Raw genomic sequence first — 57,671 nt, 5'->3', positions numbered from 1 at the left:
TTACAGGACAAGGGCTAGAACCGGTCCAATACATATTTAAGCAAATGGACACTCGGACCCAAACGGCCCGAAAAAGTAAGAAATTTAACGCTAACCCGTAAATGACGCCCCCGTCACTTACAGGTAGCAACAAACCGGCCCAGTTAGCGCGCCACAAACAACCGGAGATAAGCCAATGAGCATAAACAGCCAGCTAGCAGAAATGCAGCGAGCAATAGCAGCTTTAGGCGCGGACGATGTAGTCACCTACCCACGGGATGCACTCGAAGTAATGGCCGAAGTTCTAAAGCAAAACGGGGAGCATTACGGCATAGACCACGCCCTCAACCTTTCGAATTTTCTACAGGCCGCCGCCGACAAGCTGGAGCCTGGAAAAGAACACGTATTTAACGCCGTCGAGCTATCAGGGCTTTGTAAAGACCTAATGATGATCGACAACTTAGTCAAAATTGAACAAGGACAGAAATAATGAAGCTACCAGAAATCAAGAAAGTACGCGAAAGCGTAACCGCAGCCCTAAGCAAACTAACAGCCAAAGGCGCCGACGACCTAGACGCAGTAGCCCGCGAACGTGCGGTATTACGTGAAAAGCTAGCAATGCTAGACGAAGCCGAAACGGCAGAGCGTGACCGCCTAGAAGCGGCCGAGAGTGAAGCAAAAGCCAAAGAGCGCAAAGTCTACCTACAGGCAGTAGCGAAAAGCAGCCGCCAGGCTATCGAGCAGCATAGCAAGCTAACCGCAGAAGCGAACGCCCTAGCCGACAAGCTAGCTAATGTTCTGTGGCAGCGTGGACAGGTATTTAATGCTGAAAATATCGGGCTAACTGATAACCGCGTTTTCGATTTGTTGAAAGACGAACGCAAATCGCTACAGGCAGAGATCCACCGCATTAACTCACTACACGACGAACTAACCGTAACGCCTGGCGCAGTTACCCGCGAACTATCGAACACTGACGGCTTAATCTCTCGATTAGCCGAAGGTTACGCGGACCGCCCTATCTCGTCGCGTACGTGTGCTTTCTGTGGCAAAGAGCATAAGACCTACACCGACGACACCGCCGAAACGTGTAGCCAACTATGCGCCGAGAACCTAGCCAATAAACGCCGACGCGAAACGATGAAACCGGGCGATCACTATCAAGCGGATTTACGCAACGCTAGCCGCGTTATCGACCTTAACGCCGACGACGAATATTAACCACTAATTACGCCCGTCTTAATGGCGGGCCTTTTGGAGATCTAACAATGAGCGACCTTAAAACCACCAACCCAGGACTTTACGAAATCGCCCGCCGTAATGGCGCCCTACCACGTGCGGCCACATCAAGCCGAGCGCTACCTAATGGCCCGCAAACCGTAGCCGACTTAAAGCAGAGTTACCCAGGGCTTTACGCTGAATGTATCTCGCTAGGAGTCACCCAGGAGCGCGAGCGCATCCTAGCAACACTACCGACGACGTTTAGCAATGATCGTATGAAGTTCGCCGCCCAGTGTGTACGCGAAGGGGCGCCGTTCAACGAGACAGCGAAAGCGAACTATCTAGCTATGACCCTCTCAGATGCAAAAAACGACAATCAAAGCGACCAGGTAGTCGCCGCTATCGAGAAGCGCCTGGGGGTTCGTTATGACACTTGAGGAACTACTAGCGGAATCGCCGGAGCTATATCTAGCGATCTTAGAGGAAGGTAGAGCGCAGGAAAGAAACCGCGCCCTATCTCACCTAGACACCGCCCGCTATTACGACGCAGTAGCCGAAGCCGTGGAAGCAGTCCGAAGCGGCACACCGGCAGAAGATGAAGCAGAGCTTAACGACGTTTACGCAGAGATACAGGACACCCGCGACGCCCTGGACGAAGCCGTCGAAACAAAGCGCCCGCCTCAAGTTGTAGAAGCGAAAGCCCACCGCTACGAACAGGCAGCGAAGCGGCTAGCGGGCTGAAAACTTTTAGGTTCTGTGGACGACCGGGGGCGGGTCCGCACCGTTTGATTTGCCCCGCAGGCCTCGCACAAACAGTAACTTTTGTTCAAGGAGTAAACAGATTATGAGTGTCGTATCTAAAGCGGAGTTTGCGCGGCTAGCGGGCGTATCGCCGGCGGCTATAACCAAAGTTTCTAAGTCGGTACTACGTGAAGCAATGACCGAGGGCGGAATAGACGCCGATCACCCCGCCGCTATTAAGTATCTAAACCGGGGCGCGTCGGTAGGACGTCCACAAGGTAACGGAAAACAGGAACTAGCCGAGTACATTCGGAGCCGGTCCGCAGAGCTACGCCGACTAGAGCAATCTTTAACCGTGGAAGTACCCCACCTGGTTAAAAGTGTGGCGGATAACCTTTTCTATTTGGGCTTTGCGTCGGATCGAATCCCGGCCGGTGAACGTGCGGACCGTACCGACTACGTAGAGCGGACGCTAGACCAGCTACGAACGCTAGCGGGGGGCGTATGACTGTCACACTAAACCTTATCGAGCTTTATAGCCTGGCCGCCATTTACGCGACGATAGGCATACTTTACGGCTATTCCCTGGGGGCTTTATGGAAGCGGTAGAGCTAGAGGCGATTCGCGAAGTAGCCGACGTTAGCCCAGAGCGACAACTATTTGTGGAAGTGATCCTACTGGCAGTTGTTGAGAGTCTAGGCGGAGAAGGACGAAAGAAAGTTAAGCAGGACGACCAGGAGCGCGCCCAGTTTTGGCTAGAGCGTTCGCCAATCTGCAAGGAGTATTGCGAGTTGGTGGACCTGGACTATACAGCCATGATCGAACGATTGCGGCCACATTGGAGGCAATATGCGAAACCGTAGGCGGCTATGGTGGTATTACACTAAACGACGATAACGAAGCGAGGCGGTAGTCTCGCTTTTTTACGTAATGTAGAATAATTCTATATTTATTAAAAAGTGCGTTACGGTTAGAAAAAACGGTGACAGAGTTGGTGACAGATAATATAGCGTAACGACAACAAGAACCCGCAACCCCTTACTATAAAAGGGATCAGCAACAAGCAACCAATGAGCAAATTCAGAACATTGAGTAAAAAATCAAACTAAAGTTTATTGCAAAATAGCCTCGGATTCACGAGGCTATTTTTTTGCTTTTTTCGAGGTGCTCAGGACTTATTTTGACCTCAGCATGACATTAACAATCGACTCATACCGAAAATAAACAAAACAACAAACATGCATCAGAACAATAATAAATGAACCACACGACACTAATTAATATTCTCAAGAGCAGCTACATAAAGAATGACCTGGGTGAGTGCCGAGCTCTCTATTTCGAACTTTGTGCAAAAGTAGGATTACACGGAAATCTAAAGCCAGAAGAGTACAAATGGCCCTGGATTTATGAAAGTGGTTTAGGCTTACTACAGCACGCCCCAGAAAAGAAATATACAAGAGAAAAGTCGCGCCTAACACTTTCTGACTTACTCAATTTAGAAAGGGTTCTTGATGTTGCTGCATGATGCCTCAGCAGGAACTGAGGCATTACACATCAATACTAAAGGGATACCAGAATAGCTGTTCTTCCACCACTCGTTTAGTTATCGCTAGTGCGACAACGATAAAAATAAACACCAGGCAGGCTACGTCTACTCTTCTGATCGGCTTTAAGCTATACCAGGTTCGTTTATCATGTCGACCAAACCCACGCAGAGTCATGGCATTGGAAATATCATCCGCCTTGTCCAAACTTGAAAAAATCAATGGACCAAGGATCCTTACTATACTCTTCACCCTTTCAAAGAACGGTGCTTTTTTAGAAAGCTCAATTCCTCTGGCTTGTTGAGCATGCATGATATTTACGAAGTCTTTCTTTATTTCTGGTAAATAACGCAAGGTCAGGCTTACTGCATAAGATATTTTGTATGGCACGCCTAGTTTATTCAAACTGGCGGCAAACTCGGTTGGATGAGTGGTAAAAACAAACACGAGTGCAATCGGGAACGTGCTGAAATACTTCAGTGTCACCGTTATCAAATAGAAAATCGTTTCCTGAGTAATTGAGTACCCATAAGGCAGCGTCAGCAATACTGTTTCACTCCCCAGGTATTCCGTCCCTTGCCCCGGTGCTAGCAGATAAATAAAGAAAGCGTTAAGTAATAGAACGCCACCTGTCGCGATCAATAACGGCTTATATATTCTAAATGGAATAGCGGAAAGTTTAAGGAGCAACAGCCCTGTTGTCAGCAATCCTACTATAAGCCTTAAATCAAACGTTGTAAGGACAACGGTTGTCCAGGCTATAAACAAAGCAAACTTAGTTATGCCATTTAACTTATGTAGCGGAGAGCCAGTATCAATATAGTTGATGCCAAATGTTATCTTTGATGCCTTCACGCCACTTTCTCCTGCCCTATAAAGTGCTGCATAAAGCCATTGGTGTCCTGAATTCCCATATGCATCGCTAGTTGATAAAGGCTTGTCGTCGCAAGATTGGCACTTTCCAGTAAATCAGGCTGAGAAAATACTTCAGTCATAGGGGCATCAGCTATCAATTTGCTATCAGAGAAGACAATTGAACGAGTGGTGTACTCCAATACCAGGTGCATATCGTGTGAAATGATGATGACCGTGATGCCAAGTTCTTCATTTAACTTTTGAACAAAGCGCATCATCGAAGTGTAGTTAAAATAGTCCTGACCAGCCGTTGGTTCATCTAATATTAATATTTCCGGCTCAAGAACCAGAATAGAAGCAATAGTTACACGCTTTTTCTGACCGTAGCTCAGAGCTTCAATTGGCCAGTTGCGGTATTTTCTTAAACCACAAAGTTCGAGTACAGCTTCAACTTTATCTTTGACTTTAGTTTCATCGACACCTCTGTTACGCAAACCAAAGGCAATCTCATCAAAAATCATATGGTGTGAAATCATGTGATTGGGGTTTTGCATAACAACACCCACTTTTTGGCTGCGCTCAAAAATAGAGAGTTCAGATAAATCTTCACCATCAATTTTTACTGAGCCCGAGTCAGCCTCTACAACACCCATAATGAGTTTGGTTAGTGTTGATTTTCCAGAACCATTTTTGCCTAGGATGGAAATCACTTCGCCACGATTAACTGTAAAGCTAATATCATCTAAAGCCTTAGTTTCGCCATCATAAGAGTAAGACAACGAGTTGATATCCAGTAAGACATTGTTATTGTGTTGATCTTTGGCACCTTCCGATTCTCTATACCACTGGTTAACCGGCTCTCTAAAAGAGGCAATCGGCATATCTGACAGCTTAGATGGATTGTCGTCTGTGCACACCTCGCAGCCCGCTGCTTTTAGTGCAGATAGGTAAAGAGGCTCTCTGATACCGTGCTTTTTCAGGATTGGAGACACCAGTATTTCATCCGGTGACATATCAGCCACAATACTGCCTTTATCAATCAATATCACTCTGTCGACATTTCTATATAGAACGTCTTCTAGCCTGTGTTCGATAATAATGACTGTCTTGCCGCTTTCAGAATGAAGCTTATCTATGATATCGATGGTTTTCTGACTGGTTTTAGGATCCAGTGCTGCAAGTGGCTCGTCAAACAACAGCACATCAACATCATCAACCAATATACCGGCTAATGATACTCTCTGCTTCTGACCTCCAGATAACTCATGGGGAGAATGTTCAAGCATACCCTGTAGATCAACCATAGAAGCGGTAGCTTTAACGGTTGGATACATATCAATATTGTTGACCAGCTGATTCTCCAAAGCGAAGGCGATATCTTCGCCGATACTCAGCCCAACAAACTGATTGTCTGTATCCTGAAGTACTGTTCCGACTTTTTCAGTGTAATCGTTCATCTCAAACTTCAGGGCATCATGATCCCCTATCGTAAGAGAGCCGGTAATCGTTCCCTTTTTAGAGTGAGGAATTAACCCATTAAGACACTGTCCTAACGTAGATTTACCACTTCCGCTTGGACCTACGATAACCACCTTTTCTCCCTTCTCGATACGAAGGTTAATGTTGGTTAACGTAGGCTTTTCAAGAGAGTCGTACTGAAAGGAAAAGTCAGAAAACTCGATAGTCATTAATGATTATTCTTCTTTAAGGTTAAGGCTTTGTTGGTTTCTCTTCGCAACAGACTTAAGGATGAAGAATCCTACAATTGCGATTAGAACGGTGTTACCTGCGGCAATGATTATTAGCTGAGTGAAAACCTTAGCGAACGGTTCAGCGTAAAGAATGGTGTCCAGGAAGGCAGAGCAGCCATAGCCCACAACGTTACCAACTACGGTTAAAACTATAAACGTCACAAAATCTTTTGTTTCAAACAGTCCCTGAGAAATTCTTCCTTTAGTAAGTGCTGGGAATAAACCGATCACTAAACCAACGATTCCGGAACCAAGAACCCAGGTAAACCATACACCCCAGCCAGCAAACAGATCAGTTACCCAATGGCCAATAAAACCAACCAAAAATCCGACAACAGGCCCATAAAGAACAGAGAAAAGTGCAAGGATAGCCATCGCCGGTTTTAGCGTTGTGTTTGCAAATACAGGAATTCCAAACATAGGAAGACCACCAATACCGTATAGAGCGGCGCCAATTGCTATCACCACAACGGTTTTTGCTGTGAAATTCATAAAAAGTCCTTTTTAGCTAAAAGATTAAGTTATTTCATAAAGCGATAAGTTAAGCCGAAGTATAACGTACCGGAAATAATTTAGGAATACATACGTCTAGATGGCTGTTTTATTTTTACTTCTAAGTGATACAAACAATCCCCATCAATATTGAGTATCACCTATGTATTGTGCTACCCTTCGCCTCCATTTTTCTACGCTGGTTTCTTGTTCCGGATACCAGTAAACTCTTTAAAACTCCAAACTAAAGTGGAATAAACGAGATGGTTAAAGGTACTCTTTACATCGTGTCTGCACCTAGTGGCGCAGGAAAATCTAGCTTGATCAACGCATTGCTGGAAAAAAATCCAACATACGCAATGAAAGTATCGGTTTCACACACCACTCGTGGTATGCGCCCTGGTGAAGAAGATGGCGTTCACTACCACTTTGTTCAGAAAGAGCATTTTGAAGAGCTGATCGAAAAAGGCGAATTCCTTGAATATGCAGAAGTATTTGGTAACTACTATGGTACTTCCCGTGTATGGATTGAAGAAACGTTGAACAAAGGTATCGACGTTTTTCTGGATATTGACTGGCAAGGCGCTCGTCAAATCCGCGAACAAATGCCACTGGCAAAAAGCGTGTTTATTCTTCCACCATCAAATGGTGAGCTGGAACGCAGGCTTACAACCCGTGGTCAGGACAGCGAAGCCGTGATTGCAAAACGCATGAGTGAAGCAAAATCAGAAATGTCGCATTACGATGAATACGACTATGTTATCGTAAACGACGATTTCGATGTTTCACTGATGGACTTTAAAGCAATCCTTCGTGCTGAGCGTCTGAAACAAGATAAACAAGCAGCTAAATACAGCGGCATGTTAACTGCACTATTAGGCTAATAAGCCTTCTATGATTAGTAACACCTTGTGATTGCTAAGCTATAGAGTGTATAATTTCTCGTCATATTAATTTTTAGTAACTATTGGGAGTCCTCATGGCACGCGTAACTGTACAAGACGCAGTTGAAAAAGTTGGCAACCGCTTCGACCTAGTTCTTATTGCGGCTCGCCGCGCACGTCAGATGCAAACTGGCGGTAAAGATTCACTAGTGCCTGAAGAGAACGATAAGCCAACGGTTATCGCTCTTCGTGAGATCGAAGAAGGTTTGATCACTAAGGAAGTTCTTGATGCACGTGAGCGTCAGGAGCAACAAGAGCAGGAAGCAGCAGAACTAGCAGCAGTGAGCAGTATCGCTCACAACCGTTAATTCTGTATTTGAATTTACGAAACCTTTCGGGCCTATAATTTGTATCTATTCGATAGTCTCAAAGACGTTGCCCAGGAATACCTAACAGAGCCTCAATTAGAGGCTCTGCGTCAATCTTATGTGGTAGCAAAAGACGCTCACGAGGGTCAAACTCGTTCGAGTGGCGAACCTTATATCATTCACCCTGTAGCCGTAGCTCGAATCCTTGCAGAAATGCGTCTGGATCATGAAACGCTGATGGCTGCAATTCTGCACGACGTTATTGAAGATACGGAAGTATCTAAAGAAGAACTTGCAGAACAGTTTGGCGATACCGTCGCCGAGCTAGTGGATGGTGTTTCTAAGCTGGATAAGCTGAAATTCCGCGACAGAAAAGAAGCTCAGGCAGAGAACTTCCGCAAGATGGTTCTTGCGATGGTTCAGGATATTCGCGTTATTCTGATCAAACTCTCTGACCGAACGCATAACATGCGTACACTTGGTGCTCTCCGCCCGGATAAACGCCGAAGAATCGCTCGAGAAACGCTGGAAATCTACTCTCCACTGGCGCACCGCTTAGGTATTCACAATATTAAAACCGAACTGGAAGAGCTGGGTTTTGAAGCTTTGTACCCAAATCGATACAAGGTATTGAAAGAGGTAGTAAGAGCAGCACGCGGCAACCGTAAAGAGATGATTCAGCGTATCCACACTGAATTAGAAGGTCGCCTTGAAGAAGTTGGTCTTAAGGCCCGAGTTATTGGCAGAGAAAAAAACCTGTTCTCCATCTACAACAAGATGAAAACCAAAGAGCAGAGATTCCATACCATCATGGATATCTACGCTTTCCGTGTCATTGTTGATGATGCAGATACTTGCTATCGCGTACTTGGTCAGGTTCACAACCTGTATAAACCTCGTCCGGGTCGCATGAAGGACTATATCGCAGTACCTAAAGCTAACGGCTACCAGTCACTGCACACTTCTATGGTTGGCCCTCATGGTGTACCGGTAGAAGTTCAGATCCGCACAGAAGATATGGATCAGATGGCGGACAAAGGTGTCGCGGCACACTGGTCATATAAAGCAGGTGGCGACAGAAAAGGCACCACGGCACAGGTTAAAGCACAGCGTTGGATGCAAAGCCTTGTTGAACTTCAGCAGAGTGCAGGTAACTCATTCGAATTTATCGAAAACGTTAAGTCTGACCTGTTCCCGGATGAAATCTTCGTATTTACCCCGAAAGGCCGAATTGTTGAACTTCCGGCAGGTGCTACCGCTGTAGACTTTGCTTACGCGGTTCATACCGATGTTGGTAATACCTGCGTTGGTGCGCGAGTTGATCGCCAGCCTTATCCGTTAAGTAAGTCTCTGAAAAATGGCCAGACCATCGAGATCATCAGTGCACCAGGTGCGCGCCCGAATGCGGCCTGGCTGAACTATGTGGTTACCTCCCGAGCTCGTACTAAGATTCGTCAGGTTCTTAAAACCATGCGCCGTGAAGAGTCGGTGGCACTTGGCCGCCGACTGCTGAACCACGCCCTTGGCCGTCACTCTATCGATACAATTTACCCAGAAAACGTTGAACATGTGCTTAACGAGCTGAAAATAGAATCAGTTGATGACCTGCTTGCAGCTATTGGTCTTGGTGAGCTGATGAGTATTGTTATTGCACGTAGGCTGCTTGGTGATGCGGATGAGCTAACTGAAACCAGCTCAGTTCCATCGAAGTCTAGCAAAAAGCTATCTATCAAGGGCGCTGACGGTATTCTTCTTAACTACGCCAAATGTTGTCATCCTATCCCTGGGGATCATATCATTGCGCACGTTTCACCAGGTCGTGGACTTGTGGTTCACCGTGAGGTGTGTTCAAACATCCGTGGTTATCAGAAAGAACCTGATAAGTATATGGGCGTTGAGTGGGAAGATGAACATGAGCAAGAGTTTATCTCCGAACTTCAGGTCGATATGCATAACCGACAAGGTGCCCTTGCGGAGTTAACCAACGTTATCTCCCGGACAGGCTCTAATATTCACGGTATTTCCACTGAGGAAAAAGATGGTCGCCTGTATACCATCACACTTGCACTGACGACAAAAGATCGTGTGCACCTCGCGGGTATTATGAAGAAAATCCGTGTTATGCCTAACGCACTGAAAGTACGTCGACGCAGACCATAGTAACCATTCACGCCTTCTGAGACTCTTCAGAAGGCGTTTCTTTATCTACAAAGCAACTTATCTCCAGAGCAACATCCAATGAATCTTGAACGCTACAACCGTATCCAAACTGTACTAAAAGCCCGTCAGCCAGATCTCACTCTGTGTCTGGAAGAGGTACATAAGCCTAACAACGTGTCTGCCGTGATAAGAACTGCTGATGCTGTAGGTCTACATAAGATTCATGCCGTCTGGCCAGATGAAAAAATGCGCACTCTGAGCCACACTTCTGCCGGAGCACGAAACTGGGTTGAAGTGGATACCCATGATTCTGTTAGCGATGCTATCAGCACATTAAAAGGTAAGGGAATGCAGGTTCTGGCGACCAATCTGTCTGATTCCGCGGTGGACTTTCGTCAGATCGATTACACCAAACCAACTGCCATTATTCTTGGTGGTGAGAAGCACGGTATCACAAAACAGGCGCTTGAGTTGGCGGATCAAGACATCATCATTCCTATGGTTGGCATGGTTCAGTCTCTGAATGTTTCAGTGGCGAGCGCTCTAATACTGTTCGAAGCCCAGCGTCAGCGAGAGCTTGCTGGTATGTACGATCGCGAAACCTCAGCCCTTCCAGAAGAAGTGATTCACAGAACCCTGTTTGAACGTGGTCACCCGGTTCTGGCCAAAGTAGCCAAGCGTAAAAACCTCCCTTACCCACCTCTGGATGATGAAGGCCAGATTGTCGCAGACGACGCATGGTGGGCTGAGATGCAGAGGAAATAGGTTACGGGTTACGGGTTACAAAATCCCACTGTACAAAAAGACAGTAAAATGATTGAATGTAGCTGATTACATTCAATTCCTGAGATTTGCTTATGTCCCAGTTACTTTCTGCTGTTCCTATTACTTCACTTTCTGGTGTTGGCGCGAAAGTCGCAGAAAAACTGGCTAAGATCGGCTTGTCTACCATTCAGGATCTTCTGTTTCACCTTCCCCTTCGTTACGAAGACAGAACCCGTGTTTACCCAATAGCAAGCCTTCATCCTGGCTTGTGGGGAGCGGTGCAAGGCAAGGTAATGAGCTGCGATACCATCTTTGGCAGACGCAAAATGCTGACGGTCAAAATTAGCGACGGCAATGGCACAATTACGCTTCGCTTTTTTAACTTTACGGCCGGGATGAAAAACAATTTTGCCGAAGGTAAGCTGGTACACGCTTATGGTGAGATAAAACGTGGAAGCTATGGATTAGAAATCGTTCACCCTGATTTCAAATTCTTCTCTCCCGCGCAAAAACCAGATACTGAAAACAACCTCACTCCTGTCTACCCAACAACAGAGGGGCTTCGACAGGTAACACTGAGAAACCTTACCGAACAAGCTCTGGAGTTATTGGATAAGTCGGCGATTGAAGAGTTGCTACCGGATGGTTTATACGACCATCAAATCACCATGGAGCTGGCTCTTCATACCATTCACAGGCCGCCACCAGATATTAACATTGAAGAGTTTGATGAAGGTAAACACCCGGCTCAAAAACGTTTGATTCTGGAAGAGTTACTTGCTCAGAACCTCTCTATGTTGGCAGTTCGCAGTAAGGGGCAGCAGGATGCAGCGCTGCCATTAAAACCAGCCAATAAGCTCAAATCTCAACTATTAGCACAGCTCCCTTTTTCTCCTACTGGTGCGCAATCGAGGGTGGTTAAAGAGATAGAAGACGATTTATCAAAACCACACCCTATGATGCGTCTGGTACAAGGGGATGTTAGCTCAGGTAAAACACTGGTTGCTGTACTCGCCGCAGTACGAGCAATTGAGAATGGCCATCAGGTTGCCCTTATGGCACCGACTGAGCTCCTTGCGGAGCAGCACGCTATCAACTTTGCTAACTGGCTTGAGCCTATGGGTATCAAAGTCGGATGGCTTGCTGGCAAGTTGAAAGGCAAAGCCAAAGAGACAGAGCTAGCACGTATTGCCAGTGGTGAAGCTCAGATGGTAGTGGGTACTCACGCGCTTTTTCAGGAGCATGTGCAATTTAGCCACCTTTCACTGGTTATTATCGATGAGCAGCATAGGTTCGGTGTCCACCAGCGCCTCAAACTGAGAGAAAAAGGCGAAGCGCAAGGAGCTTTTCCACACCAGCTAATAATGACAGCAACGCCAATTCCGAGAACACTGGCAATGACCGCATATGCGGATCTGGAGACTTCCATTATTGACGAACTGCCACCAGGAAGAACACCAATAACCACGGTGGCAATTCCGGATACCAAACGAAACGATATTGTCGACAGGGTGAGGAATGCTTGTCTGAATGAAGGCAAGCAAGCTTATTGGGTTTGTACACTTATTGATGAATCTGAGGTACTGGAAGCACAGGCTGCCGCAGATACTGCAGAAGAACTGCAAAGACAGCTACCTGACCTTAAAATCGGACTGGTTCACGGACGAATGAAGCCAGCCGAAAAACAAGATATCATGCAGCAATTCAAGAACAATGAACTGCACCTTCTTGTTGCTACCACCGTTATTGAGGTGGGTGTTGATGTGCCTAACGCCAGCCTGATGATCATAGAAAACCCAGAACGCCTTGGTCTGGCTCAGTTACATCAGTTAAGAGGACGGGTTGGCCGTGGCTCAGTCGCTAGCCATTGTGTACTTCTCTACCATGCACCTTTATCAAAAACGGCTCAAAAGCGCTTAGGTGTACTCAGAGAAAGCAATGATGGCTTTGTCATCGCACAAAGGGACCTAGAGATAAGAGGGCCAGGTGAGTTACTCGGAACAAAACAGACTGGCGTGGCAGAATTTAAGATTGCAGACTTAATACGCGATCAACGGATGATCCCTGAAGTGCAACGAATCGCCCGTTATATTCACGATAACTACCCTAAAAACGCTCAAGCCATCATTAACCGATGGCTTGAGAATCGTGATATCTACTCTAATGCTTAGTTTTTATTTTTGCTACAACTGGAAAACTAAGTTGCACCTTGAGTCCGCCTTCTAAACGGTTGTTCACAGCAATAGTACCACCGTGTTGGCCAACAATTCTCTGAACGATAGCTAGCCCAAGTCCTGTTCCTTCACTCCCTCGCGCGGTATCTCCACGAGTAAAGGGTTCGAACAGCTTTCCAAGCTGACTTTCTTCTATACCAGGACCATTGTCTTCAATACAAACCCACGACATCTGCTGATCAGCAGTCATACCAGTAGACATTTTTATCCAGCCATTACCATATCGCCTTGCGTTCACAATAAGGTTGCTTATAGAACGCTTAATGGCTATTGGGTTGCCGTGAACATCCTTTAAATTACTATCTATTTGTAAGTCGATATCCAGATCCGTCGTCGACTCCGCGTTAGCAAGACTGGTCGCTAAAGCATTCAAGCTTACCTCTTCAAAGCTTTCACGCTTTACAGGCTTCAGATAGTCCATAAACTGGCTAATAATCTCGTTACACTCTTCTGTATCCTCAATCATGCTCTCGGCCAGATAGCTATCTTCCGACGACATCATCTCGGTCGCCAATCGGATTCGTGTCAGTGGTGTTCTTAAGTCATGGCTGATGCCCGCCATTAACAACGAGCGGTCTTCTTCTAACCTCTGAATCCCCTTAGACATCTGATTGAATGCCTGAGTCACCGCTTTAATTTCAGTTGAACCCTGTACCTTTAATGGCGGAGGTATTTCACCATGACCAACTTTTAGCGCAGCCTTTTCCAGTGCCATCAACGGGCGGTTGTGGATACGGATAAATACCCAACCTCCCACAATTATCAACAGGGCCATAATCAGGCTATTGCGAAATAGCGGAATAAAATCTTCTTCCTGCAACTCAGACAAAGGGATTCTGAGCAGGTAAGTAGGAAGCTCCTCAATACGAATCCAGAGTATGTAGCTCTCAGCACCAAGCAACAACCGGACTTCTGCCTGAGTCCCAAGCTCATCACTGATATCTTCGCTTAAAAACTCCATAACAGAAGCGTTTTTAAATTCTTCAACTTGCGGGTCATCCAGTAAATGGAGAGTAACACCCAGCTTTTCTAGCAATCTGTTCCGAACGTCATCTTCAAGATGAATAGTTCCATCTTCCAACTCAACATCCTGATCCAGCATCAGGTTAACTTCGTAAGCGAGAATTTTATTAAACTGTTGCAAACTAGGGAGAAGAGCGTAATTAAATACCGCGTAATATGAAAATACCTGACTACCAATCAACACAGTAGCAAAGAGCAAAAGAGCCTGAGTACGAGAGCTGCGAATTCGCATAGACGCCTCTGAATTTATGAAGGGATATCTATTCTATTCCCCCACGTTAAGTAGGGGAATAGGTTGAAAAATTAAACCTCTTTGCCATCCGGAACAAAGACGTAACCCAGTCCCCAGACAGTCTGAATATATCTTGGCTTACTAGGATCTTCTTCAAGCATTCTACGTAGTCGCGAGATTTGAACGTCTATTGAGCGCTCCATTGCAGAGTATTCACGTCCACGAGCCATGTTCATCAGCTTATCGCGAGACATTGGCTCTCTGGCATTGGTAACCAGAGCTTTAAGCACGGCAAACTCTCCAGAAGTAAGTGCCAGCGCTTCTTCTCCCTGGAACATCTCACGAGTACCAAGGTTTAAGCGAAACTCGCCAAACTCAACTACAGACTCTTCAGCACTTGGGGCTCCAGGAGCCTCAATAACCTGTCGTCTTAATACTGCTTTAATTCGAGCAAGAAGCTCTCTGGGGTTAAAAGGTTTAGGAAGATAATCATCTGCGCCGACTTCAAGGCCAACGATTCTGTCTACCTCATCACCTTTTGCTGTTAACATCAGGATTGGAATCATATTTTCGGCACTACGAAGACGACGACAAATGGACAATCCATCCTCTCCGGGTAACATAAGATCCAAAACCATTAAGTGGAAGTTTTCCCTGGTAAGTAATCGATCCATCTGTTCACTATTGGCAACACTTCGAACTTGAAAACCTTGTTCAGAAAGATAGCGCTCTAATAAGGAACGCAATCGTGCATCGTCATCGACAACCAAAATTTTATAATTCTCTTGCATTATTTTACATCCGTCAGTAACTATTTACTTTTTATAAGCATAGGAAACTGTATCATTGCTAGCGCAATTTTTGTGCAAAGAATTGTTAATGTTTATTACACTTTCATATGCTCAAGACAATAATATAAATATAACTTTCTGTAACTTATTATGAAAACAAATTTAATTACCCGTGAGGGATACGAAAAATTAAAAACAGAACTTAATTTTCTCTGGAAAGAAGAGAGACCAGAAGTTACAAAAAAGTGACCTGGGCAGCAAGTTTGGGTGACAGAAGTGAAAACGCAGACTACCAGTATAATAAAAAAAGATTACGTGAAATTGATCGCCGGGTGCGCTATCTAAGAAAAAGACTGGAGCAGGTAAACGTTGTTGATTACTCACCTCAACAAGAAGGGAAGGTTTTCTTTGGTGCCTGGGTTGAGATAGAAAATGAAGCCGGTGACTTACTCTCTTTCCGGATCGTGGGGCCGGATGAAATCTATGGAGATGCCAAGGGATACATCTCCATTGATTCTCCTATGGCCAGAGCTCTTCTAAAAAAAGAGGTGGACGAGGAGTTTATTGTACGTACACCGGAAGGAGAGAAAGAATGGTTTGTAAATCAGATTAACTATAAACCTCTTTCTCAATAATGGCGCAAACTCTGATTAATTAAACCAACTTGCAACCTCGGCTTCTTTCGGCACACTTCCTTTATGAACCACCTGCTCGTCAATAACTACAGCGGGTGTTTTCATCACATTGTAAGCCATAATATCTTGTGGCTGAGTTACCTTTATCAGCTCAATCTCAACACCTGAAGTACTCGCTGCTTTTTCAATTAAAGCAGCCGTGACCTGACAGTTTTTACAACCTGAACCTAATACTTTTACTGTTTTCATTTAGTTTTCCTATTTTTGTTTAAATTAAAGGGATGTATTTACATCAGAGGAACATAGTTAAAGAACCAGCCGACCAGTGTGAATGCGGTCAGAAGGACTACAAATAACGTTGCCAACAGTTTCCACTGCATCACTTGTTTAAGAAGAATAAACTCTGGGAAACTCGCTGCTACCGTACTCATGCAAAACGCCAATGTGGTACCAATTGGTAATCCATTCACAATTAAGCTTTCCATTACAGGGATAACGCCTGTTGCATTCGAATAGAGCGGAATTCCAAGAAAAACAGCAGCTGGAACCGACCACCACTGGCGATCACCAAGGTGAGCCTCTATCCAACCATCTGGAACAAAACCGTGCAGTGCCGCCCCAAGCCCCACACCAATAAATACCCATTTCCAGACACGTCCAAAGATCTCTGTGGTCTCATCCTTGGCAAATTCATGCCTCTCTTTGAGAGTCAGCTTCTGCTCTTCTTCCGGCTCTGTAACTAAGCCTTCCTGGTTCTCTCTACCTTTTTTCAAAGCATCTGCGGCAAACGACTGCAACCAACGCTCGGCTCCAATCGCATCAAGAAACATCCCACCTAAAATACCGACAGCGATACCGATAAGGATATACATAGCTGTAAATTTCCAGCCCAGTAGCCCAACTAGCAGCAGCACTGCGACTTCGTTTATTAAAGGTGAGGTGATAAGAAAAGCCATGGTGATACCAAGCGGTATACCTGCTGATGTGAAGCCAAGAAAAACGGGAATACTAGAGCAAGAACAGAAAGGGGTAATTGCCCCGAAAACAGCTCCCATCCCATACCCGAAGAAGCGGTGTTTCCCTGCCAAATAATCTCTGACTTTTTCGACATTTAATGAAGCGCGAAGTAGCGCAATGACATAAATCATCACAACCAGTAGCGCAAAAATTTTGGTGGTATCTTCAACAAAGAAATGGAGCGATTCACCGAGCCTGGTATCTGGAGAAAGCCCTATCAGGCTGTAAATCAACCAGGAGGCAAAATCGCTAAAAACCTGAAACATAAGAATCCTTTAAGCGTAATAAATTGTCTAACTGCTACATAGACGTATTACCCTTAAAAAGGATCCTCAAAAAATTTTAAAAAGTTATGTTCTGGTTGTGAAGCAGCAAATATTTTGATTGTCATCCAGCTTCACATTGCATGAAGCTTCAATTTGCTGCTTTAGTTTTTCTCTTGCTCTGCGCAGGCGGGATTTTACCGCAGGTAAGGTGAGTCCATGTTGAATAGCGTAGTCTTGTTGATTCATCCCCTGAAGGTCACAGGCTGTAATAACTTCCCGGCTGGCCTGGTCGAGTTCGGACAAAGACCTTGGTAAGCAGCTTAAGGCCAGAAGGTCGATTGCATCGTAATGTTCCTCTTCTTCAGGCCTTTCCGCATTATCATCCATTGGCTGATAACGGTCTTTTCTTATCTGATCAATAAGTAGATTTTGTGCAACTCGGAATAGCCAGGCTTTGGTATTGTCTACACTGCAAAACTGCTCTCTTTGCTGCATCACCTTAATAAAGACTTCCTGCAACAGATCCTGAGACAGTTCTTTATCGTGCGTCTCTTTTAATAGCCATTGAAGCAGTATCTGCTCATGCTGACTCCATGCGCGCATCGCACATGGAAAAGCACCTTCCTGGACTAGAAATTCCGAATTACTCATTATCTTACTTCCCAAGCATAAAAGTAGTATCGCTACTTACCACAACCCCATGCCGAAGAAAGTTCTCACCCAAAATCATGCTGTATTCAAAGCGAGAACGATCTTGTAAGTTAACTTTTACCGTTTCCCTGATATCCCCGATCTGCACATCCATCTTAACAACAGGCCTATGGTTTGGTTTTTCACCTTGCTTCGCTTTAATGGTCATCATGCGAACAACTTCGCGGGTAAACTCTTTCTTTTGCCCCTGACTATTTTCATACACAAAACGTACCATATCCTTCCCATCTTCCTTAAACAGTTCGATGTTTTGTGCATTTATCGAGCTGACATCAGCACCAGTATCCAGCTTAACCGGGAAGATCAAACCCTCAACAATAGCTTTCTCAATATAGCCAGCTTTTACAAGATCGTGAGATTGCAATAGCAATTCAGCTCTGGTGTTAACCAGCACTCCATTTTTAGATGCTTTTCTTCCGATAAGTAGTTCTGGTATCGGTTCTTCACCTTTATTAAACGCTTCAAGGGCAACGTCATAGTCAGCAAAGCTACCACCTGCTTCAAGCTTAACCTCAACTACCGGCCGTACAGATTTCCCAACACGAATCTTTTTGATGATTGGTTTTATGTACTTCTTCGACCGGCCATTTTCACCTGTCAGATAATAGGTCACCTGCTCGCCTTTATCGGCACTGGTTATTTCAAAACCAGACACTTTTAACACCGGAGTTTGCACACCAAAATCAGGCTTAGCTTCGATTTTTATACCATCAACAGAGATTAGTTCTTCCGGAGAAACCACAAGCGGGCGCTTTTTAGCTACTCGGTCTTTAAATAACTCGGCTGGTTTATCCAACAGATTTTTCTCATTTGCGCTAATCACAAAGTGCTTACTCAGAACCTCTTTACCCAATCTTAATTGAGTGGAATTTTTCGAGCGGTCCTTTAGATAAACCAGTAATTTTTTATCAAAGCTTTCTTTGCCTTTAGCCTGTATATAAACTTCCGGCCTTTTTGTTTTTCCGAAAGAAACATAGCCAGCCAGCGGTAAGGTCATATCCTTAGCATTTCCCTCTTTGTCAGTAGTGGTAAAACTGACCTCATGCTTAGACTCGTTTACTTTTATATCAGTCGCATGCATAACCGAGTACTTACTGGTTAGTGAGAAGCTAACATCCATTGGAAGCTCATCAACTAACATGGTTTCTGAGCGTCCTATTACCTGTGCTTTCGGCTGCTCTTGCAAATAATCGTATCCCGCAAACACCCAGGCATTATCTTTCAGAAAGGTTTTGCCAATTAACACTGGTGTACTGAAGTTTTCTCGGTTTGTTAAGCTGGTTTCCGATTCAACTTCAATATCCCCAATCTTCATTTTGGTTTTTACTACCGGCCGATACAGAGGTTCTTCACTGGTGCGGCTTTTTACAACACTGATACGAGAAAGGGGCATCTCTAGAGAAAGAAGGTCACCTGTATCATGGTTACGAATATCAAACGAAACCATGATTTGATTCTCTTCATTGTTGTATTCATCTCTCCAGCGATTACTCTTTGTTCCACCGTACTCCTCTACCACCTCTTTAAGCAGTTCTGTATCAACCTTACCGGAATATTTTGGATTAAGGCTATGCAGGTGAATGTTCTTCGCATGCATGGATGTAGTATCAGCACCAGTGTCTATTTTTGCATCAAAAGGAATATGGGCATATTCCGGGTTACTGGTGAAGTAGATCTGCTCCAGACGCCCAAGCACCGTTTTGTCTTCCAGGTGATAAGCCGGATTCTGCGTAGTGTATTTTATTGTATCTTCCGCCTGAATAGCGAAAGGCAGAATACTGGATGCGATTAAACTAAGTGCAAGAGGTATCTTTTTCATTCTTATCCCTGTATCAAAGTGATCGCGATATCTAATATATTGATATCACTTTATCTTCTAGCCAAATATAGTATGCCTTTTTGATTCTAGTTTATACCCGAGCATAAAAAAGCAAACACTGTGTCATTCTTTATAAGTGACCTAGAAAATTCGATATTTATCCCCATTTATAGCTCTGAATAGAACATTTTTTAAAGAGATTTAAGATGAGCAAACTAAACTCAGCTCAACTCAGTATCTGTAACCAAATCGCACAGGAACTGAATGTAAGGGTCGATCAGGTTACTGCAACCGTAAAACTGATCGATGAAGGAAGCACCATCCCATTTATTGCCCGTTACCGTAAAGAGGTAACCGGCGCACTGGACGATGGTCAGTTACGAACCCTTGATACCCGCCTGTCATACCTTCGAGAACTAAATGACCGACGCCAGTCCATCCTGAAATCGATTTCTGATCAAGGAAAACTGACGAGTGATTTAGAGAAAGCCATCAACGATGCTGACAGCAAAACTCGTCTTGAAGATCTATATCTGCCATACAAGCCAAAAGAAGAACAAAAGGCCAGATCGCTATAGAGGCAGGACTAGAGCCATTAGCTGACACGCTTTGGGGCACTCCTGAAACTGATCCTGAAAGTGAAGCGTCAAATTACATCAATGCAGACAAAGGTATTGCAGATAACAAAGCGGCACTAGATGGTGCACGCGCAATCGTAATGGAGCGCATTGCAGAAGACGCGGATCTGCTGGAAAAAATTCGTCAACATCTTACGCGACAGGCTCAGATCAGCTCACGGGTAATTTCTGGTAAAGAGCGGGACGGAGAGAAGTTTAAAGATTACTTTGAACACGACGAACCAATAAGCAAAGCACCATCTCATCGTGCTCTGGCAATGCTTCGTGGTCGAAATGAAGGCTTCCTGCAACTAACAATGAATGCAGATCCGGATCAGGAAGAGGCGGCTCGAAGCTCATACTGCGAAACCATTATCGCCAATCACTACAACATCCATCTGAGTGAAGCTCCGGCAGATGGGTGGCGTAAACAGGTCATCAGCTGGGCATGGCGAATCAAGGTTTCTATGCATATGGAAACCGAGCTTATGGCGGCAATGAAAGAGCGTGCTGAAGTTGATGCTATCGAAGTATTTGCAACCAACCTAAAGGACCTGCTGATGGCAGCTCCAGCAGGCCCTCGTGCGACACTGGGCCTGGATCCGGGCTTGAGAACTGGGTCTAAAATCGCCGTTGTCGACTCCACAGGTAAGGTGCTGGCGACGGATACCATCTATCCTAACCCGCCACAAAAGCAGATAGAGAAATCTGCACAGGTAGTAGAGCAACTGATCCGCAGACACAATGTTGATCTGATAGCTATCGGTAACGGCACCGCTTCACGCGAAACCGATGCCTTCGTGGCACAAACGCTGAAGAAAGCAAACCTGAGCGTACAAACTATTATCGTCAGTGAAGCGGGTGCATCTGTCTATTCAGCTTCAGAACTGGCGGCTAAAGAGTTCCCTGGGATGGATGTATCGCTTCGTGGTGCGGTGTCTATTGCCCGACGACTTCAGGACCCACTGGCAGAGCTGGTTAAAATTGATCCTAAGTCCATTGGTGTTGGCCAGTACCAACATGATGTAAGCCAGAGCCTGCTTGCTAAACGCCTTGATGCTGTTGTAGAAGACTGTGTAAACGCCGTAGGTGTTGACGTTAATACCGCCTCTCCTGCACTACTGACACGTGTCGCAGGTTTATCTGCGACCATCGCGCAGAATATTGTTGATTACCGCGATGAAAATGGCCGATTTGAAGCAAGAACCACACTTAAGAAAGTAGCCCGCCTTGGGCCGAAAGCGTTCGAGCAGTGTGCAGGCTTCCTTAGAATTATGGACGGCAAAAATCCGCTGGATGCATCAGCCGTTCACCCTGAAGCCTACCCTGTCGTTAAGGCTATTTCAGAAAAGAACAGCAAAGACACCAAAGCAATTATTGGTGACAGCGAATTTCTGAAAAAGCTAAAAGCATCAGACTATACAAATGACACCTTTGGTGTTCCGACGGTAACTGACATCATCAAAGAGCTGGATAAACCTGGCCGAGACCCGCGACCTGAGTTTAAGACCGCGACATTTGCTGAAGGCATCAATGAAGTTTCTGATCTGGAGCCAGGAATGGTACTGGAAGGCGTAGTTTCAAACGTTGCTAACTTCGGTGCATTTGTAGATATTGGTGTTCATCAGGATGGCCTTGTTCATATTTCCGCCCTGACAGATAAATTTGTTTCAGATCCACGAGAAGTCGTTAAAGCCGGCGATATCGTAAAAGTAAAAGTGATGGAAGTAGATGTGCAACGCAAGCGCATTTCACTTTCTATGCGACTTAACGATGAACCCGGGCAGGATAACCGTTCTAAAGGAGCATCTTCTAACCGGGGAACGCAGTCGCAGAGAACAAACCACCAACGAAATAATTCTCGTGGTAATCAGTCAGGAAACAATCAACCTGAAAATAGTGCGATGGGTGGTGCTTTTGCTGCAGCATTTGCAAAAGCGAAGAAGTAGGTTACAGGTTACAGGTTACAGGTTACAGGTTACAGGTTACAGGAAGTTTGAATGCTCTTAATGCAGAGTCAATTTACTACCTGTTACCTGTAAGGGCGAAGTCCGCCCTTTTACCTGTTACCTTTTCTTACAGCACCGCTATTACCTCTGAAGGTGAGTTAGGTGCAACAGCATGACCATAGTGATACTTGATCACTGTACGGCGTTGCTCCATTTTTCCCTGAACAATCGCGGCCTGGAGAAGCTTCTTTGGCAGACGAAAGCGAATCGTGTATCCCATACCCTGCTTTTCTGAATAGGTTTGCAATGCAATTAACCTAAACAGTCTGGCTAACGTATCTTGTGGTTCTTCACTTTGTGCTGTCGACGCACTTGCCTCATTGTCCAAATCATATTCAGGGTGGTCAGACGGTTCCCACGCTGGACGTTTTCGGCGTTTATCTTCTGCCTTCACTCGTCTTTCAGCATTGGTTTTCGCCAGTTCAACCGGAGGAGTTACAGGTTCCCGGACTTTATTCTCCCGGGCAGCTTGTTCCGTCTGAACATTGACCGAAGGGGCAATCAGTGGCACGCTCACGTTGGTCGGCGACACAATCATGACAAACCTCCTTCTACTCCCGCATTGCGATATCAGCTTGTGACTGTGATAAAGCAATACTCACCAGAAAAGCATTCCCAACTAATAATATCGTTCCTGCCTGGTTAGACTACTTATCGGCCAATTCGCTCAATTATTTACCAATAATTTGATTAATTTTAGAACAAAACTCGTCATGCTCTGTCATAAATGGCGCGTGAGATGAGGAAGAAAAAGTGAAATACTCTGAATCAACCGTGTATTCCTGCACATCTTCAGCAACTTTCACTGGAACAAGGCCATCAAGACGACCGTAAAGTCGATAAAATGGCATCGTCAAATTTTTGAGCTCCGTCCGAAAATCAACATCTGCCAGAAGCCCCAAACCAACCAATAACGAGTCCGGATTAGGAGATGGCCTCGATAACACTGCTTTTTTCAGCGCTTTGACATCTTGCCTTGCAGTTGGACTGCCCATCGCCTGAAGCGCCATAAAACGCTCAATTGTCACCTGAAAGTCCTCAACAAGTTGTTGTGTAAACGCAGACAACACTTTTGGCTGAATGCCCTTCCAGGGTTTCTCTGCGGCGAACTTTGGTGAACTGGCTACAGTAATAAGTTTTTTGACCCGCCCAGGATGATTCAAGGCAATGTGGGTAGCAACTAGGCCACCTAAAGACCAGCCGATCCAGATTGCTTTTTCCGGTGCATTTTCGAGAACCAGGTTCGAAATCTCATTCAAATCTTCTGCGTGTAACTGAGCGCTGTTGCCATAACCCGGGAGATCGACAATATGAACTCTGAAGCTCTGCGATAACGCTTCTGCTGTTTGTTGCCAAACGGCTCCATTCATTCCCCAACCGTGTACCAGGACTACATCTTCTCCTTCTCCCTGAACTTGCCAGTATAAAGTTGCGCTCATTCTCTCTGTTTCTCCCACTAAAACCATTCTGTGGTTATGACACTATCTAAGAAACCAACTTATCACTAAGGCATCATGCTCTCAAATTGGATCAGAGATAAAATTCACCGACATTGTACCTCCGAATGCGATTTATGTGGTCTCACCATTAACGATCCAAAGAATCAATCTATCTGGTGCAACTATTGCTTACGATATTTTGTCGCTACACCTCGTTGCCAGTGCTGTGGATTAACTACCATAGAAAATACCGAGAAATGTGGTCGATGCCTCAAAGAGCCACCAGCCTGGGATCGTTTGTATTGTATTAGTGACTATCAGCCACCTATCTCTAATTACATATCCGGCCTCAAGTATCAGCACAATTACCAAACAGCTTTCGACCTTACATCATTGCTGGCAACAAGAATTAAGGAACCTGCACCTATCCTCATTCCAGTGCCACTCTATTGGAAAAGGCAAGTTTCCAGGGGGTACAACCAAAGTGAGGTTCTGGCTTATTTCCTCAGCAAGCACCTCCTGAACTCGCCGATCATTACAAAAAATGTTTTTCAGAGAATTAAATCAACACCACCGCAGCAGGGTTTGTCCTTAAATGAGAGAAAAAGTAACTTGCGTGGCGCATTTAAAATGAAAGCCCCTCCGATGGAAAAACACGTCGCTATCATCGACGACGTAGTGACAACAGGCAGTACGGTACGACATTTATGCAACTTACTCCTTGAGTTTGAAGTAGAAAAAATTGATATTTATTGCATATGCCGTACTCCTGAACCTGATAATTAGGGCGTGTTAAAAAAAGGTGGCATCCTTTTACAACAGGAGTACAATGATTTGGAAATAACCTACAATTTTACTCAGGTATTAGTCGTGTCAAATATAATTACTATCACAGAAAATGCTCAGGCTCACTTTTCGAAACTTCTGGAGCAGCAGCCTGAAGGTACCAATATTCGTGTATTTGTTGTAAACCCAGGAACTCCTAATGCGGAGTGTGGTGTTTCTTACTGCCCACCAGAAGCCGTTGAAGCTGCTGATACTGAGATGCCATTCGAAGGTTTCTCAGCTTTTGTTGACGAGCTTAGCATGCCGTTTCTTGAAGACGCTGAAATCGACTTTGTAACCGACAAAATGGGGTCTCAGCTAACACTTAAAGCACCTAATGCAAAAATGCGTAAAGTATCCGACGATGCTTCTCTGATGGAGCGTGTTGATTACGCTATTCAAACTCAGGTAAACCCTCAGCTGGCTGGTCATGGCGGCCATGTAAGCTTGAATGAAATCACTGAAGATGGTGTAGCACTAGTTACCTTCGGTGGTGGCTGTAACGGTTGTTCAATGGTAGATGTAACTCTGAAAGAAGGTATTGAAAAAGAGCTTCTTCAGCAATTTGAAGGCGAATTGACTGCGGTTCGTGACTCTACAGAGCACGCTCGAGGTGAGCACTCTTATTACTAAGGTTACAGGTTACAGGTTACAGGTTACTTAAAAGTTTGAGTATTGAAACGCGAAGTTTATATCTTCGCGTTTTTATTTACCTAACACCTGTAGGGCGCAGCCCGTCCTGTTACCTAATACCTAGTCCTTAACTTTAAGGATCTGATCCCAGGGTAATCTTTCATCGCCCAATACAATAAAGTTTGGATTTTCCAACGTATCTCTCTCATTGTACGAAAGAGCCTCTAACTGAGTACTTAAAATTCTTCCGCCCGCTTCCTGAACGATACACTGTGTTGCTGCCGTATCCCATTCACCGGTTGGACCCAAACGCAGATAACAATCCACGGCACCCTCTGCAACCAGGCAGGCCTTCAGAGCAGCAGAACCCAGGGGAACTAAGTCATAGTTCCATGAAGGACACATACGGCTGGTAATATTATTGATATCCTGCCTGCGGCTAATCGCAATCGCCAGTGACTGACTATCTTCATCATGAAGGTGAGTCTGAATCTGCACAGATTCGCCAAGTTGAGGAATTTTCCAGGCACCCTTTCCGTCATACGCAAAATAGGTAACCCCTGAAACGGGTGCATAAACCACGCCCATTATCGGTTTGTTGTCTTCCACCAGCGCAATAATAGTGGCAAAATCACCACTTCGGGCAATAAACTCCTGAGTACCGTCCAACGGGTCAACCAGCCAGTAACGGTTCCACTGGGAACGCTTTTCAAGGCTAATATCTGCATCTTCTTCAGATAGAACCGGAATATCAGGCGTAAGCTCACTAAGCTTTTCTGTAACCAGCTTATGAGCAGCTAAATCCGCACTGGTAACGGGAGTAGAATCTGACTTGGTAAAAGCCTCGTACTCTTTGTTTTCATAGATATCCAGAATCAGCTGGCCAGCCGCTCTTGCAACTTCAATCACTGAAGGCAACAGATTTGAAAGATCTTTCGCCATTATATGTTCCTTATTCGGATTCCAGTGAGAGTTGTCTCAATGTCAGCATTAAAGCGGCAATACTCCTCGCTTCACTAAAATCCATGTGCGTTAACAGCTCTTCTGCCTGCTGAAGCGGCCACCTTACAACTTCCAGTGGCTCAGGCTCATCCCCTTCCAGTTTTTCTGGGTAGAGATCTCTTGCTACAAACAGAGTCATCTTGCTGGAAAAATATGACGGTGCCAGAACCACTTCTTTTAGCGGTGTCAGCTTTCTGGCTCCTAAGCCAATTTCTTCCTTTAACTCTCTATCGGCAGCTTGCTCAGGAGTTTCACCTAAATCGACCAAACCTTTTGGAAAGCCAAGCTCATATTCTTCTGTTCCGGCGCCATACTCCCTTACTAACAGCAGGTCGCCATCCTCAGTGATCGGTACCATTAATACAGCCTGACGGCCACTGCGCTTCATTCGTTCGTAGGTTCTCTGAACACCGTTTGAAAACTCGAGCTCAAGAGATTCAATTGAAAAAAGCTTAGACTTCGCAACCAGTTCAACCGATTTAATTATTGGTTTCTTATTGCCAGGCATAGCTTTCTCCCTTATTTATTGATTTTTTGTTAACAACGAATCTATCACAGCTAAAGCTTACCTGACAGCTCAAATACATACCGGCCATCATTATCTGGATTACCCAGCCATTTTAACTGTGAACTCATAGAATCCGGCAGCTCTGCACCAGGTTTAAACCATGCTGACAACTTATACAGCATGTTCGGTGTTAGCTCTGCTGAAACCGCCCCAGATGCCTGAGGCGCATCATGATCGCCTTTTAATTCGATCTTGTTTTCACTACAGGTAAAATCGGTAAAAACAGTTCCAAGTTCAAGGGTTCCAAGAGGAGAGTCAACCTTGCCGCCATTCCAGACCAGCGCTCCTTCCGCTTGTTTACACCATGGCTGCGCATATACATAGTTATTCAGAGTTAACTCTAGCGTACCTTTAGCTTCTACTGGCACTGGTATTGCTACTCTCTCTGTTATCTTACTGACCGGCATCGAAGCGAGCACATTGCTGATATAAGGCCCCTGAAGACTATAACCAGCGGCACCTGTACCTGTTAACTCAAGGTCACTACCCTTACCAAACCTCAATGAATACTCAACCTTACCCTGAAACAACTTTAATGCAGAGAAGTCCCAGCGAACCTGACCTGCATTGGTGCCCTGCCAGCGAACGTCATTTGCCTGACCATGCCATATTGTCCCGGAAATACCGGACACATCCAGCCCTCTGATTGCAGGGCTCTGCTGATAGACAAATGAGGCTGGTAAGTGGGCAATCACACTAGCAGCCAGAACAATAAAAAAGAGAAGAAACAGATGAAATAACCGCTTCACTTTAGATACCTCTCTTCAGTTGAAGCCTTTTCACTTCGACCATACCCGCCGCATCGGTGGCAGAGAGTTCCATAAATTCGACACCGATATCTTGCGTTTCTTTAAGAAAAGCCAGCCAGTCAATCAACTGGTTAAAGGACACCGGTTTAACCCATACCTGAAGAGATTCGTCCCTTGGCTGAATCCTTACCAGCTCCATTCGGTATCGAGTAACCGAAGAAGAAACCACCTGATTCATCGGAGTATTTGAGTAGGTGCGCCCGCCACTGCTTCGCAGCGACGTGATTTTATCCGCTTTATTCTCTACCCAGTTAAGAAGCTGCTTTTCACTGTTTATGCGGGTTTGTGCCTGCTCAGACCGGACACTCATCGGCTGAATCACGCCCAAGTATATGGTTGCCAGAGCAATCAGACTGGCACAGATAACCACCAATCGCTGCTCTCTTCGGGTAATGCTGCTCCACCAGGAATAAATAGACTGCTTCAATGCGTTCATTCCTGCCTCCTTAGAACAAAGCTACCAGACACTTTTTCACCCTCTCGGCCTAATGGTCCCTGAGTAACAGAGAAGTGCTCCTCCAACTCTGTTTTAACCACCTCAAAGGCCTGAAAATCCGCCATCTGAGCTTCGATTCTCATTTCACCACGCTTAGCATCAAACCTTATTGCTTTGATATCGATATCTTTTTTGTTTTCCAGTGCAGCAGGAAGACTCGCCAGCCAACTCAGAACCGTATCTTCTGAGCCAGAGCCAGAAAGTCGGCTCTCTTCTGCATCCATCTCTCTTTTCAGGTAGCTGACCGTCGGTATTCTTTGCTTGTCCGGAAATATGCTTCTGAAAATACGTTCACTTTCCGCCCGGTACGCCGATGCATGCACTTCAGCCCGGCTAACATCAACGTAGTTTTTTACCCCCATGACCATTAGGAGCAAACATGCCGCTATCGCAGCCCCTTTCCAAACTTTCAGGTTTTTAAGAATGGCCGACTGGGGCTTAAACGACCCCGAAAGAATGTTAATACCTGAAAATATCGCGCCTTTTGCCAGAAGCTGCATCACCAGCTCTGGCTCTTTCTCTTGCCAGCCCAGTGATTCACCACTCAACGTTGGAGCCGGAGTATAGCTATTCACTGGAATGACTCTTTCACCATCACTGTTCCAGCCCGAAACCTCAAAATGCGGTAGCCATGCACTCTCCAGAGCCAAACCCTGATATTCGCCTTTTCTGAATAACCATTGATCGCCCAGCTGAGCGGCAGAAATGGCATCCTCTGAATATGGCAGAGCAAGCACATCGGGAAGGACCTTTTTAACTTCGATTCCGAGCTTATTTAATCTATCCAGCGTGCCTTGGAGATAGTCTCGCTCAACCGCAGCTACGTAAGCTATTGAGGCCGTTTTCTTAAGGATATGAAAGTGAAGACTCTCTACATTCTGGGCAATATCTTCCTCCATGATATACGGCAACATCTTATCTAGTTGCTTTGCGGCTCCTGCCGGGACATCAACATCAGACAAAATCAAATCACTGCTATCAAGCAGTAAAATCGTGGTCCTTTGCTGCGCGTAATCAGTCAGCTCTTCCAACTGCTCCCTGTCTGACAACTCACCACTAGCAATGATTTCATTTTGAGAGGTTGACCAGACTAACCAGCCAATCGGCTTCTCTTCCTGCCGGCTCAACCGAACCGTTAAGAACTCACTCACTAATTCCTCCAAATCGACGACGTACTACTTCTACATCATCACCATTTTCACTATAGAGTAAGCTTCTAATTCTTACCCTGGAATCTTCTACCATGACCTGAGCATCAAGCTCAAAGTAGTTACTGTTTACCGTCAGATAACCTCTTGCCCGCTCTTTAATACTACCATCTATACTGGCAATCCGGCTCTCGTCCATAAAGTCATCCAGACTCTGCCAACCATCAAACGGGCGATTATCCACCAATGCCTGAGCATCGCTAAGGCTTAAGTTCGGTGAAAACAGAGCTGTAAGCAGATAAGCGCCGTTTTCATCGATGGTGTTGACATTAAGCCGCCAGTCATCCGTCGGAATCGCACATAAAATCGGCGCTATCAGGCGCATCACGATAGGGTCGGTCTGATAGATAGCCCGGAACTCGGAAGCGTCAGCAACCACATTGCCCGGCGTCAAATACGAAGGCTGCAAGCTCTCATAAGTACTGTCTTCTACTCCGAAATTGGTCGCTGCGCTATCATTGCTATCGAGAAACTCGTACGCGGAATCGGCAATCACTTCTGCTTTGTAGCTGTCAACGCCAAGCTCTTCAAGAGTCAGCTGCAATACGGTGACTAAATAGGGTTTCGTTGAATCACCCGTCGTCTGCAACTCTCCCGCCAGCGCATTGAGATTAAAGCATGATTGCATATCTCTGATATGGCCGGCTGCCTGACCGTCATCAAGCGGATAAACCTGCTCTTCCAGCGCCCAGGGTTGACTCATGTTTATCGTATCACCATCTTGCTTACTCTCATCAACGGCATATTTTGCTAATGCCTCGACACCAATCGCATACCAGTAAGCCTGCTGATGGTACTTCTGGTTTTCCGCTCGTTTGAAGCTGGTAAACAGACGGTCCGACATGGTGGCCGCCAATGAAACCATGACCGCCAGAATCAAAAGAACGACGATGAGTGCTACACCACTTTGCGATGAGCGATGAGGGCAATACTTGTTCATCACTCATCTTCCTCCTGGTTGTCAGCAACGTCCAGCTTACCGCCCGTGGTCAGATACACCCGGGAGATATCTCCGTAGTCTTCCAGAGTTAGCGTAAACTCTACCGCCTTAGGCAGGGAATAAGCCTCTTCCCAGCTGGTTTTCCAGCCATCTGAGCCCAAAAAACGCATACCAATTTTTTTTACTCCGGAAAGCAGTGGCGTCACTATCCCCTCTTGCCCGGAAGGGGTATCGGGGAATCGCCACCACACCCTTTCCAGCCGGTTCTCCTTAACTCGATAACCAACCTTGGTCACTTCTCCTCTCGGGAACATCTGCTGTGGATTTTGCCAGCCAAGCCTTGTAAACAAAACACCATTACTTTCGGATTCCAACAGGCCATTACCCCACCAGATAAGCCTGGACGAGGCCTCTTCACCATTGTGTCTGAACTGCCTGAGCGCCATCTGCCGAAAATCATTATCGATGGTCACCATGGCTCGTTGCAGCTCTTTTATCCGCTGGGTTTTGTCAATGGATTGCTGATTAGACTGTTGAGTCTGATCCAGTACCTGATAAGCAGAAAAGCTCAACATGGTAAAAATGGCTATCGCAACCAGCACTTCGATAAGCGTAAAGCCCGCAGATTTATTTGAACATGGTGCACTTCGATGCTTGTTACTTAGTTGCATAGCTGCGCACCGTAACAATAGGATCCTTCATCTCTTTGTCTGTGAAAACACTGACATCGACGCCCTTGATGTAGTCAGCAACCGTTTTTACCGGAGTGGCTTGCCAATACCACTCGACACCTGCCAACTCTGTCTTCCCTTTTTTGGTTGATGTTGGTGCGCCCTCAAGCAAAATCAGCGTCATCTGATTATCCACCACCATGGAAGCAAACATTCGCTCCTCCAGATGGCTAAGCGTGTTCGTATGCTGGCTCACCGCCCGCATAACGCTGAGCGATGCCGTAGCAAAAATCGCTAATGCAATAAGCACTTCAATCAGTGTCATCCCTTTAACACACTGCTTCACTGGCTATCCTCCGCACCAGAGTCACCCGGCTCAAGCAGCTCAATAAGCCCTGACTCAAGTGCTTTCACTCGCCAGCGTGACTCTGACTCTTTTTGGTTATCCGCAAAGAGGCTCACTTCAAATGGGGTAATTTCGCCACTGGAAAGAACAAACACCTGAGGTGGTTTTTGCTGCTTTTTATCCTTAAACTCAGCAAACATCTCTTCATCAAACAGAGTCGTGTTATCAAACAGACTTTGGTTGCTATTCCATGCATCACTGCCAAGCACGAAACCAAGTTTTAAGCCAGAGTCTATCTTCCGCTCAGAAAAGTAATCTGAATCGGTCAGTTGCCAGCCATCCTGTGTTAACTCAAGAAACTTATATCGGTTGGAAACAGCCTCAAACCGGATGCCAAAATCTTTCCCGTTGAGGATAGCGTCTTCATTTAAAAGCTGAAGTCGGTGAAAAAAGCGCATCGCTTCTTCTTTGGCTAAATCCTCCTGGCTTGAAGGCAGATTAATCACAACCGCAACCGCACCAAGTGAAAGCAAAACCAGCACAAGCATGATTTCCAGTAGTGTAAAACCCGCCTGGTTGTTGCTTTTTTTCATCCGTTGATCCGTTGGTGTGGCGCGTTGAGTTTCAGTAATTACTGGAAATCCTGAAGGTTCCAGTTACCGATATCAGCATTAATGCCTTCACCACCTTCCTGACCATCAGCGCCATAACTGAAGATATCAATGGTGCCGTTGTCGCCAGGGCTAAGGTATTGGTAATCATAGCCCCAAGGGTCTTTAGGAAGACGCTTGATATATCCCTCTTCAGGGTAACGGCGTGGCTCAGGGTTACCACTTGGTTTAGTTACCAGTGCTTCCAAGCCCTGGTCGGTTGTTGGGTATACGTTGTTATCGAGTCGGTAACGACCAAGCGCACTCTCCAGAGAAGTAATATCGGCAACCGCCTTTTGCACTTTTGCGGTATCGACATTACCAAACATACTCTGAGCGACGAAACCCGCCAGAATACCCAAAATAACGACAACAACCATCACTTCAAGAAGGGTAAAGCCTGACTGTTTCTTATTAAACTTTTTCATTATTCCTCCCAGTTAACCAACTGGTATTTTTTTATATTTACTAAACTAGATTCCTGCCTTCGCTGGCGCGCGGCTAGCGGAATGACGATAGCCTGTAGATTCCTGCGAAGGCATAACTCTTAATTTGTCATCCCGGAAATTGCCTAAGCAATTGTCCGGGATCTGCTAACTGTTAATTAGATTCCAACCTTCGCTGGCGGAATGACGGTTAGCTATTACGAGACCAAATTATTCATTTCCAATATTGGCATCAGCGTTGCCATGACAATAAACAGAACCATACCGGCCATCAGCAAAACAACCGCCGGAGTGAACAGGCCAAGCGCGATATTCACTGTAGACTCAAAGTCTCTGTCCTGATTGTCCGCAGCTCTTGTCAGCATTTGCTCAAGCTCGCCACTTTGCTCACCGCTGGCAATCATGTGCAACATCATTGGCGGGAAAAGCTTTGTCTGTTCGAGAGACTTTCTCAGGCTGCCACCCTCTCTTACCTTGTCTGCTGCAATCAGCACCTGCTCTTTCACATACTGATTGGTCATCACGTCCACCGCGACTTTCATTCCATCGAGCAAAGGAATGGCACTAGAGGTACAAATCGAAAGAGTTCGGGCAAATCTGGATGTATTTATGCCTCGTGCAATCTTACCGATTAATGGCATGTTCAATACCTTTCGATCCCATGACAGGCGAATGGACGGCTTTTTAAGCAGCGCCTTGATTATCAAGCTAAAGACAATCATCGCCAGCAGAACATAGACACCCCAGTGCTGAACAAATTCACTTAAATTGAGTAGTATCTGCGTTGGTCCTGGTAGCTCCTGACCCATTTCAACAAATTGATCGACTATCTTAGGAACAACGGTCGCCAGAAGAAATGCCACTACAGAAATCGCAACCACCGTTAATACCGATGGATAAACCAAAGCTTGCTGCAGTTTTGAGCGCATCTGTTGGCGATTTTCTACATAGTCGGCAATACGATTCAGTACCACATCCAGGTGGCCGGACTTTTCTCCCGCCGCTACCATAGAGCGAAACAGTTCATCAAAGATGTGCGGGTAATCACCAAGGCTATCGGCAAGGGTATAACCTTCAACCACTCTTGAGCGCACCCCCATCAGCATGTTCTGAATTCTGGCTTTTTCTGATTGTTCCGCAACCGCTTTTAGGCACTCTTCGAGTGGCATTGCAGCTTGCACCAGGGTTGCCAGTTGTCGAGTTAACAGAGACAAATCACTGACACTGATCCCTCTTTGGAAAGCTCCTGCATTGCCAGTAGTCGACCCGTTGCTTTTAGATTTGGTTTCGATGACTTCAACCGGAACAAGCCCTTGCTCCTTCAGTCGCTGCCTGACCTGACGAGCGTTATCACCTTCTAGAACGCCTTTCTTTTGTTTGCCTCTGGCGTCCAGAGCTTTGTATTCAAACGCCGCCATCAGCTTTCCTTAGTGACGCGCATTACTTCTTCTATGGTAGTAATACCCTGAAGAACCTTTGACAATCCATCATCACGAATACCTGGGGTATATCGGCGAATCTCTTTTTCTATCGCCTGCTCACCTTGCTCGCTGTGTATCAACGCCTGAACATCATCGTTAATCAGAAGCAACTCATGGATACCGGTTCTTCCCCTATATCCTTTGCCGTTACAGGCATCACACCCCTGAGCGCGATAAAGAATAAGAGGCTCCGAAGTATCAACGCCCAACTGTTCTTTCTGAACACTGCCTGCCTCATAAGGCTGCTTACAGCTCGGGCAGAGTGTTCGCACCAGCCTCTGAGCCAAAACGCCCAGCAATGATGAAGAGATAAGAAAAGGTTCAATCCCCATGTCTCTTAAGCGGGTAATCGCACCAACCGCAGTATTTGTATGCAGCGTGGACATCACCAGGTGCCCGGTTAACGATGCCTGAACCGCTATCTGAGCGGTTTCAAGGTCGCGGATTTCCCCTACCATCACAACATCAGGGTCCTGACGCAAAATAGCTCTTAGCCCGCGAGCAAATGTCATATCAACCTTCGGGTTAACCTGAGTCTGACCAATGCCATCAATATCAAACTCAATCGGGTCTTCAACAGTAAGAATGTTGCGCTCAGTACTGTTTAGCTCCTGCAAGCCTGCGTATAGAGTCGTAGATTTACCAGAGCCTGTCGGGCCGGTAACCAGAATGATGCCGTGTGGGCGAGCGATCAGTTTTTCAAACTGATCGTGATTCAAATCCGTCATACCAAGGCTATGCAGATCGAGTCGGGTTGCGTTTTTATCCAGCAATCGCATCACGACACGCTCACCATGAGAAGAAGGCATGGTAGAGACACGCACATCAACAGCGCGGCCACCAATTCGAAGCGAGATACGGCCATCCTGAGGAACGCGTTTTTCCGCAATATCCAGCTTCGCCATAACTTTGACGCGAGAGACCAGAAGTGGCGCGAGCTTGCGGCCTGGCGCCAGCACTTCACGCATCACACCATCCACCCTAAACCGAATCGATAGCGCAGTTTCAAACGTCTCAATATGGATATCCGATGCGCCCTCCTTGATGGCTTCCGCAAGCATTGCGTTGATCAGCTTGATAATGGGAGCATCGTCTTCGGATTCAAGAAGATCCTCATTTTCCGGCAGCTCTTCCGCCAGAGAAAAAAAGTCATCATCCGCACCGATATCTTCCATCAACTGACGCGCTTCTGACGAATCACGCTGATAGGCTTGTGTCAGTTTTTCCTCAAATGCGTCTTTATCCAGCTCAATGGGTGCAAACGGCGCTCTGAGGACTCGTCTGGTTTCCGTCAGCGTACTCATACTCAGTGGTGCAACAAAATACAAAACTGGCTTATCGCTATCGGCAAGGTACTCAAGTACCACCTGGTGACGCTTTGCAAAACTGAATGGCAGACGCAGATGAAACCCCACTACATCCACCATTACTTAATAACCTCTAACTGATCGATAAATGCTTGTATTTCAGCAGGGTAATTCATATCTGACCCAAATACCGGAAGTACGGGCAGATCGTTGGGAAGTAACGCCATACCTTCCTGCGCTTTGTACAGCTGCTCGGCTCTCATATAATTGTATTTACGTTGAGTGATACCATCAGCCGTCATACCGTCTCGTATAATCGTTGGCTTGATAAATACCATCAGATTACGTTTTTCAACGGAATTGGAGGTAGAGCTAAATAGTGCACCTAAAACTGGAATATCACCCAGGAAAGGCACTTTAGATTCACTCTCCTGAGTATACTCATCAATAAGACCACCAATCACCAGCATTTCACCATCTTGAATCATGACCGATGTATTAAGCTGGCGTTTAGCAAAGCGAACATCCACCGCTCCGTCGGCAGCAAGCACGCTGGATACTTCCTGCTCTATGTTCAGCTGTACTGAATCACCTTCGTTTATTTGCGGGGTCACTTTAAGCTTTACGCCCACTTCCTGGCGTTCAACCGTCTGGAAAGGATTGTCATTGTTTGAGCTGGTTGTCGAACCGGAAATTACAGGAACTTCCTCACCAACAATAAACGATGCTTCTCCGTTATCCATGACTGTGATGCTTGGCGATGACAGAATATTAGAGTTAGAATCTGAGTTCACCGCACTAATCAGGGCGGTCCAGTCTCCAAAGATTAAGCTGGTCGCCATGCCATTAACACCAGAAAGCGCAGAGGCCAATGTTGAATAGTCACCTTGATCGGTTGTGGTCTCGTTACGAAGGAAATTACCATCACTATCGTATACTGCAGTCGTGGTGGTTGTATCCTTCGCTTCTTCTAAACCAACCATCACCTGACCTATTGATGCACCCGTATTTCCATACTGAATGACTGAGCCAGAGTCCAGCGATCCCCATTGAACACCAAATTCAGCGCCATCACCCTCTGTCATCTCAACAATCAAGGCCTCAATAAGCACCTGTGCACGCCTGATATCAAGCTGAGCAATTACATCTTCCAACGCATTCATCACATCTGGCTGTGCTGAGATAACCAATGCATTGGTATCGGGGTGAGCAGAAATCATCACCTCACTGTTTCGGGATGAGCTTTGCTTAGCGCCACCCTGTTTCTCTTTCTGAATGTTGTCGGATACGCCTTTCAGCACATCAACCAGTTCTTCTGCTTTTGCATACTTAAGGTAAACAACCCGGTTGTTACCCTTGGTTGCCATTTCAACATCTAGCTGCTCAATAAGCTTACGCAGACGCTTGCGCACTGTTGGGTCACCAGAAATCAAAACCGCATTGGTCCTCTCATCAGCAACCAATTTAGGCTGAAGAAAAGCAGGGGTGTTTTTGGTATCAGTTGTCTTATTCAGTGCCTCAACAATACGTACCATCTCGGACGCAGAACCGTTTTTTAGGTCAACGACTTCAATCTCTTTATCACCGGCGCGGTCCACTTTTTCGATGATTTCAGCAAGTCGGTTGACTACCGCAGCACGTCCGGTAATCAAAATGATGTTGGCAGGATCGTAGTGAACAACGTTACCAGCACCGGCATTGTCGTTTAACTGCCTTAAAAGAGGGGACAATTCACGAACAGATACATTTCGAACAGCAATAACTCGAGTGACGACAGAGTCGCCAGCCACATTTTTACCGCTATCAATAACGGGAATTGCGGACGTTTTAGCATCCTTTGCCTTAATGACCTTAAGCACGTTGTTTTCCATTTCAACAACGGCAAAGCCATACACTTCCAGTACATTCAGGAAAAAGTGATAGTACTGCTCTTCATTCAGAACATCGTAGCTGCGTACATCAATTTTCCCTCTGACGGAGGGATCCACAATGATGGTTTTTTCCAGGTTTCGTCCAACAATGTTGATGAACTCCTGAATATCCGTACCTTTAAAGCTAGCGCTAAACTCATTTGCCATTGAAGGCGAGCACATTAAACTGCCCATCAAAAGCCAGGCGCTTTTGCTTAACCACCTTTTCACACAATACTCCCTAAAATTGAATGTAAATCTCTTCTGCCTGACCTTTTCTATCTACTGTCAGGTTTAACTCAGTCAAATCAGAAAGAGACTTCCAGATCCTGCCCATAGTGGCTGAATCTGTTAAATCTTCGCCATTGATGTGTGTAGCGATATCTCCGCTCTTCAATCCCACACTCTCAAATAAAACCCTATTTTTGCCCGGCCTAACCCGATATCCTATCAATTTGCCATCTTGACCACGCATCTGAGAAAGCTGGATATACTGCAACAACTTTTGTGGGTCTTCTGCTATCTCTTGCCTGATATCTTGCAGGCTAAATGTTGGATTGTTGCCGGAACGGCCTACGCTTGGGCTTCGTCTCACATCTTCAGGTTCGACTACACGTTTACTATAGTCTATTCCCTGTAACATCAGGGTCTCATTACGACCGGAATTGTCGATAATAACCCGGTCTACCAGCACCGCCTTTAATCTCGCTCTGGTTCCCTCAATGCTTTCGTCAATACCATAGGTAGCCTGAACGCCTCTATTAGAAATAACAGCCAGGCTATTAGCGTCATTAGAACTGGCAACCACACCAACAAGCGTAAGGCTCAGTCTGGTCTTCGGTGCATCTTGAACAACTACCGCTCTTTTTACAGGCTCTGTCTTTTCCGAATATAAGCCAAACAGGTTCGCTTGTTTTAACTCTTTGGTATCAAAATTGGCACTCTCCTGAGTAGCTGATACACTTTGCTGTGCTCGCCATTGTGTCGTTGAGCTGCTCTCTGCGCTATACCAAATAAGTTCTCCTACAATCCAGGCAGAAAGAGAAACAAATACAGCGGTAAAAAAGAGGCTGAATTTAGCCTGAGAATTGATAAGCCCTCGAAATAAAACCGAAAAAAAACGATTTACTTTATCTGAAGGACTCAGCGTAAACGACATGAGTAAAAACCTTGGGTAAAATTAACTATTTAAGCTTACAAGCAATACGCAAAATAGCATAGACATATGATGTTAGGGTGATTTTCCTCTCATTTTTTGAGCACCCTTGAAAAGATGGACTTATATCACCATTTTTAGTTCCAACAAATAGTCAAAATATAAGTATTTAATATGAATGTGACAACCGAAGCTGTAAGGCTGGATAAGTGGTTATGGGCCGCCCGGTTTTACAGAACACGTTCAATCGCTCGCAATATGGTGGATGGTGGTAAAGTCCATTATAACGACCAGAGAACGAAACCAAGCAAAATAGTGGAAATCGGAGCACAAATTAGGCTTCGACAAGGAAACGAAGAAAAGACCGTTATCATAGAGAAGATTTCAGACAAACGCCGTGGCGCACCTGAAGCTCAGACTCTTTATAGAGAAACGGATGAAAGTATCGCAAGGCGTGAAGAGGACAACATGAAGCGTAAAATGAATGCCCTTCACAGCCCAAGCCCGGATCGCAGGCCCGATAAAAAGCAGCGTCGCGATCTTATTAAATTTAAACATCAATAACAGCTGGAGTTTCCTGCAATGGCAAACAATGTTTTAAACCGCTACCTATTTGAAGATTTATCTGTACGTGGCGAGTTGGTTCAACTGGACGAGACATACCAACAAATTATTTCCAGCAAGGAATATCCGCAGCCGGTTCAGAACCTGCTCGGTGAGCTACTAGTCGCAACCACTCTTTTAACTGCAACACTTAAGTTTGAAGGTTCAATTACCCTTCAGCTGCAAGGCGACGGCCCCGTTTCTCTAGCAGTAATCAATGGCGACCATGATCAGAAAGTAAGAGGCGTCGCTCGTTGGGAAGGTGATATTGCGGACGATGCAGATCTGCATACTCTTATGGGTAAAGGGCACCTTGTAATCACTATCACGCCAAATAAAGGTGAACGTTACCAGGGTGTAGTCGGTCTGGAGGGTGATTCACTTTCTGAAGTGCTGGAAAACTACTTCATTCGCTCAGAACAGCTGAAAACTCGCCTTTGGATTCGTTTGGGTGAGCATGAAGGTAAGCCACATGCGGCAGGTATGCTTCTTCAAGTTGTTCCTGATGGAACAGGCTCTCCAGAGGACTTTGATCACCTGGAACAACTTACCAGCACAATTAAGAACGAAGAGCTGTTCTCGCTAGAAGCAAACGAACTGCTTTACCGACTATACAATCAGGAGACTGTACAACTGTTTAACCCACAGGAAGTTGAGTTTCATTGTGGTTGTTCACGAGAACGAAGCGCTGGAGCAATTTTAACAATAGATAAAAAAGAAGTGTATGACATCTTAGCTCATGAAGGAAGCATTGCTCTGCATTGTGACTACTGTGGTGCAAACTACTCTTTTGATAAAGACCAGGTCGAAGAACTGTACAACCAACCTGGAACAGAAAATAAAACTGTTCATTAATTCGGCATTAGGCAAGGTCCTAATCTAAGAAAATAAACGAACTCTTTTACTAAGCCAGCAGTCACATGTTGGCTTTTTTCATTATATAAGCACTAAAACTAAAAACAGTCTCAACCCTATCATTTAAAGAATAAAAATTAACAATATCTCCAAATTAACCACCAAAAAACTTAACAACGGCTCTGTCCACTCCCTCTTTTCCCTCCTTCCTCTTATCGACGAAAATCAGGCAATTGAGCTTTTTGACAATATAGATGTTGGAGGAAAGATTATTCTCGATAATTGTCATTCCAAACCCAACTCGAACATAACGAACAATAAGTATAACCCAATGTTATAAATAACTTTTATTGCATTTACACCGTTTAAAACACCATACAACAAACACAAAAACGAAAGCAAAATGCTCGATTTCGAAAGTTATTTGCATATTTTTTGATCTAACGCAATCCTATACTTTGGTAGCACCCTATTCGATAAAAAATGTGAACCAAAGACGAAAACAGCATTTTATTCTTGGATATTTTTTGACTTGTCTCCCTGTTTTCTGGCTTTCACGTTGCTAGCATGGTCAACAGACTTAAAAACAAATTTTTACAAAATCCCTACAAAAATCTCAATAAGGAGCTACCTATGACCGTTATGGAACATACTAAGGCTGCAGAACTAGACCTAACCCAGTACGGACTAACTGACGTGAAAGAGATTGTTCGCAATCCAAGTTACGAAATGTTGTTCGAAGAGGAAACACGAGACGATCTCGAAGGTTTTGAGAGAGGCATCGTTACTGAGTTAGGCGCTGTTGCGGTTGACACTGGTATATTTACGGGGCGTTCACCAAAAGATAAGTTCATCGTAAAAGATGAAACAACTAAAGACACAATGTGGTGGACGTCGGAGCAAGCTAAGAACGACAACAAAGCAATTGATCAGGATGCGTGGAACGATCTTAAAGTTCTGACCACAAATCAGCTTTCTGGCAAACGCTTATTTGTTCTGGATTGTTTCTGTGGTGCAAACGAAGATACACGCATTAAGATTCGCTTTATCACAGAGGTAGCTTGGCAGGTACACTTCGTTAAGAATATGTTCCTTCGCCCTACTGAAGAAGAGCTAAAAACATTTGAGCCTGACTTCGTAGTAATGAACGCGGCGAAAACTGAAAACCCAGATTGGGAAAAACATGGCATGAACTCTGAAGTTTATACTGTGTTCAACCTAACTGAAAAAATGCAGCTTATCGGTGGTACCTGGTACGGCGGCGAAATGAAGAAGGGTATGTTCGCAATGATGAACTACTTCCTTCCTCTAAAAGGCATTGCATCAATGCACTGTTCAGCGAACGTTGGTGAAGAAGGCGATGTAGCAATCTTCTTCGGCCTGTCTGGTACTGGTAAAACAACACTGTCTACTGATCCAAAACGTCAGCTAATCGGTGATGACGAACACGGCTGGGATGATGATGGTATCTTCAACTACGAAGGTGGCTGTTACGCTAAGACAATTCGTCTTTCTAAAGAAGCTGAGCCAGACATCTACAATGCTATCCGTCGTGATGCTCTGTTAGAAAACGTAGTTGTACGTAACGATGGTTCTATCGATTTTGATGACGCATCGAAAACAGAAAACGCTCGTGTATCTTACCCAATTTACCATATCGACAATATCGTTAAGCCGGTATCTAAAGCGGGTCACGCACAGAAAGTTATCTTCCTGACAGCTGATGCATTTGGTGTTCTACCACCAGTATCTAAGCTGACTCCGGATCAGAACTGAGTACCACTTCCTATCTGGCTTTACAGCTAAGCTAGCTGGTACAGAGCGTGGTATCACAGAGCCTGTTCCTACATTCTCTGCTTGTTTCGGCGCGGCATTCCTTACTCTGCACCCAACTAAGTATGCAGAAGTACTGGTTAAGCGTATGGAAGCAGTAGGTGCTGAAGCTTACCTTGTAAACACTGGCTGGAACGGTAGCGGTAAACGTATCTCTATCCAGGATACTCGTGGCATTATCGATGCAATCCTGGATGGCTCTATAGATAAAGCAGAAACTAAGCAGGTTCCAATCTTCAACTTGGAAGTACCTACAGCACTTCCTGGTGTTGACCCTGCAATTCTGGATCCTCGTGATACCTATGTTGATCCTCTACAGTGGGAAAGCAAAGCAGAAGATCTAGCTGGCCGCTTTATTAAGAACTTTGACAAGTACACTGATAATGAAGAAGGTGCAAGACTAGTAGCAGCTGGACCTCAGCTAGACTAATTCTGACTTACATAACAAATCGTTATTCAAGCCCCTCATTTGAGGGGCTTTTTATTGAATCCAACACTTTTTTACGTCACTCTGTAGTCAACTGGTTAAAAAGCCGAGCTAAACGGAACCTGTTGAATGAAACGGACATTTGTAATTACCACTGCATCTATACTGCTAATCATCACCTTAGTGATTGGCGCTTTGTATTGGGCTTTACAGGGGCAATATGCGAGTTCCATCGTTAACCGAATATCTCAACACCTCTCTCTGCCAGTAACGGTTTATGATGCTGAATTTAATCTACCCAACCATGTATCTCTTACCGGAGTAGATATTGAAGGACTTCAGGAAACACCAATATCAATCAGCAAGCTGGATATATGGATTACACCGTCTTCGCTTTTTAGCTCTCGTCCTACTATCGACAGCATTCTTATTGATGGAATCAGCCTACAACAAGGCATTCCGCAACTTCCTGAGAATATGGCGGTATCGCTAAAGCAGCTTGCCATTAAAAATCTGGATTACTCAGACGGTGACATTATTGGCCGCGATATAAACATCCAGATAAAAGATCCTCAGTTTTCAGATAACTCACTTCCAATACCATTTGGAACCATTCAGTTTTCTGCCGAGCAAATTTACTGGCGCGGTGAAGCATTGGACGCACTGCTAATCGATGCAGACTACAAGCCAGACTCTAGTACGATTTACGGACTCTCTTTTGACTGGCGTGGAGGAAAATTCTCAGGACAGGCGGAGCAATATGAATCCGGATGGTCTCTGGTTAACTTCACAATAGATGGCCTGCGACTAACTGTAAACCAATGGCAAAAAATCAGTCAGCTTGGGCTCGGTGATATTCGTGATTATGTTGATCATGTAAATAGTCTGGATGTACTTAAAAGCTCGGTTGAAACTCCTTTAATTTCAATGTCTAACTTCGACCTTTCGCTGGAAAACGTAAAGCTAAAATCCGATATGTGGAACCAGGACAGTGCTTATGCCTCAATGGACGCAGATAACATCACTATTCACGACCAGAATCTGATAGAGCCAGCATTTCAACTGGAGCTGGACGATAAGAAAATAGTTATCAAAGAGTTCGATACGGAATTTCAGCAGGGCCTAATCAACACAAAGGGCGTACTAACCCCAAACAGTGCAGACCTCGATTTCCTTAATATTAGCGGCCTTAAATGGATACCGGAAAGTGCTGGCGAAACAGATTTTATAACCGACACACTATCTAACGTGCAGTTTCTTAATATAAATACACTGGAGGTAAAACGTAGCCAGTTTATTCAACTAAATAAGGGAGTTAGGTGGCAACTTAGTGGGTTAAATGCTGAAGGGAAGCAATTATCTGTAATCAAAGACGGTAAGTGGGGATTATGGCAGGGCAAGCTCGATATCAGTGCAAACAGCGCCAGTTACGACAACCTTCTTTCAAGCCAGATGTTTCTTCGAATGCAAAATGACGAGGGAATGTGGTCTCTTCAGGAAGCATTTATCCCTCTGGAAAATGGTTTGATAGAAGCAACGGGAACCTTTGACCTGAGTAGGGTTAGCCAACCTTGGCGATTCGAGGTATCCGCTGACGGAATTCCTCTTAAATTCTTTTCTCACTGGTATTCGTTCCCCATAGATGTAGAAGGTATTACAGAATTTCAACTCAGTACATCCGGGCTGGGAGGTGATAATTTGATGTTCAATCACTCCCTAAATGCCGAACTAATAGGAACTATCAGAGAAGCATCACTTATCAATGAAAGCGATGAAGAGGAAAGCTTCACTCCCCACCCAATACAGTTTTCCGATATTCAGGTTAATGCATCCAGAGGCCAAATAGAGTTAAAGCCACTTAAGATTGAAGGAGAATCTTTGAAGGGATTATTAGAAGCAAAAGTCGATCTGCTAGATATTGAAAATAGCCAGATGAAACTCAGCCTGGAGCAGGAGTGCCAGAAAAAAGAGTGGGATCTGATTTCTGGCTCTGAATCGTTAAACATTCATTGCAGCGTCGATTAATGCCTCTTGCTGCTCCTGTTTATCAGCACTCTTAGGGGGCAGCAAAACGTAGGTACCTACAAACTCAACCGCAGCTTTATCTCCACTATAAATAGTGACATTAATGATAATTCTGGCTTTTCTACCTTTACCCAGCCTATCGAGATCGCCACTGATCCCATCCAATGAAGTTTTCGCAACCGGGGCTTTTTCTACCGGATGACGGAAGCGGATATTACTGTCAGCAAGAACGATATCAGCCGTCAGCCCACGCTCTTTCATCAATAGCCAGGTCATACCCCACCCCGTAAGGGTTGCAAGAGTAAAAGCTGACCCGGCAAACATTGAGTTCCTAGGGTTCAGGTTAGGATTTAACTGGGCGCAGCACTCAAACTGGTAGCCTGTGTACTGATTAATTTTGATGCCCATCTTGTCACTGATTGGAATCTGTTGTTCCCATCGCTCCTGCAACTCAGTACACCACTGCGGCTTACGCAGTACATTAGCCATAGGATCTAGCGGCTTTACTAATTGCTGATGACGGTTAGGCCCTTGCTGATCACTCAGCTCTCCCTGACTTTCAAAACCATTTTTCTTGTAAAAGCCAAGAGCATCTTCCCTGGCATTACATACAAGGCGTTTTACCCCTTCCTGTCGGGCATACGACTCAAGTGCCACAAGTATCAGTGACCCTACACCACGCTGTCGTCTGTTTGCCTTTACCGCCATAAAACGAATCTGACCTTCGTTGTCTGGCGTAATATAAAGCCTCCCGACAGCCATTGGTCTTCCACGGCTGTCGACTATCATTCGGTGATGACTCATCTCATCAAATTCATCACGCTCAGAGCCCTTAGGCAAACGAAGGGGTTCGCGCAGCATCTGCCAACGAAACTGATAATACTTGGCTATCTGATTTTCGGTTTTGGGCGTGATTAGCTTAAACATAGAAATCCTTTTTCGGTAATATACTCAAGTAACCGACTAAACCTGAAGCCAGAACGTCACTGGTCCATCGTTTACCAGTGACACTTTCATATCTGCGGCAAAGCGTCCGCGCTCTGTTGGTAGCACTTCTGCGCATCGATCAGAGAAATACTCATACAATCTCTCAGCTTCTGATGGATGCGCGCCGCGAGAAAAACCAGCACGGGTACCCTTCTTTGTATCTGCCGGTAATGTAAATTGAGACACGACTAATACTTTTCCGTTCACTTGCTGAACGTTTAAATTCATCTTGTCTTCTTCATCACCAAAAACACGGTAAGTAGTGACACGCTCCATAAGTCGTTTTGCTTTCACTTCATCGTCATCGCGTTCGACACCCAGTAAAACCAGAAGCCCTTTGTCGATTTCACCTACCACTTCGCCATCGACCTTTACCGCTGCTTCACTTACTCTCTGGATCAGAGCTATCACAACTACTTTCCTTTTCTGAATGGTTTGAATCTACCTTCGAGTGTACCATGTCTTTCTCTTCTCTCCAGCTTTCCCCTTCACCAAGAGCTGCCGTGACTTCTGCACCAAACAGCGTAATAAGCCAGCACAGATATACCCAGACAAAAAGAATCGGAATAGTCGCTAATGCACCGTAAATTAGTTGATAAGAAGGAAACTGAGTGATGTATAAGGCGAAACCACGCTTAGACAACTCAAACAGCAAAGCAGCAATAACCGCACCAGTCAGCGCATGACCAGACTTAACCTTAGTATTCGGCACCAGCATATACAAGCCGATAAAAGCGACAATCGAGATAAGAAAAGGTAACCAGCTTAACAGCATGTTGTAAGCACCAGAAAGCGTCTCAAACTGCATTAAGCGTAACGACGTTATATAAGACGTCGCAGCGATACTCGCACCAATAAAAATTGGACCAAGAGTCAAAACCATCCAGTACATTGAAAACGAATATATTGCTCGCCGTTTTTGTTTTATTCGCCAAATATAGTTCAGGTTTTTATCGATATTGGAGATAAGCATCATCGCAGCAATAAACAGAAAAAGCACACCAAACGCCGTCATTTTTCCGGTATTGGAGACAAAATCTTTCAATGCCTGATTAACCGCATCACCAGCGGTCGGCATAAAGTTGCGAATAACGAAGTCCTGAATAACCGCACCAGTATTATCAAAAAATGAGAACGACGAGAGAATAGAAAATAGAACTGTCACCATAGGCACTAATGACAAAATCGTAATATAGGCAAGATAACCTGCACTGATATTTACTCTGTCGTGCTTCATCCTTTGATAGAGATAGGCTAAGAAATGCAACAGCGTTCTCAAAGAACGCTGGGAAATCAACTTGTATCTTCCTGACAACTGGTTCATCCTACTTAATACATTTAAATCTTTATATAACGCATTCTAATAGAAAGGATTTCATTATGCGCTACTTTCTTAGCTTTCTTCTTGTTACCGCCACTTTAACCGGATGTCAGTCAACTTACTACTCCGCAATGGAGCAAGTCGGCATTCACAAAAGAGACATCATGGTTGACCGAGTCGAAGATGCCAAAGAGTCACAACAAGAGGCTCAGCAGGAATTTACCAGCGCCTTAGATGCACTTTCCGCTCTCACTCAGTTTGATGGTGGCGATCTGGAAGTCATGTATAAGCAGATCAATGAGAAATATGAGGATAGCGAAAAAGCCGCAGAAGATGTAAGTTCAAGAATCGCTGCTATTGAAGATGTCTCCGATGCCCTGTTTGAAGAGTGGGAACAAGAGTTAGAGCTGTACACCAGCAGTAAACTTCGCCGAAATAGCGAGCAGAAACTAAAAGAAACAAAGGCTTCCTACCAAACCATGCTAAAAGCAATGAAAAAAGCTGAAGCCAAAATGACTCCAGTTCTGAACACACTTCGCGACAACACTCTATACTTAAAACATAACCTGAACGCCAGTGCGATTGGTTCCCTACAGGGTGAGTTTATGAGCCTGGAAAAAGATATCTCTTACGCTATTAAAGAGATGCAAGCAGCGATTGCTGAGTCGGATAAGTTTCTGGCAAAGCTAAAGTAATCTTTGCGCTGAACCTAAGCCAGATAGCTAAGAATAAAATCACAACGAGCAAGTACCGTGTCAAACGGTACTTCAATCACTTCATACCCAAGACTCTGGTACGTGCTCACTAGCAATTCATGTATCTCTATCGCCTGTTCAAACGGATATGGGCGAACTTCATCCTGTACATAAGTCACCTTATTCGGTCGGCATACAAATACCGTTGAATAATAGCCAAGCGCAGCTTCTTTCAATTCACCACTGGGTGTTAACCCACTCATTATCGAATAAGCACTCAGATCACCTATCGCTCGATCAAGAAACGAATAACCGTCATCGTACAGCGCCTGGAGCTTTTGGTCACCCATAACCCCTAAGCACAATTTGACGAAGCCAGCCATATCATGCCAGGGCAAAACTCCATTCTCTATAGCGCTCTGCTCTTCTATCAAACGGCGAGATGATTCTGGGTAAGTTGCATGCCCCATCTCAGACAAAGCATTAATAATCGTCGTTTTTCCCGCGCCTGGGCCACCGGTAATAATAATTGGTTTTGTCATCAGTTTTCCTGCTTTTCGATATATCCTTATCTAACGATCATGCATAAAAAAACACCCCGAATCACAAGTGACTCAGGGTGTATATTTTTATCTAAACGTTAAAGCTAAGGGCTTATTTAGCCGCACGACCTGCACGCTTACGCTCGTTCTCAGAAAGGAACTTCTTACGAATACGGATGCTTTCTGGTGTTACTTCCACTAGCTCATCATCATCGATAAACTCAAGCGCTTGCTCAAGAGTCATAATGATTGGCGGAGTAAGAACCTGCGCATCATCCGTACCAGATGCACGAACGTTAGTTAGCTGCTTACCTTTAAGCGGGTTAACCGTAAGGTCATTGTCACGGCTGTGAATACCGATAACCATACCTTCGTAAACTTCCACACCGTGACCGATAAACAGACGGCCGCGCTCCTGAAGGTTGAACAGTGCGTTTGTCAGTGCTTTACCAGCGCCGTTTGAAATTAGAACACCGTTATTACGCTGACCAATCACACCACCTTTATGTGGACCATAGTGGTCGAACGTGTGGTACATAAGGCCAGAGCCAGAAGTCAGAGTCATAAACTCAGTCTGGAAGCCGATAAGACCACGAGAAGGCATCATAAAGTCCATACGCACACGGCCTTTACCATCCGGAGACATATCCGTTAGCTCACCCTTACGAAGACCAATGTTCTCCATAATACCGCCCTGATGCTCTTCAAGAACATCGATAGTTACGGTTTCATACGGTTCCATTAGCTGACCATCTTCTTCTTTGATGATTACTTCAGGACGAGATACTGCAAGTTCAAAACCTTCACGACGCATGTTTTCAATCAGAATTGAAAGGTGAAGTTCACCACGACCAGATACACGGAACTTGTCTGGATCGTCAGTCTGCTCTACGCGAAGCGCAACGTTATGTACCAGTTCCTTCTCAAGACGCTCAAGGATATTACGTGAAGTTACGAATTTACCCTCTTTACCAGCGAATGGAGACGTGTTTACCTGGAAAGTCATGGTAACCGTCGGCTCATCAACAGAAAGCGCTGGAAGCGCTTCTACAGCGTTCTGTGCACAGATGGTGTCAGAAATTTTCAGCTCACCAAGGCCTGTAATTGCGATGATGTCACCAGCATTTGCTTGTTCAACTTCGTGACGCTCAAGACCCAGATAACCCATTACAGTACCTACCTTGCCGTTACGTGTTGAACCGTCTGCACTAACAATAGTTACTTGTTGGTTCGGCTTAACGCTACCACGAGTTACACGAGCAACACCGATAACACCTACATAAGAGCTGTAGTCCAGCTGAGAGATCTGCATCTGCAGTGCGCCATCAACGTCAACGTCAGGAGCTGCTACGTTTTCAACGATAGCCTGGAACAGTGGTTCCATGTTCTCGCCTTCATCGCCTTCTTCCATCGTTGCCCAGCCATTTAGTGCTGATGCATAAACCACCTGGAAGTCTAGCTGATCGTCAGTTGCGCCCAGATTGTCGAACAGGTCAAACACCTGATCCATTACCCAGTCAGGGCGAGCACCCGGACGGTCGATCTTGTTGATAACAACGATAGGCTTAAGACCGTGAGCAAAAGCTTTCTGAGTTACGAAGCGAGTCTGAGGCATAGGGCCGTCAACAGCGTCTACAATCAGAAGCACAGAATCAACCATAGACATAATACGCTCTACTTCACCACCGAAGTCTGCGTGTCCCGGAGTATCAACAATGTTAATACGGTAGTCGTTCCAGTTAATCGCCGTGTTTTTTGCAAGGATGGTAATGCCACGCTCTTTCTCGATGTCGTTCGAGTCCATTACGCGCTCTTCAACTTCTCCACGAGATTCTAACGTACCTGATTGCTGAAGAAGCTTATCTACAAGTGTTGTTTTACCGTGGTCAACGTGCGCGATGATCGCGATATTTCTTAATTTATCAATCTGTGGAGTAGCCATGAATTTTGATTCACTCAAAGTAAAAGGGACGATATTTCGCCACTTGGTTTAAAAATCGGCGCTTAATGTACCAGATTTTTCCGAAAACGCCTAAGAAATGTGATCTTGAACAACGAAAATACTGCCTTAACCTTAGTTTTGATTTAAAACAATTCAACTCAGTTGAATGAAAAAGTTGATTGACAACTGAATGCACAACGTGCGAAATAGTCTATGTTTTGAGCATCTCAATACTCACTTGCACCAATTAGGTGCAATTAAGGATCATTTTGGTGCATACGCTGCACCAAAACAAAACACAAAAACACTAAGCCCTTGAAATTAAAGGATTTGATTTTTTGGCACAGTTTTCGCTATAGTGAATACACTTTCAATTTTATCGACTTGAAGTTGTTCAATAACAATTTGTTATAACGAACTGTACCGCTTTAACAACACTGGAGGTTATCCAAGATGTCAGTAGAAAATGTTCTATCGCTGATCCAAGAAAACGAAGTTAAGTTTGTTGACCTACGCTTTACTGATACAAAAGGTAAAGAGCAACACGTATCTATCCCTGCACACCAAGTAGACGCTGACTTCTTCGAAGACGGCAAAATGTTTGATGGCTCTTCAGTTGCTGGCTGGAAAGGCATTAACGAATCAGACATGGTAATGATGCCTGATGCTGCAAGTGCTGTTCTTGACCCATTCACTGAAGATGCAACACTAAACATCCGTTGTGACATCCTAGAACCTTCTACAATGCAAGGTTACGACCGTGACCCACGTTCTGTTGCTAAGCGCGCAGAAGAGTACATGCGTTCTACAGGTATCGCAGATACTGTACTAATTGGTCCTGAGCCAGAATTCTTCCTATTTGACGATGTTAAGTTCAACACTGATATGTCTGGCTCTTTCTACAAGATCGACGACGTTGAAGCTTGCTGGAACACTGGTACTGACTTCGAAGAAGGTAACAAAGGTCACCGTCCTGGCGTTAAAGGTGGTTACTTCCCAGTAGCTCCTGTTGACTCATCTCAGGACATCCGTTCTGCAATGTGTCTTGTTCTAGAAGAAATGGGCCAAGTAGTTGAAGCGCACCACCACGAAGTTGCGACTGCTGGTCAGAACGAAATCGCTACTCGTTTCAACACTCTAACAGCTAAAGCTGATGAAATTCAGGTTTACAAGTACGTTGTACACAACGTTGCTCACGCATACGGCAAGACTGCTACATTCATGCCTAAGCCACTAGTTGGTGATAACGGTTCTGGTATGCACGTTCACCAGTCACTAAACAAAGATGGTGTTAACCTGTTTGCTGGTGACAAGTACGGCGGTCTTTCTGAGACAGCTCTATACTACATCGGTGGTATCATCAAGCACGCTCGCGCAATCAACGCATTCGCGAACGCATCAACTAACTCGTACAAGCGTCTTGTACCAGGCTTCGAAGCACCAGTTATGCTAGCTTACTCTGCTCGTAACCGTTCTGCTTCTATCCGTATCCCAGTGGTACCAAGCCCTAAAGCACGTCGTATCGAGCTACGCTTCGGTGATCCATCTGCTAACCCATACCTATGCTTCGCAGCAATGCTAATGGCTGGTCTTGACGGTATTAAGAACAAGATCCACCCAGGTGAAGCAATGGATAAAGACCTTTACGACCTACCAGCAGAAGAAGCAGCTGAAATCCCAACAGTAGCTTACTCTCTGAAAGAAGCTCTAGAGTGTCTGGATGCAGACCGTGAGTTCCTAACTGCTGGCGGCGTATTCTCTGATGACTTCATCGATTCTTACATCGACCTTAAGTCTCAGGACGTAGAGAAAGTAAACATGACAACTCACCCACTTGAGTTCGAACTTTACTACTCTGTATAAGATTTATTTCCTCGGAAATACAGAAAGGCTTACCTTCGGGTGAGCCTTTTTTATTTATTTTACAATCAACTATCTCCCAACCTAATCCGGCAAGATAATTGCATTACTATGTTCTATAACGGTGCATGAGTACCAAGAGGAACACAGATACAAGCAAAGATTATTGCCAACAGCCCGTATCATAAGGCTTTGCCCGTAATAAATTTCTTGAGTTCTCCCTATCTTGGCTCATACTCATAAAACACTGCGCACCAACTTGGTGCAACGTGCAATTTTGGCGCAGACAAGGGGAGCGTTGTGAGTAACAATCATCTTTCAAATGCAATTCTGAACAACGTAGTAACAGCGACTATCATGCTGGATGAGAGCCTGCTCATTCGTTACGCAAACCCAGCGGCCGAACAATTATTCTCACAAAGTGCTAAACGCTTACTGGATGTTCCTCTTTCTCAGTTAATACAGCACGCTTCAATGGATCTTGCCCTTCTTACTCAGCCCCTGCAAAGTGGCCAAAGCATCACCGACAGTGATGTTACCTTTGTTGTAGATGGCAAGCCTTTAATGCTAGAAGTAACTGTTAGCCCACTGACCTGGGAAAAGAAACTTTATCTGTTGGTAGAGATGCGAAAAATCGGTCAGCAAAGACGCCTGACTCAGGAACTGAACCAACACGCACAGCAGCAAGCGGCCAAACTCCTGGTGAGAGGGCTGGCTCATGAGATTAAAAACCCGTTAGGTGGATTAAGAGGCGCAGCACAGCTGCTTCAGAAAATGCTGCCGGATCCATCGCTTGGTGAATATACACAGATCATTATCGAGCAGGCCGACCGCCTTCGCGCTCTGGTTGACCGACTTCTTGGTCCCCAGAAACCAGGCAAAAAACAGGAAGAAAACCTTCATGTTGTACTGGAGAAAGTCCGTCAACTGGTTGAGTTAGAAGCTCCAAGAATTGAGATTATCCGGGACTATGATCCGAGTTTGCCCGATATCCTTATGGATTCGGATCAGGTAGAACAGGCCTTGCTAAACATCGTTAGCAATGCCGCTCAAATTCTCGCAGACCAGGATGATGCAACTGTCATTTTAAAAACCCGTACAGTGCATCAAGCCAATATTCACGGTCACCGATACAAGCTTGCTGCCAGAATCGAGATTATTGATAACGGCCCGGGGATACCATCCAAACTTCAGGATACGCTTTTTTATCCCATGGTCAGCGGAAGAGAAGGCGGTACTGGGCTTGGGTTATCAATTTCGCAAAATTTAATCGACCAGCACAAAGGCAAAATAGATGTGGAAAGCTGGCCGGGTAGAACGACGTTCACCATTTATCTACCAATTTAATTAATTTTTTAAGCTACTTATCACCTTCATATAAATTGGATCAGTAGCAAAATAAAGGAAGTTTCATATGAGTAAAGGATATGTCTGGGTCGTAGACGATGATAGCTCCATTCGCTGGGTTATGGAAAAGACACTCTCGTCTGCCAATATCCAGTGTGAGACGTTTGCAGATGCAGAAAGCGTTCTCATGGCTCTGGAGCGGGAGACTCCGGATGTGTTGGTGTCAGATATTCGTATGCCGGGTATCGATGGATTAGATTTGCTCAACCAGGTTCATAGCAGGCATCCAGACTTACCTGTGATTATCATGACGGCGCACTCCGACCTTGATGCGGCAGTTAACGCCTATCAAAAAGGTGCCTTCGAGTATCTGCCAAAACCTTTTGATATTGATGAAACCCTCCTGCTGGTAGAGCGTGCTATTACTCATAGCCACGAGCAAAAAAGAGAAGCAGTTGCCGATGATGCTTTTACAACCGATGCTCCTGAGATCATTGGTGAAGCACCTGCGATGCAGGAAGTATTCCGTGCTATAGGCCGACTTTCACGCTCTTCTATATCTGTTCTTATTAACGGTGAATCAGGTACAGGTAAAGAGCTGGTTGCTCATGCACTGCACCGCCACAGCCCAAGGGCTAAAAATCCGTTTATTGCTCTGAATATGGCGGCAATACCAAAGGACCTGATTGAGTCAGAACTTTTTGGACACGAAAAAGGCGCGTTTACCGGTGCTAACAACGTTCGTCAGGGGCGCTTTGAACAAGCTAATGGCGGAACCCTGTTTTTGGATGAAATCGGTGATATGCCATTAGATATCCAGACTCGACTGTTACGGGTGTTAGCCGATGGACAGTTCTATCGGGTTGGCGGTCATTCAGGCATAAAAGTTGACGTTCGTATTGTCGCAGCAACCCACCAGAACCTTGAAAAGCTGGTTCACGAAGGTAAATTCCGTGAGGATTTATTCCATCGTCTGAATGTTATTCGAGTTCAGATTCCTGCATTAAGAGATCGCAAACAGGATATCGAGAAGCTAACACTGCACTTCCTGGCACGAGCAGCAGAAGAGCTTGGCGTTGAAATAAAAACGCTTCACTCCTCAACAGTTGATGCCTTAAAGCGCCTTTCATGGCCAGGGAACGTTCGCCAGCTTGAGAATATCTGTCGCTGGCTGACAGTAATGGCGAGTGGCAGCGAGGTTCTACCTTCAGACCTCCCTACCGAATTATTAGAAGAAAAATCTGTTGCTACCAGTGGAGGCAGTGGTAGTTGGCAAACTGAACTGGAATCGTGGGCAAATGCAGCTCTCGCGTCAGGAGAGACTGAGCTTCTGTCTTTTGCATTACCTGAGTTTGAACGAATTCTTCTAAAAACCGCATTAAGCCACACTAATGGCCACAAGCAGGAAGCGGCAAAGGTGCTGGGTTGGGGTCGTAATACCCTTACACGGAAGTTGAAAGAGTTAGATATAAACTAAAAAGGTCAGCTGTGAATCCTGAAGGCGCTCGCTCATCCCACTTTCGGGCTTAAACGCGTGCGCTAACAGGCAGCTGACAAAGGGGGCTAACTGAAATTTACTTCAGTTAGTGTGGAGAAAACTCAACCAAACGACACGATGCATTGCTCCCTATACCTTCGATAGGCTCCAGGTTTGCAAGTAGGAACTGGGTAATATTTTGTTGCTTTAAAATTGGTTTGAAATGACTTTCCACTCTCTCAAGCAACTCTCCTTCCGCCTGTCCTTTAAGGCAGATGTACATAGGAATAACTCCTCTCAAGAGACTCATTTTTCGAAGAGCTTCACAGTTATCGGATAACGCCCATTGTTGCGAAGTATGCCCCTGGCAGCGTGACATTAACTTCGCACTATCACCACTTGGGCTTACAATGACTATTCCAATGCTCTCTTTGACCTGCGCCGCGGAAAACACAGACATGACCGCCATAGCTTTAGCGGGCTCTGAGCAATAATGACGAACCGAACTCCATAAGTCTTCAGCGTTGTTTTGCTGGCATTCAGTTGCTTCAGCCACGCGCACCATTGCTTGAACCGCTTCCACCGGGAATTGGCCTGTCGCGGACTCCGCTGAAAGCATTAACGCATCTGTACCATCAAGCACAGCGTTCGCCACATCAGAAACTTCCGCTCTGGTTGGCATTGAGCTGGAGATCATCGACTCCAGAATCTGCGTGGCGGTAATACTTGGTTTACCAAAATAATTAGCTCGCTCAATTAGCTTTTTTTGCATCTTTGGTAACTGAGCATCTCCAATCTCAACGCCCAGATCACCGCGGGCAACCATTATGGCATCCGATGCCAATATCATCTCATCAATGGTTTCCAAAGATTCAACAACTTCTGCACGTTCAATTTTGGAAATAATATCAGCGTTGCTACCGGCCTCCCGAATAAGTTGCCTTGCTTCATGGATATCTTGAGCAGATCTAGGGAAAGACACCGCAACAAACTCCGCTTTTATATGCGCTGCCACTTTAATGTCTTTTTTATCTTTTTCCGTCAAAGCCGGAGCCGATAAGCCTCCTCCCAGTACATTCAAGCCCTTCTTGTTGGAAAGAGTGCCACTGGTTAATACCTCTGTGACAATATGCTTTTCTGCATGGTTTACTTCCAGTGTTTTCAACTGGATTCTGCCATCATCTAACAACAGAATCTGCCCTTCATTTATATCTTCTATTAGCTCAGGATAATCCAGACCAACTCGTTCATTATCGCCCTTAGTTTTGTCCAGATTCGCATCCAGAATAAATGCCTGACCTTTCTTAAGCCGAACTTTTTCATTCTCAAAACAGGCAATACGTATCTTGGGTCCTTGTAAATCCGCCAAAATAGCAACGTGTTTACTTAATCTTAGAGCGGTTTTCCTCACTCTTTCTGCACGCTGAACGTGCTCATCAAGAGCGCCGTGAGAGAAATTAAATCGAAAAACTGACACCCCTGCTGTGATCATTTTTTCTATCATCACTTCACTTTCGCTAGCAGGGCCGATGGTTGCAATAATCTTTGTTTTACTCATAACTCTACATCTGAATAAGGTAACTAAAATGGAGGAGGGAATGAGAAGCACCATTGGTGCTCCTCTTCCACGATGTGAATCATTGTTCTGATTCAGAAAGATTACTCATCGATTGTGTTCACTTTCTTCGCGTTCCATACAGAGAGCGCTAGCACTAATGAAACCACACCCGCCGCAAGCCAGAAGTACTGAGCCTGGTCGAAGTTGTAGTGCTTCAGACCATCCACTTCAGATACATCAATCAGAGACGCAGAAATAAGTTCCTGAGCCGATGCAGCGATATATGAGAACAGCCCGATAAAGCCTTTAACCGCACCAACCGCATTCTTAGGCATAAGGTCACAAGCAATCAGACCCGCAAGGAATACAACCAGACCACCAATAGCGAAGCCAATCATACTCAGCGCAACTGCATCGACCATACGGTTCTCTGGTCCAAAGAACAGAAGACACATACCACCAATGTTTGCCAAACCATACAGAAGTGTTGGGATATGACGGTTAGCGTTAAACACTTTGTCCGAGATGATGCCTGATAAAATCGCACCAGCCATACCTGCTAATGGGTAAGTGGACATCGCAAAACCAGCATCGATAAGTGAGTATCCTTTACTCTCTTGCAGGTAAAGAATTGCCCAGGAAGACATCGCATATCGAGAGATGTACATAGCCGCACACGCCGCTGCAATTAACCAAACCGTAGGCTGCTTAAGCACAAACATCTGAGCTTTGCGAGTTTCAACAGGATCGTTTTTCTTTTTGATCTCTGGCTCTTCATCAAATGCAGTCGCCGCATCAGGAAGGCCATATGTCTGAGGACGGTCTTTTAGAGCAACAAGCATACACAGACCAGCTGCAATACCAGCAATACCAGCACCGATAAAGCCTGCACGCCATCCCATGTAACTTACTAGCGTCGCAGTCAGAATCCAGGTGATTGCTTCACCGATACTACGGGAAGCACCCCACATGGAGTAACGGCTACCACGTTGCTTTGGCGAGAACCACTGGTACAGAGATACACACGAAGGAGCAGAACCCACAGACTGGAACCAACCATTCACCCCCCATAGAAGAATGAAGAAAAAGGCTACGCTGTTCATGCCGAGGATAATGGTTGTGATACTCGAAAGTATCAAAGAGATGGACATAAACCGTCCGATATTAGCGTAGTCTGATAAGAATCCATTCGAGAACTTACCAAATGCATACGTGAAGAAGAATGCAGAACCCATGATACCCAATTCAGCTACCGATACGATCTCTGCATCAAGCATAGGTTTCTTCACAACACCTAAACTCATTCGCACTACATAGAAGACACCGTACCCGAAAACTAGTCCCAGGAACACCTGCCATTGATACCGCTTAAAGCGGGACTGCATTTCCGCCTTTGAACCATCCGATAACGGAAGATCCGGGCGAGTTTTAAAGAAATTTAACATATTCCACTCCGTAATTAGAAAATAGCGTTTAAGCCATGTGGCGGCTTTGTCGGAGTGATATTGATATAAACGACAACAGGTTAAAAATGACCCATTTTGAGTCAGAAGTGACACAAGCCCTTACAATATACGAGCCAAAATCAAGAAAAACAGCACAATAATTATTCCACCTATTGATAGCATTAACATCCATAACAGCGAAAAGAGTCACTAATGACTCACGACAGAATCAGACTTTTTTTTGTTGGTTTTCTTAAGTAAGAACCGCTTCACAATTAGAGTGAGTTTTGTGACATGGACAAGTATCTTTCGGCCAGAAAAAACAACGTGGTAACAGCAGCGCTAATAATTTTCTGCTCTCTAATCATGCTTATCAGCTATTCAGCAAAAGCTGAGTCAGACAAGCTGGTTATTCTGACGACATTCTCTAAGGCATCATTAACTCCTCTGGTTGAAGAGTTCAATCAACGCTTTCCAGAAACTAAAGTTCACCTTTTATACCGACGAACCAGCTCAATAAGGTATCTGCTTGATCGGCCTCTTATTCAGGATGTGGACCTGGTACTCAGCTCATCTCCTTTTTTGATGAAAGGCCTAAGTGAAAGAAAGCATCTGGATCAACTGCCCGAGAAATTACAAACACCAACCTGGTTAAAGCCCTACACTCTGGTCGATAACGCAGAGGTGACGACTTTTGCCTATTCAGGTGGTGGATTGATCATCAATTCAGATTACCTGAAAAACCATAACTTA

General features: G+C 45.2%; 54 protein-coding genes and 3 pseudogenes (1 of these 57 cut by a window edge). 25 read left to right on the top strand and 32 right to left on the bottom strand.

What is annotated here, in order from left to right; all coding sequences use genetic code 11:
* Positions 1–175: 175 nt before the first annotated feature.
* The 7 genes from P7F88_RS12630 (at position 176) to P7F88_RS12600 (ending at position 3,466) form a co-directional block, all read left to right on the top strand.
* The gene (locus tag P7F88_RS12630; protein ID WP_277825213.1) at positions 176–469 is read left to right on the top strand and encodes a hypothetical protein; all 294 of its coding nucleotides are present in this window, start codon (positions 176–178) and stop codon (positions 467–469) included.
* Entirely contained in the window at positions 469–1,200 is a 732-nt protein-coding gene (locus tag P7F88_RS12625; protein ID WP_277825211.1) for a hypothetical protein, read from the top strand. The genes P7F88_RS12630 and P7F88_RS12625 overlap by 1 nt, the downstream gene beginning before the upstream one ends.
* A gap of 47 nt (positions 1,201–1,247) precedes the next feature.
* The gene (locus P7F88_RS12620) at positions 1,248–1,637 is read left to right on the top strand and encodes a hypothetical protein (protein ID WP_277825209.1); all 390 of its coding nucleotides are present in this window, start codon (positions 1,248–1,250) and stop codon (positions 1,635–1,637) included.
* 124 nt (positions 1,638–1,761) lie between these two features.
* Complete coding sequence (locus P7F88_RS12615; protein WP_277825207.1) at positions 1,762–1,941, top strand: hypothetical protein; 180 nt, start codon at positions 1,762–1,764, stop codon at positions 1,939–1,941.
* Positions 1,942–2,044: 103 nt separating this feature from the next.
* Positions 2,045–2,449: a hypothetical protein gene (locus tag P7F88_RS12610; protein WP_277825205.1), complete on the top strand. Its 405-nt coding sequence runs from the start codon at positions 2,045–2,047 to the stop codon at positions 2,447–2,449.
* An 88-nt stretch (positions 2,450–2,537) separates the two neighbouring features.
* The gene (locus P7F88_RS12605; protein ID WP_239921222.1) at positions 2,538–2,804 is read left to right on the top strand and encodes a hypothetical protein; all 267 of its coding nucleotides are present in this window, start codon (positions 2,538–2,540) and stop codon (positions 2,802–2,804) included.
* Between the two features lie 395 nt (positions 2,805–3,199).
* The gene (locus P7F88_RS12600) at positions 3,200–3,466 is read left to right on the top strand and encodes a hypothetical protein (RefSeq protein WP_277825203.1); all 267 of its coding nucleotides are present in this window, start codon (positions 3,200–3,202) and stop codon (positions 3,464–3,466) included.
* A 22-nt stretch (positions 3,467–3,488) separates the two neighbouring features.
* On the opposite strand, the gene P7F88_RS12595 is transcribed toward P7F88_RS12600, so the two are convergent.
* The 3 genes from P7F88_RS12595 to P7F88_RS12585 are packed head-to-tail and all read right to left on the bottom strand — an operon-like array spanning position 3,489 to position 6,583.
* Positions 3,489–4,340, bottom strand: a complete 852-nt coding sequence (locus P7F88_RS12595) for an energy-coupling factor transporter transmembrane component T family protein (RefSeq protein WP_277825201.1) — start codon at positions 4,338–4,340, stop codon at positions 3,489–3,491.
* Entirely contained in the window at positions 4,337–6,028 is a 1,692-nt protein-coding gene (locus P7F88_RS12590; protein ID WP_277825200.1) for an ABC transporter ATP-binding protein, read from the bottom strand. Before P7F88_RS12590 ends, P7F88_RS12595 begins: the two co-directional genes overlap by 4 nt.
* Before the next feature lie 6 nt (positions 6,029–6,034).
* Complete coding sequence (locus P7F88_RS12585) at positions 6,035–6,583, bottom strand: ECF-type riboflavin transporter substrate-binding protein (RefSeq protein ID WP_277825198.1); 549 nt, start codon at positions 6,581–6,583, stop codon at positions 6,035–6,037.
* Positions 6,584–6,846: 263 nt separating this feature from the next.
* Here P7F88_RS12585 and gmk point away from each other — a divergent pair, with 263 nt between their 5' ends.
* The 5 genes from gmk (at position 6,847) to recG (ending at position 12,931) form a co-directional block, all read left to right on the top strand.
* Positions 6,847–7,467 carry a guanylate kinase gene (gmk, locus tag P7F88_RS12580; protein WP_277825196.1) on the top strand — a complete coding sequence of 207 codons (621 nt, stop codon included), beginning with the start codon at positions 6,847–6,849 and terminating at the stop codon, positions 7,465–7,467.
* Positions 7,468–7,562: 95 nt separating this feature from the next.
* Positions 7,563–7,835: a DNA-directed RNA polymerase subunit omega gene (gene rpoZ, locus P7F88_RS12575; RefSeq protein ID WP_047049053.1), complete on the top strand. Its 273-nt coding sequence runs from the start codon at positions 7,563–7,565 to the stop codon at positions 7,833–7,835.
* Between the two features lie 39 nt (positions 7,836–7,874).
* A complete protein-coding gene (spoT, locus tag P7F88_RS12570; RefSeq protein ID WP_277825194.1) occupies positions 7,875–9,995 on the top strand; it encodes a bifunctional GTP diphosphokinase/guanosine-3',5'-bis pyrophosphate 3'-pyrophosphohydrolase in 2,121 nt (706 codons plus the stop codon).
* Between the two features lie 78 nt (positions 9,996–10,073).
* A complete protein-coding gene (gene trmH / locus P7F88_RS12565) occupies positions 10,074–10,760 on the top strand; it encodes a tRNA (guanosine(18)-2'-O)-methyltransferase TrmH (protein ID WP_277825192.1) in 687 nt (228 codons plus the stop codon).
* A 92-nt stretch (positions 10,761–10,852) separates the two neighbouring features.
* Entirely contained in the window at positions 10,853–12,931 is a 2,079-nt protein-coding gene (recG, locus tag P7F88_RS12560) for an ATP-dependent DNA helicase RecG (protein WP_277825190.1), read from the top strand.
* On the opposite strand, the gene envZ is transcribed toward recG, so the two are convergent.
* Together envZ and ompR are read right to left on the bottom strand one after the other, a co-directional pair.
* The gene (gene envZ / locus P7F88_RS12555) at positions 12,921–14,249 is read right to left on the bottom strand and encodes a two-component system sensor histidine kinase EnvZ (protein WP_277825188.1); all 1,329 of its coding nucleotides are present in this window, start codon (positions 14,247–14,249) and stop codon (positions 12,921–12,923) included. The genes recG and envZ overlap by 11 nt on opposite strands.
* A gap of 71 nt (positions 14,250–14,320) precedes the next feature.
* Positions 14,321–15,040, bottom strand: a complete 720-nt coding sequence (gene ompR / locus P7F88_RS12550) for an osmolarity response regulator transcription factor OmpR (protein ID WP_277825186.1) — start codon at positions 15,038–15,040, stop codon at positions 14,321–14,323.
* Positions 15,041–15,190: 150 nt separating this feature from the next.
* On the opposite strand from ompR, the pseudogene greB reads away from it, so the two are divergent.
* Positions 15,191–15,675, top strand: a pseudogene (gene greB, locus P7F88_RS12545) (transcription elongation factor GreB).
* A gap of 15 nt (positions 15,676–15,690) precedes the next feature.
* On the opposite strand, the gene P7F88_RS12540 reads toward greB, so the two are convergent.
* The 4 genes from P7F88_RS12540 to P7F88_RS12525 form a co-directional block, all read right to left on the bottom strand.
* Entirely contained in the window at positions 15,691–15,924 is a 234-nt protein-coding gene (locus P7F88_RS12540; RefSeq protein WP_277825184.1) for a thioredoxin family protein, read from the bottom strand.
* Positions 15,925–15,962: 38 nt separating this feature from the next.
* A complete protein-coding gene (locus tag P7F88_RS12535; protein ID WP_277825182.1) occupies positions 15,963–16,958 on the bottom strand; it encodes a permease in 996 nt (331 codons plus the stop codon).
* A gap of 84 nt (positions 16,959–17,042) precedes the next feature.
* Positions 17,043–17,609 carry a sigma-70 family RNA polymerase sigma factor gene (locus tag P7F88_RS12530; protein WP_277825179.1) on the bottom strand — a complete coding sequence of 189 codons (567 nt, stop codon included), beginning with the start codon at positions 17,607–17,609 and terminating at the stop codon, positions 17,043–17,045.
* A gap of 4 nt (positions 17,610–17,613) precedes the next feature.
* Positions 17,614–19,488, bottom strand: coding sequence for an ATP-dependent zinc protease family protein (locus tag P7F88_RS12525; protein ID WP_277825177.1), 1,875 nt, complete (start codon positions 19,486–19,488; stop codon positions 17,614–17,616).
* Positions 19,489–19,694: 206 nt separating this feature from the next.
* On the opposite strand from P7F88_RS12525, the pseudogene P7F88_RS12520 reads away from it, so the two are divergent.
* Positions 19,695–22,054, top strand: a pseudogene (locus P7F88_RS12520) (Tex family protein).
* Positions 22,055–22,181: 127 nt separating this feature from the next.
* On the opposite strand, the gene P7F88_RS12515 reads toward P7F88_RS12520, so the two are convergent.
* Complete coding sequence (locus tag P7F88_RS12515) at positions 22,182–22,652, bottom strand: ATP-dependent Lon protease (protein ID WP_277825175.1); 471 nt, start codon at positions 22,650–22,652, stop codon at positions 22,182–22,184.
* Positions 22,653–22,785: 133 nt separating this feature from the next.
* Positions 22,786–23,553 (bottom strand): pimeloyl-ACP methyl ester esterase BioH, encoded by a 768-nt coding sequence (gene bioH, locus P7F88_RS12510; protein ID WP_277825173.1) that lies wholly within the window; start codon positions 23,551–23,553, stop codon positions 22,786–22,788.
* 75 nt (positions 23,554–23,628) lie between these two features.
* Here bioH and P7F88_RS12505 point away from each other — a divergent pair, with 75 nt between their 5' ends.
* Both P7F88_RS12505 and nfuA read left to right on the top strand, forming a co-directional pair.
* The gene (locus P7F88_RS12505) at positions 23,629–24,339 is read left to right on the top strand and encodes a phosphoribosyltransferase family protein (RefSeq protein WP_277825171.1); all 711 of its coding nucleotides are present in this window, start codon (positions 23,629–23,631) and stop codon (positions 24,337–24,339) included.
* 84 nt (positions 24,340–24,423) lie between these two features.
* Complete coding sequence (gene nfuA / locus P7F88_RS12500) at positions 24,424–25,011, top strand: Fe-S biogenesis protein NfuA (protein WP_277825169.1); 588 nt, start codon at positions 24,424–24,426, stop codon at positions 25,009–25,011.
* Between the two features lie 120 nt (positions 25,012–25,131).
* Here nfuA and cysQ read toward each other — a convergent pair whose 3' ends face one another.
* From cysQ to gspC, 14 genes are all read right to left on the bottom strand, one after another.
* On the bottom strand, positions 25,132–25,953 hold the full coding sequence (cysQ, locus tag P7F88_RS12495) for a 3'(2'),5'-bisphosphate nucleotidase CysQ (protein ID WP_277825167.1): 822 nt from the start codon (positions 25,951–25,953) through the stop codon (positions 25,132–25,134).
* A 10-nt stretch (positions 25,954–25,963) separates the two neighbouring features.
* Positions 25,964–26,521: an ADP compounds hydrolase NudE gene (gene nudE, locus P7F88_RS12490; RefSeq protein WP_277825165.1), complete on the bottom strand. Its 558-nt coding sequence runs from the start codon at positions 26,519–26,521 to the stop codon at positions 25,964–25,966.
* A 50-nt stretch (positions 26,522–26,571) separates the two neighbouring features.
* Positions 26,572–27,330 carry a type II secretion system protein N gene (locus P7F88_RS12485; protein ID WP_277825163.1) on the bottom strand — a complete coding sequence of 253 codons (759 nt, stop codon included), beginning with the start codon at positions 27,328–27,330 and terminating at the stop codon, positions 26,572–26,574.
* A 1-nt stretch (position 27,331) separates the two neighbouring features.
* Entirely contained in the window at positions 27,332–27,826 is a 495-nt protein-coding gene (locus P7F88_RS12480; protein WP_277825161.1) for a type II secretion system protein M, read from the bottom strand.
* Positions 27,823–29,037, bottom strand: coding sequence for a type II secretion system protein GspL (gspL, locus tag P7F88_RS12475; RefSeq protein ID WP_277825159.1), 1,215 nt, complete (start codon positions 29,035–29,037; stop codon positions 27,823–27,825). Before gspL ends, P7F88_RS12480 begins: the two co-directional genes overlap by 4 nt.
* On the bottom strand, positions 29,030–30,034 hold the full coding sequence (gspK, locus tag P7F88_RS12470; protein WP_277825157.1) for a type II secretion system minor pseudopilin GspK: 1,005 nt from the start codon (positions 30,032–30,034) through the stop codon (positions 29,030–29,032). Before gspK ends, gspL begins: the two co-directional genes overlap by 8 nt.
* A complete protein-coding gene (gene gspJ / locus P7F88_RS12465; RefSeq protein ID WP_277825156.1) occupies positions 30,034–30,705 on the bottom strand; it encodes a type II secretion system minor pseudopilin GspJ in 672 nt (223 codons plus the stop codon). The genes gspK and gspJ overlap by 1 nt, the downstream gene beginning before the upstream one ends.
* A complete protein-coding gene (gspI, locus tag P7F88_RS12460) occupies positions 30,692–31,051 on the bottom strand; it encodes a type II secretion system minor pseudopilin GspI (RefSeq protein WP_277825154.1) in 360 nt (119 codons plus the stop codon). The genes gspJ and gspI overlap by 14 nt, the downstream gene beginning before the upstream one ends.
* Complete coding sequence (gene gspH, locus P7F88_RS12455) at positions 31,048–31,644, bottom strand: type II secretion system minor pseudopilin GspH (RefSeq protein ID WP_277825152.1); 597 nt, start codon at positions 31,642–31,644, stop codon at positions 31,048–31,050. Before gspH ends, gspI begins: the two co-directional genes overlap by 4 nt.
* A 38-nt stretch (positions 31,645–31,682) precedes the next feature.
* Positions 31,683–32,129, bottom strand: a complete 447-nt coding sequence (gene gspG / locus P7F88_RS12450; RefSeq protein ID WP_277825150.1) for a type II secretion system major pseudopilin GspG — start codon at positions 32,127–32,129, stop codon at positions 31,683–31,685.
* Positions 32,130–32,344: 215 nt separating this feature from the next.
* Positions 32,345–33,565: a type II secretion system inner membrane protein GspF gene (gspF, locus tag P7F88_RS12445; RefSeq protein ID WP_277825148.1), complete on the bottom strand. Its 1,221-nt coding sequence runs from the start codon at positions 33,563–33,565 to the stop codon at positions 32,345–32,347.
* Positions 33,565–35,055, bottom strand: coding sequence for a type II secretion system ATPase GspE (gspE, locus tag P7F88_RS12440; protein ID WP_277825145.1), 1,491 nt, complete (start codon positions 35,053–35,055; stop codon positions 33,565–33,567). The genes gspF and gspE overlap by 1 nt, the downstream gene beginning before the upstream one ends.
* Positions 35,055–37,076 carry a type II secretion system secretin GspD gene (gene gspD / locus P7F88_RS12435; RefSeq protein ID WP_277825143.1) on the bottom strand — a complete coding sequence of 674 codons (2,022 nt, stop codon included), beginning with the start codon at positions 37,074–37,076 and terminating at the stop codon, positions 35,055–35,057. Before gspD ends, gspE begins: the two co-directional genes overlap by 1 nt.
* Positions 37,077–37,086: 10 nt before the next feature.
* Positions 37,087–38,004: a type II secretion system protein GspC gene (gene gspC / locus P7F88_RS12430; RefSeq protein WP_277825141.1), complete on the bottom strand. Its 918-nt coding sequence runs from the start codon at positions 38,002–38,004 to the stop codon at positions 37,087–37,089.
* Between the two features lie 171 nt (positions 38,005–38,175).
* Between gspC and hslR the strand changes: the two genes are divergently transcribed.
* The 4 genes and pseudogenes from hslR to P7F88_RS12410 all read left to right on the top strand — a co-directional run bounded on the left by hslR (position 38,176) and on the right by P7F88_RS12410 (position 43,744).
* On the top strand, positions 38,176–38,565 hold the full coding sequence (gene hslR, locus P7F88_RS12425) for a ribosome-associated heat shock protein Hsp15 (protein WP_277825139.1): 390 nt from the start codon (positions 38,176–38,178) through the stop codon (positions 38,563–38,565).
* A gap of 18 nt (positions 38,566–38,583) precedes the next feature.
* Positions 38,584–39,459 carry an Hsp33 family molecular chaperone HslO gene (hslO, locus tag P7F88_RS12420; RefSeq protein WP_277825137.1) on the top strand — a complete coding sequence of 292 codons (876 nt, stop codon included), beginning with the start codon at positions 38,584–38,586 and terminating at the stop codon, positions 39,457–39,459.
* A 633-nt stretch (positions 39,460–40,092) separates the two neighbouring features.
* A pseudogene (gene pckA, locus P7F88_RS12415) lies at positions 40,093–41,722 on the top strand (phosphoenolpyruvate carboxykinase (ATP)).
* Positions 41,723–41,848: 126 nt separating this feature from the next.
* Positions 41,849–43,744, top strand: coding sequence for an AsmA family protein (locus tag P7F88_RS12410; protein WP_277825135.1), 1,896 nt, complete (start codon positions 41,849–41,851; stop codon positions 43,742–43,744).
* Here P7F88_RS12410 and P7F88_RS12405 read toward each other — a convergent pair.
* Genes P7F88_RS12405 through P7F88_RS12395 form a run of 3 tightly spaced genes read right to left on the bottom strand, consistent with a single transcriptional unit; the run spans position 43,718 to position 46,055 of the window.
* On the bottom strand, positions 43,718–44,671 hold the full coding sequence (locus P7F88_RS12405) for a bifunctional GNAT family N-acetyltransferase/hotdog fold thioesterase (protein WP_277825133.1): 954 nt from the start codon (positions 44,669–44,671) through the stop codon (positions 43,718–43,720). The two genes, P7F88_RS12410 and P7F88_RS12405, sit on opposite strands and share 27 nt — an antisense overlap.
* Positions 44,672–44,707: 36 nt before the next feature.
* Positions 44,708–45,142 (bottom strand): D-aminoacyl-tRNA deacylase, encoded by a 435-nt coding sequence (gene dtd, locus P7F88_RS12400; protein ID WP_277825131.1) that lies wholly within the window; start codon positions 45,140–45,142, stop codon positions 44,708–44,710.
* The gene (locus P7F88_RS12395) at positions 45,114–46,055 is read right to left on the bottom strand and encodes a virulence factor BrkB family protein (protein ID WP_277825130.1); all 942 of its coding nucleotides are present in this window, start codon (positions 46,053–46,055) and stop codon (positions 45,114–45,116) included. Before P7F88_RS12395 ends, dtd begins: the two co-directional genes overlap by 29 nt.
* Before the next feature lie 56 nt (positions 46,056–46,111).
* On the opposite strand from P7F88_RS12395, the gene P7F88_RS12390 reads away from it, so the two are divergent.
* Positions 46,112–46,747, top strand: coding sequence for a DUF2959 domain-containing protein (locus P7F88_RS12390; protein ID WP_277825129.1), 636 nt, complete (start codon positions 46,112–46,114; stop codon positions 46,745–46,747).
* 14 nt (positions 46,748–46,761) lie between these two features.
* Here P7F88_RS12390 and P7F88_RS12385 read toward each other — a convergent pair whose 3' ends face one another.
* Together P7F88_RS12385 and typA are read right to left on the bottom strand one after the other, a co-directional pair.
* Positions 46,762–47,289 (bottom strand): AAA family ATPase, encoded by a 528-nt coding sequence (locus tag P7F88_RS12385; RefSeq protein ID WP_277825128.1) that lies wholly within the window; start codon positions 47,287–47,289, stop codon positions 46,762–46,764.
* Positions 47,290–47,401: 112 nt separating this feature from the next.
* Positions 47,402–49,231: a translational GTPase TypA gene (gene typA, locus P7F88_RS12380; protein WP_277825127.1), complete on the bottom strand. Its 1,830-nt coding sequence runs from the start codon at positions 49,229–49,231 to the stop codon at positions 47,402–47,404.
* Between the two features lie 453 nt (positions 49,232–49,684).
* Here typA and glnA point away from each other — a divergent pair, with 453 nt between their 5' ends.
* The 3 genes from glnA to glnG all read left to right on the top strand — a co-directional run bounded on the left by glnA (position 49,685) and on the right by glnG (position 53,915).
* Entirely contained in the window at positions 49,685–51,094 is a 1,410-nt protein-coding gene (gene glnA, locus P7F88_RS12375; protein WP_277825126.1) for a glutamate--ammonia ligase, read from the top strand.
* A gap of 297 nt (positions 51,095–51,391) precedes the next feature.
* Entirely contained in the window at positions 51,392–52,438 is a 1,047-nt protein-coding gene (glnL, locus tag P7F88_RS12370; protein ID WP_277825125.1) for a nitrogen regulation protein NR(II), read from the top strand.
* Positions 52,439–52,505: 67 nt separating this feature from the next.
* Entirely contained in the window at positions 52,506–53,915 is a 1,410-nt protein-coding gene (glnG, locus tag P7F88_RS12365; RefSeq protein ID WP_277825124.1) for a nitrogen regulation protein NR(I), read from the top strand.
* A 106-nt stretch (positions 53,916–54,021) separates the two neighbouring features.
* Here glnG and pyk read toward each other — a convergent pair whose 3' ends face one another.
* Entirely contained in the window at positions 54,022–55,473 is a 1,452-nt protein-coding gene (gene pyk, locus P7F88_RS12360) for a pyruvate kinase (RefSeq protein WP_277825123.1), read from the bottom strand.
* Positions 55,474–55,574: 101 nt separating this feature from the next.
* Positions 55,575–56,918 (bottom strand): MFS transporter, encoded by a 1,344-nt coding sequence (locus P7F88_RS12355; RefSeq protein WP_277825122.1) that lies wholly within the window; start codon positions 56,916–56,918, stop codon positions 55,575–55,577.
* Positions 56,919–57,212: 294 nt separating this feature from the next.
* Between P7F88_RS12355 and P7F88_RS12350 the strand changes: the two genes are divergently transcribed.
* Positions 57,213–57,671: the 5' end (the start) of an ABC transporter substrate-binding protein gene (locus P7F88_RS12350; RefSeq protein ID WP_277825121.1), read on the top strand. 861 nt of this gene lie beyond the right edge of the window; the window shows 459 of its 1,320 coding nt (coding positions 1–459); the start codon lies at positions 57,213–57,215; the stop codon falls past the right edge of the window.

The organism is Vibrio hannami (genome assembly GCF_029589055.1).
Classification (GTDB): domain Bacteria; phylum Pseudomonadota; class Gammaproteobacteria; order Enterobacterales; family Vibrionaceae; genus Vibrio; species Vibrio hannami.
The sequence above is the reverse complement of the archived record's forward strand: the minus strand, read 5'-3'. Positions and strand labels throughout refer to the sequence as shown.

What these genes read in the sequence shown, in the direction of transcription:
- P7F88_RS12410 (WP_277825135.1), top strand. Translation starts at nt 41,849, where the DNA reads ATGAAACGGACATTTGTAATTACCACTGCATCTATACTGCTAATCATC.
- P7F88_RS12405 (WP_277825133.1), bottom strand. Translation starts at nt 44,671, where the DNA reads ATGTTTAAGCTAATCACGCCCAAAACCGAAAATCAGATAGCCAAGTAT.
- P7F88_RS12390 (WP_277825129.1), top strand. Translation starts at nt 46,112, where the DNA reads ATGCGCTACTTTCTTAGCTTTCTTCTTGTTACCGCCACTTTAACCGGA.
- gspJ (WP_277825156.1), bottom strand. Translation starts at nt 30,705, where the DNA reads ATGCAACTAAGTAACAAGCATCGAAGTGCACCATGTTCAAATAAATCT.
- gspK (WP_277825157.1), bottom strand. Translation starts at nt 30,034, where the DNA reads ATGAACAAGTATTGCCCTCATCGCTCATCGCAAAGTGGTGTAGCACTC.
- P7F88_RS12355 (WP_277825122.1), bottom strand. Translation starts at nt 56,918, where the DNA reads ATGTTAAATTTCTTTAAAACTCGCCCGGATCTTCCGTTATCGGATGGT.
- P7F88_RS12480 (WP_277825161.1), bottom strand. Translation starts at nt 27,826, where the DNA reads ATGAACGCATTGAAGCAGTCTATTTATTCCTGGTGGAGCAGCATTACC.
- P7F88_RS12590 (WP_277825200.1), bottom strand. Translation starts at nt 6,028, where the DNA reads ATGACTATCGAGTTTTCTGACTTTTCCTTTCAGTACGACTCTCTTGAA.
- hslR (WP_277825139.1), top strand. Translation starts at nt 38,176, where the DNA reads ATGAATGTGACAACCGAAGCTGTAAGGCTGGATAAGTGGTTATGGGCC.
- P7F88_RS12535 (WP_277825182.1), bottom strand. Translation starts at nt 16,958, where the DNA reads ATGTTTCAGGTTTTTAGCGATTTTGCCTCCTGGTTGATTTACAGCCTG.
- P7F88_RS12585 (WP_277825198.1), bottom strand. Translation starts at nt 6,583, where the DNA reads ATGAATTTCACAGCAAAAACCGTTGTGGTGATAGCAATTGGCGCCGCT.
- P7F88_RS12530 (WP_277825179.1), bottom strand. Translation starts at nt 17,609, where the DNA reads ATGAGTAATTCGGAATTTCTAGTCCAGGAAGGTGCTTTTCCATGTGCG.
- gspG (WP_277825150.1), bottom strand. Translation starts at nt 32,129, where the DNA reads ATGAAAAAGTTTAATAAGAAACAGTCAGGCTTTACCCTTCTTGAAGTG.
- P7F88_RS12505 (WP_277825171.1), top strand. Translation starts at nt 23,629, where the DNA reads ATGCTCTCAAATTGGATCAGAGATAAAATTCACCGACATTGTACCTCC.
- rpoZ (WP_047049053.1), top strand. Translation starts at nt 7,563, where the DNA reads ATGGCACGCGTAACTGTACAAGACGCAGTTGAAAAAGTTGGCAACCGC.
- P7F88_RS12620 (WP_277825209.1), top strand. Translation starts at nt 1,248, where the DNA reads ATGAGCGACCTTAAAACCACCAACCCAGGACTTTACGAAATCGCCCGC.
- ompR (WP_277825186.1), bottom strand. Translation starts at nt 15,040, where the DNA reads ATGCAAGAGAATTATAAAATTTTGGTTGTCGATGACGATGCACGATTG.
- gspC (WP_277825141.1), bottom strand. Translation starts at nt 38,004, where the DNA reads ATGTCGTTTACGCTGAGTCCTTCAGATAAAGTAAATCGTTTTTTTTCG.
- gspH (WP_277825152.1), bottom strand. Translation starts at nt 31,644, where the DNA reads ATGAAAAAAAGCAACAACCAGGCGGGTTTTACACTACTGGAAATCATG.
- recG (WP_277825190.1), top strand. Translation starts at nt 10,853, where the DNA reads ATGTCCCAGTTACTTTCTGCTGTTCCTATTACTTCACTTTCTGGTGTT.
- P7F88_RS12600 (WP_277825203.1), top strand. Translation starts at nt 3,200, where the DNA reads ATGAACCACACGACACTAATTAATATTCTCAAGAGCAGCTACATAAAG.
- P7F88_RS12395 (WP_277825130.1), bottom strand. Translation starts at nt 46,055, where the DNA reads ATGAACCAGTTGTCAGGAAGATACAAGTTGATTTCCCAGCGTTCTTTG.
- gmk (WP_277825196.1), top strand. Translation starts at nt 6,847, where the DNA reads ATGGTTAAAGGTACTCTTTACATCGTGTCTGCACCTAGTGGCGCAGGA.
- gspF (WP_277825148.1), bottom strand. Translation starts at nt 33,565, where the DNA reads ATGGCGGCGTTTGAATACAAAGCTCTGGACGCCAGAGGCAAACAAAAG.
- P7F88_RS12610 (WP_277825205.1), top strand. Translation starts at nt 2,045, where the DNA reads ATGAGTGTCGTATCTAAAGCGGAGTTTGCGCGGCTAGCGGGCGTATCG.
- nudE (WP_277825165.1), bottom strand. Translation starts at nt 26,521, where the DNA reads ATGCCTGGCAATAAGAAACCAATAATTAAATCGGTTGAACTGGTTGCG.
- glnA (WP_277825126.1), top strand. Translation starts at nt 49,685, where the DNA reads ATGTCAGTAGAAAATGTTCTATCGCTGATCCAAGAAAACGAAGTTAAG.
- trmH (WP_277825192.1), top strand. Translation starts at nt 10,074, where the DNA reads ATGAATCTTGAACGCTACAACCGTATCCAAACTGTACTAAAAGCCCGT.
- P7F88_RS12540 (WP_277825184.1), bottom strand. Translation starts at nt 15,924, where the DNA reads ATGAAAACAGTAAAAGTATTAGGTTCAGGTTGTAAAAACTGTCAGGTC.
- P7F88_RS12630 (WP_277825213.1), top strand. Translation starts at nt 176, where the DNA reads ATGAGCATAAACAGCCAGCTAGCAGAAATGCAGCGAGCAATAGCAGCT.
- P7F88_RS12605 (WP_239921222.1), top strand. Translation starts at nt 2,538, where the DNA reads ATGGAAGCGGTAGAGCTAGAGGCGATTCGCGAAGTAGCCGACGTTAGC.
- cysQ (WP_277825167.1), bottom strand. Translation starts at nt 25,953, where the DNA reads ATGGCGAAAGATCTTTCAAATCTGTTGCCTTCAGTGATTGAAGTTGCA.
- P7F88_RS12525 (WP_277825177.1), bottom strand. Translation starts at nt 19,488, where the DNA reads ATGAAAAAGATACCTCTTGCACTTAGTTTAATCGCATCCAGTATTCTG.
- P7F88_RS12515 (WP_277825175.1), bottom strand. Translation starts at nt 22,652, where the DNA reads ATGATTGTGTCGCCGACCAACGTGAGCGTGCCACTGATTGCCCCTTCG.
- glnG (WP_277825124.1), top strand. Translation starts at nt 52,506, where the DNA reads ATGAGTAAAGGATATGTCTGGGTCGTAGACGATGATAGCTCCATTCGC.
- hslO (WP_277825137.1), top strand. Translation starts at nt 38,584, where the DNA reads ATGGCAAACAATGTTTTAAACCGCTACCTATTTGAAGATTTATCTGTA.
- envZ (WP_277825188.1), bottom strand. Translation starts at nt 14,249, where the DNA reads ATGCGAATTCGCAGCTCTCGTACTCAGGCTCTTTTGCTCTTTGCTACT.
- typA (WP_277825127.1), bottom strand. Translation starts at nt 49,231, where the DNA reads ATGGCTACTCCACAGATTGATAAATTAAGAAATATCGCGATCATCGCG.
- gspE (WP_277825145.1), bottom strand. Translation starts at nt 35,055, where the DNA reads ATGGTGGATGTAGTGGGGTTTCATCTGCGTCTGCCATTCAGTTTTGCA.
- pyk (WP_277825123.1), bottom strand. Translation starts at nt 55,473, where the DNA reads ATGAGTAAAACAAAGATTATTGCAACCATCGGCCCTGCTAGCGAAAGT.
- P7F88_RS12385 (WP_277825128.1), bottom strand. Translation starts at nt 47,289, where the DNA reads ATGACAAAACCAATTATTATTACCGGTGGCCCAGGCGCGGGAAAAACG.
- bioH (WP_277825173.1), bottom strand. Translation starts at nt 23,553, where the DNA reads ATGAGCGCAACTTTATACTGGCAAGTTCAGGGAGAAGGAGAAGATGTA.
- P7F88_RS12625 (WP_277825211.1), top strand. Translation starts at nt 469, where the DNA reads ATGAAGCTACCAGAAATCAAGAAAGTACGCGAAAGCGTAACCGCAGCC.